41 protein-coding genes (1 of these 41 running past the window's edge) are annotated in these 57671 nt (G+C 67.5%); 12 read left to right on the top strand and 29 right to left on the bottom strand.

The window, feature by feature from the left end; all coding sequences use genetic code 11:
• The 4 genes from G579_RS0108585 to glnE all read right to left on the bottom strand — a co-directional run.
• Positions 1–568: the 5' portion of a patatin-like phospholipase family protein gene (locus G579_RS0108585; protein ID WP_038019079.1), read on the bottom strand. 317 nt of this gene lie to the left of the window's left edge; the window shows 568 of its 885 coding nt (coding positions 1–568); the start codon lies at positions 566–568; its stop codon lies beyond the left edge, outside the window.
• A gap of 183 nt (positions 569–751) precedes the next feature.
• Positions 752–964, bottom strand: a complete 213-nt coding sequence (locus tag G579_RS19510; protein ID WP_038019036.1) for a zinc-finger domain-containing protein — start codon at positions 962–964, stop codon at positions 752–754.
• 18 nt (positions 965–982) lie between these two features.
• Entirely contained in the window at positions 983–1930 is a 948-nt protein-coding gene (locus G579_RS0108575; RefSeq protein ID WP_269137057.1) for a branched-chain amino acid transaminase, read from the bottom strand.
• Between the two features lie 91 nt (positions 1931–2021).
• Positions 2022–4976 carry a bifunctional [glutamate--ammonia ligase]-adenylyl-L-tyrosine phosphorylase/[glutamate--ammonia-ligase] adenylyltransferase gene (gene glnE / locus G579_RS16700; protein WP_051181237.1) on the bottom strand — a complete coding sequence of 985 codons (2955 nt, stop codon included), beginning with the start codon at positions 4974–4976 and terminating at the stop codon, positions 2022–2024.
• Positions 4977–5065: 89 nt separating this feature from the next.
• Between glnE and G579_RS0108565 the strand changes: the two genes are divergently transcribed.
• The 3 genes from G579_RS0108565 to G579_RS16695 are packed head-to-tail and all read left to right on the top strand — an operon-like array spanning position 5066 to position 10002.
• A complete protein-coding gene (locus G579_RS0108565) occupies positions 5066–8875 on the top strand; it encodes a YhdP family protein (protein WP_028989854.1) in 3810 nt (1269 codons plus the stop codon).
• Positions 8872–9678, top strand: a complete 807-nt coding sequence (locus tag G579_RS0108560; RefSeq protein WP_028989853.1) for a carbon-nitrogen hydrolase family protein — start codon at positions 8872–8874, stop codon at positions 9676–9678. Before G579_RS0108565 ends, G579_RS0108560 begins: the two co-directional genes overlap by 4 nt.
• A gap of 6 nt (positions 9679–9684) precedes the next feature.
• Positions 9685–10002, top strand: coding sequence for a hypothetical protein (locus tag G579_RS16695; RefSeq protein ID WP_051181233.1), 318 nt, complete (start codon positions 9685–9687; stop codon positions 10000–10002).
• Here the strand turns inward: G579_RS16695 and G579_RS0108550 are convergent.
• Complete coding sequence (locus tag G579_RS0108550; RefSeq protein WP_211218694.1) at positions 9983–11050, bottom strand: DMT family transporter; 1068 nt, start codon at positions 11048–11050, stop codon at positions 9983–9985. The two genes, G579_RS16695 and G579_RS0108550, sit on opposite strands and share 20 nt — an antisense overlap.
• Positions 11051–11239: 189 nt before the next feature.
• Here G579_RS0108550 and G579_RS16690 point away from each other — a divergent pair, with 189 nt between their 5' ends.
• On the top strand, positions 11240–12043 hold the full coding sequence (locus G579_RS16690) for an energy transducer TonB (RefSeq protein WP_051181230.1): 804 nt from the start codon (positions 11240–11242) through the stop codon (positions 12041–12043).
• A gap of 196 nt (positions 12044–12239) precedes the next feature.
• Here G579_RS16690 and G579_RS0108540 read toward each other — a convergent pair whose 3' ends face one another.
• From G579_RS0108540 to G579_RS18275, 7 genes are all read right to left on the bottom strand, one after another.
• Positions 12240–13529 (bottom strand): phenylacetate--CoA ligase family protein, encoded by a 1290-nt coding sequence (locus tag G579_RS0108540; protein ID WP_028989851.1) that lies wholly within the window; start codon positions 13527–13529, stop codon positions 12240–12242.
• 162 nt (positions 13530–13691) lie between these two features.
• On the bottom strand, positions 13692–15059 hold the full coding sequence (locus G579_RS0108535; protein ID WP_028989850.1) for an HlyD family type I secretion periplasmic adaptor subunit: 1368 nt from the start codon (positions 15057–15059) through the stop codon (positions 13692–13694).
• A 38-nt stretch (positions 15060–15097) separates the two neighbouring features.
• Positions 15098–15292 carry a hypothetical protein gene (locus G579_RS0108530; protein WP_155989785.1) on the bottom strand — a complete coding sequence of 65 codons (195 nt, stop codon included), beginning with the start codon at positions 15290–15292 and terminating at the stop codon, positions 15098–15100.
• A gap of 197 nt (positions 15293–15489) precedes the next feature.
• Entirely contained in the window at positions 15490–26223 is a 10734-nt protein-coding gene (locus G579_RS0108525) for a putative Ig domain-containing protein (protein WP_081662683.1), read from the bottom strand.
• Entirely contained in the window at positions 26204–26776 is a 573-nt protein-coding gene (locus G579_RS19010; protein WP_155989784.1) for a hypothetical protein, read from the bottom strand. Before G579_RS19010 ends, G579_RS0108525 begins: the two co-directional genes overlap by 20 nt.
• Before the next feature lie 256 nt (positions 26777–27032).
• On the bottom strand, positions 27033–29228 hold the full coding sequence (locus tag G579_RS0108520; protein WP_051181227.1) for a peptidase domain-containing ABC transporter: 2196 nt from the start codon (positions 29226–29228) through the stop codon (positions 27033–27035).
• Positions 29229–29527: 299 nt separating this feature from the next.
• The gene (locus tag G579_RS18275) at positions 29528–30328 is read right to left on the bottom strand and encodes a LuxR C-terminal-related transcriptional regulator (protein WP_162142988.1); all 801 of its coding nucleotides are present in this window, start codon (positions 30326–30328) and stop codon (positions 29528–29530) included.
• Between the two features lie 461 nt (positions 30329–30789).
• Here G579_RS18275 and G579_RS16680 point away from each other — a divergent pair, with 461 nt between their 5' ends.
• A complete protein-coding gene (locus tag G579_RS16680; RefSeq protein WP_162142987.1) occupies positions 30790–32040 on the top strand; it encodes a TolC family outer membrane protein in 1251 nt (416 codons plus the stop codon).
• 53 nt (positions 32041–32093) lie between these two features.
• Here G579_RS16680 and G579_RS16675 read toward each other — a convergent pair whose 3' ends face one another.
• The 8 genes from G579_RS16675 to G579_RS0108470 are packed head-to-tail and all read right to left on the bottom strand — an operon-like array spanning position 32094 to position 39870.
• Positions 32094–33506: an alkaline phosphatase family protein gene (locus tag G579_RS16675; protein ID WP_051181221.1), complete on the bottom strand. Its 1413-nt coding sequence runs from the start codon at positions 33504–33506 to the stop codon at positions 32094–32096.
• Between the two features lie 10 nt (positions 33507–33516).
• Positions 33517–34752 (bottom strand): metabolite traffic protein EboE, encoded by a 1236-nt coding sequence (gene eboE, locus G579_RS0108500; protein ID WP_028989845.1) that lies wholly within the window; start codon positions 34750–34752, stop codon positions 33517–33519.
• A gap of 8 nt (positions 34753–34760) precedes the next feature.
• Complete coding sequence (locus G579_RS0108495) at positions 34761–35570, bottom strand: TatD family hydrolase (RefSeq protein ID WP_028989844.1); 810 nt, start codon at positions 35568–35570, stop codon at positions 34761–34763.
• Positions 35570–35884 carry a hypothetical protein gene (locus G579_RS0108490; protein WP_028989843.1) on the bottom strand — a complete coding sequence of 105 codons (315 nt, stop codon included), beginning with the start codon at positions 35882–35884 and terminating at the stop codon, positions 35570–35572. Before G579_RS0108490 ends, G579_RS0108495 begins: the two co-directional genes overlap by 1 nt.
• Positions 35854–37068: a 3-dehydroquinate synthase gene (locus tag G579_RS16670; protein WP_038019032.1), complete on the bottom strand. Its 1215-nt coding sequence runs from the start codon at positions 37066–37068 to the stop codon at positions 35854–35856. The genes G579_RS0108490 and G579_RS16670 overlap by 31 nt, the downstream gene beginning before the upstream one ends.
• A gap of 9 nt (positions 37069–37077) precedes the next feature.
• On the bottom strand, positions 37078–37980 hold the full coding sequence (gene eboC, locus G579_RS0108480; protein WP_038019030.1) for a UbiA-like protein EboC: 903 nt from the start codon (positions 37978–37980) through the stop codon (positions 37078–37080).
• 34 nt (positions 37981–38014) lie between these two features.
• On the bottom strand, positions 38015–38371 hold the full coding sequence (locus G579_RS0108475) for a c-type cytochrome (protein ID WP_028989841.1): 357 nt from the start codon (positions 38369–38371) through the stop codon (positions 38015–38017).
• A 20-nt stretch (positions 38372–38391) separates the two neighbouring features.
• Complete coding sequence (locus tag G579_RS0108470) at positions 38392–39870, bottom strand: PQQ-dependent sugar dehydrogenase (RefSeq protein WP_211218693.1); 1479 nt, start codon at positions 39868–39870, stop codon at positions 38392–38394.
• A gap of 418 nt (positions 39871–40288) precedes the next feature.
• Between G579_RS0108470 and tldD the strand changes: the two genes are divergently transcribed.
• From tldD to G579_RS0108450, 4 genes are all read left to right on the top strand, one after another.
• The gene (tldD, locus tag G579_RS0108465) at positions 40289–41737 is read left to right on the top strand and encodes a metalloprotease TldD (protein WP_028989839.1); all 1449 of its coding nucleotides are present in this window, start codon (positions 40289–40291) and stop codon (positions 41735–41737) included.
• 407 nt (positions 41738–42144) lie between these two features.
• Complete coding sequence (locus G579_RS16665) at positions 42145–44136, top strand: non-ribosomal peptide synthetase (RefSeq protein WP_081662681.1); 1992 nt, start codon at positions 42145–42147, stop codon at positions 44134–44136.
• Position 44137: 1 nt separating this feature from the next.
• Positions 44138–48319, top strand: coding sequence for a non-ribosomal peptide synthetase (locus G579_RS16660; protein WP_051181214.1), 4182 nt, complete (start codon positions 44138–44140; stop codon positions 48317–48319).
• A gap of 41 nt (positions 48320–48360) precedes the next feature.
• Complete coding sequence (locus tag G579_RS0108450; protein ID WP_028989838.1) at positions 48361–49119, top strand: 4'-phosphopantetheinyl transferase family protein; 759 nt, start codon at positions 48361–48363, stop codon at positions 49117–49119.
• A 25-nt stretch (positions 49120–49144) separates the two neighbouring features.
• On the opposite strand, the gene G579_RS0108445 is transcribed toward G579_RS0108450, so the two are convergent.
• The 6 genes from G579_RS0108445 to G579_RS0108420 form a co-directional block, all read right to left on the bottom strand.
• A complete protein-coding gene (locus G579_RS0108445; RefSeq protein WP_211218692.1) occupies positions 49145–49414 on the bottom strand; it encodes a late competence development ComFB family protein in 270 nt (89 codons plus the stop codon).
• Between the two features lie 100 nt (positions 49415–49514).
• Complete coding sequence (locus G579_RS0108440; protein ID WP_028989836.1) at positions 49515–49985, bottom strand: VOC family protein; 471 nt, start codon at positions 49983–49985, stop codon at positions 49515–49517.
• Positions 49982–50419, bottom strand: a complete 438-nt coding sequence (gene arsC / locus G579_RS0108435; RefSeq protein WP_028989835.1) for an arsenate reductase (thioredoxin) — start codon at positions 50417–50419, stop codon at positions 49982–49984. Before arsC ends, G579_RS0108440 begins: the two co-directional genes overlap by 4 nt.
• Before the next feature lie 87 nt (positions 50420–50506).
• On the bottom strand, positions 50507–51805 hold the full coding sequence (locus tag G579_RS0108430; protein ID WP_155989783.1) for an arsenic transporter: 1299 nt from the start codon (positions 51803–51805) through the stop codon (positions 50507–50509).
• 99 nt (positions 51806–51904) lie between these two features.
• Positions 51905–52252 carry a metalloregulator ArsR/SmtB family transcription factor gene (locus G579_RS0108425; RefSeq protein ID WP_028989833.1) on the bottom strand — a complete coding sequence of 116 codons (348 nt, stop codon included), beginning with the start codon at positions 52250–52252 and terminating at the stop codon, positions 51905–51907.
• A 43-nt stretch (positions 52253–52295) separates the two neighbouring features.
• Positions 52296–53258, bottom strand: coding sequence for a TerC family protein (locus tag G579_RS0108420; protein ID WP_211218691.1), 963 nt, complete (start codon positions 53256–53258; stop codon positions 52296–52298).
• Between the two features lie 164 nt (positions 53259–53422).
• On the opposite strand from G579_RS0108420, the gene G579_RS0108415 reads away from it, so the two are divergent.
• From G579_RS0108415 to G579_RS0108405, 3 genes are read left to right on the top strand one after another with little or no spacing between them, the layout of a single operon-like run.
• The gene (locus tag G579_RS0108415) at positions 53423–53926 is read left to right on the top strand and encodes an RNA polymerase sigma factor (RefSeq protein WP_028989831.1); all 504 of its coding nucleotides are present in this window, start codon (positions 53423–53425) and stop codon (positions 53924–53926) included.
• Positions 53916–54476, top strand: a complete 561-nt coding sequence (locus G579_RS18270; protein ID WP_155989782.1) for a hypothetical protein — start codon at positions 53916–53918, stop codon at positions 54474–54476. Before G579_RS0108415 ends, G579_RS18270 begins: the two co-directional genes overlap by 11 nt.
• A 45-nt stretch (positions 54477–54521) precedes the next feature.
• Entirely contained in the window at positions 54522–55592 is a 1071-nt protein-coding gene (locus G579_RS0108405; RefSeq protein ID WP_038019025.1) for a cytochrome-c peroxidase, read from the top strand.
• 174 nt (positions 55593–55766) lie between these two features.
• On the opposite strand, the gene G579_RS18265 is transcribed toward G579_RS0108405, so the two are convergent.
• From G579_RS18265 to G579_RS16645, 3 genes are all read right to left on the bottom strand, one after another.
• Positions 55767–56237, bottom strand: a complete 471-nt coding sequence (locus G579_RS18265; protein WP_051181209.1) for a hypothetical protein — start codon at positions 56235–56237, stop codon at positions 55767–55769.
• Between the two features lie 45 nt (positions 56238–56282).
• Positions 56283–57245, bottom strand: coding sequence for an FAD-binding oxidoreductase (locus G579_RS0108395; RefSeq protein WP_028989863.1), 963 nt, complete (start codon positions 57243–57245; stop codon positions 56283–56285).
• A gap of 11 nt (positions 57246–57256) precedes the next feature.
• Positions 57257–57671, bottom strand: a 415-nt coding sequence (locus G579_RS16645; protein ID WP_038017879.1) for a globin domain-containing protein, incomplete at its 5' end; no start/stop codon positions are given.

Genomic DNA, 57671 nt, shown 5'->3' with positions numbered 1-57671 from the left:
TCACCACGCCGCCGTCCACGTACTCATGGCCATTGATGGCGACCGGCCGGAACACGCCGGGAATGCTGGAGGACGCCCGCACCGCCTGGCCCGCGTTGCCGCGGGCGAAGTCCACGCGCCGCCCGCTGCGGGCCTCGGTGGCCACGGCGATGAAGCGGATGGGCAGCGCCTCGATGGGACGGTTCCTGACCTTGGCATTCACGAAATCCTGCAGCTTCTCTCCCTTGACGAAGCCGCGGTCGGGCAGGGACAGATCGAAGACGTCGAACTGCCCCATGTCGAGGACGATGCGCTGCAGGTCGAAGCCCGAATAGCCGGCCGCGTAGAGCGCGCCCACCAGGCTGCCGGCGCTGGTGCCCACTACCAGGTCCGGCTTGATCTGATTGGCCTCCAGGATCTTGATGACGCCGACGTGGGCGAAGCCGCGCGCCGCCCCGCCGCCGAGCACCAGGGCGATGCGCGCCGGCGGCTTGGACACCGCCACCGGAGGCTTTTCGGGGGTGCTGGAGCAGGCGCTGACGAAGAGGGCGAGCAACAGGACCAGGGGGTAGCGCAGAGGCCGGCTCATGATGCTTTCAGGTGCGGAATCCGTGATGTGAATGGCGCCTCGTGGGCGGAAAGCGGCGCAACGGATGACCGACATCGCTCGCACCCTCCTCCAGGAAGTTCGGCAGGGAGACGGCGCCCTCTCACCCTGCCCTCTCCCCGCGGGAGAGGTTTGACCCCTTGCTGCCCACGACCCGAGGCGCGACTAGTGATGCGCCGCCTCCGCCAAGGGGCCGCCCTTGAGGAGGTAGAGGGTGCCGCAGTAGGGACAGCGCGCCTCTCCGGTCTTCTCGATGGGCAGGAAGACCCGCGGGTGGGCGTTCCAGGCGCTCATGCTGGGCAGCGGACAGCGCAGCGGCAGCTCGTCCGGCAGGATCTCGTAATAGCTCTTGTCGCAGCAGGTCACTTTCTCAGCCACTTCTCGTCCTCAAAAGCATCACAGGGGCGCGGCGCGCTGCGCCGGCACGTCGTTCACATAGGTCAGCCACTCGGGGTGCTCCTTGCGCTTGCCGGTCACCTGATCGAAATACAGGGATTGCAGGCGCTGGGTGACGGGCCCGCGGCTGCCGCTGCCGATCACGCGGCCGTCGATCTCGCGGATGGGCGTCACCTCGGCGGCGGTGCCGGTGAAGAAGGCCTCGTCGGCGATGTAGAACTCGTCGCGGGTCAGCTGCTTCTCCACCACGCGGATGCCTAGCTCGCCGGCCAGGCGCATCACCGTGTCGCGGGTGATGCCTTCCAGGGCGGAGGTCAGGGTCGGCGTGTAGAGCACGCCGTCGCGCACCATGAAGATGTTCTCTCCCGAGCCCTCGGCCACGTAGCCCTCGCGATCCAGCAGCAGGGCCTCGTCGTAGCCGGCCGCCGAAGCCTCGCGCTGGGCCAGCATGGAGTTCAGGTAGTTGCCGGTGGCCTTGGCCTTGACCATGTGGATGTTCACGTGGTGGCGGTTGAAGGAACTGACCTTGACCCGGATGCCGCGCTCCAGCGCCTCCTGCCCCAGATAGGCGCCCCAGGGCCAGGCGGCAATGAGCACGTGCGTCTTCAGGCCCTTGGCGGACAGGCCCATGCCCTCGGCGCCGTAGAAGGCCAGCGGACGGATGTAGGCGGACTCCAGGCCGTTGGCACGGATGACCTCGCAGGTGGCGGCATTGATCTCGGCTTCGCCGAAGGGCATGTCCATCTGCAGGATCTTGGCGCTGTTGAAGAGGCGCCGGGTATGCTCCTGCAGGCGGAAGATGGCCGGTCCCGCCGGCGTGTTGTAGGCCCGTTCGCCCTCGAAGACGCCCATGCCGTAATGCAGGCTGTGGGTCAGGCCGTGCACCGTCACTTCGCGCCAGGGCAGCAGCTTGCCGTCAAACCAGATAAAGCCGTCTCGATCAGCCATGGACATGGCGTTTCTCCTGTCAAATTCTCGTGAATCGTGAACAGTGAAGCGTGAGCCGGGCATACGGCCCGGCCTGCCCACGATTCACTGTTCACGTTTCACCGTTCACATCCTGCTCACTGCCCAAACATGCCGCCCAGATCTGGCGCACCCGCTCGCGGTGGGCGGCGACGCGCGACCACAGGGCACGGAACGCGGACGGCAGCAGGCGCTCGATCTCCGCCGCCTCCGCCTCGCCGAAGGCCCCCGGCCGTTCCAGCAGCTGCAGGCGCAGCTCCAAAAAGCGGTAGAAGTGCAGCGCCAAAGCGAGATCCTGGGCGTCCGCCTCGCTCAGAAAGCCGTGCCCGGCCAGGGCCGCGAGGCCGCCGCGCGTGTCCCGGCCCTCCAGCAGGCCGGGATCCGCCGCGCCCCGCAGCAAGCGCCCGTACTGCACCAGGAATTCGATATCCACCAGCCCGCCCGGACTGTGCTTCACATGGAAGACCTCGGTGCCGGGCGCGTGCTCGGCCACCATGCGCGCGCGCATGTCCCGCACGTCGCGGCGCAGCTGCCCGGCATCGCGGGGCTGGCGCAGCACCTCCAGGCGCAGGGCGTCGAAGGCGGCCCGCAGGGCCGGGCTGCCGGCGATGGGACGCGCCCGGGTCAGGGCCTGATGTTCCCAGGTCCAGGCAGTATGGCGCTGATAATCGTCCAGATGGGCAAGGGAAGTCACCAGAGGGCCGGAACGACCGCTGGGGCGCAGACGCATGTCTATGCTATAGAGGGTCCCGGCGGGCGTCAACGTGCTCAGATAGTAAATGATGCGCTGGCCCAGGCGCGCGAAAAAGACCGCGTTGGCCAGCGGCCGGTCGCCGTCGGACTGGCCCTCCAGTTCGCTGTCGTGCAGGAACAGGAGATCCAGGTCCGAGTGATAGCCCATTTCCGCCGAGCCGAGCTTGCCGAAGCCGACGACGCAGAACTGCGCCGCCGCGCCATCCGGCTGCCGGGGAACGCCGTGGCGCTCGGCCAGATCCGCCCAGGCCAGCTCCAGCACGCCATCCAGCAGCACCTCGGCCAGCCGGCTCAGCCCGGCGGTGACCTCCTCCACCGGAAAGCGGCCGATGAGGTCGGCCCGGGCCAGGCGGAACACCTCGGTCCGCTTGAAATGGCGCAAACGGTCCATGCGCCCTTCGGCATCGGGCTCGGCCGCCAGCTCGGCGGCCAAGTCGCGCCGCAGGCGCTCCCGGTCGCGGCCGAGCAGCAGTTCGCGCTCGTCCAGCACTTCGTCCAGCAAGGTCGGATAGCGGGTCAGCTCGCTGCTCACCCACGGGCTCAGCAGCAAGAGGCGCGCCAGGCGCGACAGGGCCAGCGGATTCTCCACCAGCAGGGCGAGATAGGCGCTGCGCCCGGCCACCGCCTCGATCAGGCGCAGGAAGCGCAGCAGCAGGACGTCCGGCTGCGGCGAGCGCGCGCAGACGCCGAGCACCAAGGGCATCAGCTGGTCCAGCCGCGCGCGGCCCTGGGCGGTCAGGCGCCGGCTCACCAGGTTGCTGCGGCCGAAGCCGCTCAGCAATTGCCAGCTCGCCGCCGCGTCGGTGAAGCCCAGATGAAGCAGCTGGCCGGCGGCGGCCTCGTCGTGGTCGTCGTCCATGCCGGCCCACAGCCACAGATCGCGGGCGGCGGTGTCCTGCTGCTGTACTTCGGCCTGAGGCGCGGCGAAGGCCAGGTCGAAGTGCTGCTCCACCTGCTCCCGGTACCGCTTCAGCGCCCGCTCCAGGGCCTCCCAGTCGGCGCAGCCCATGGCCAAGGCCAGGCGCTCGCGCTCCAGCGCCGCGGCGGGCAGCATCTGGGTCTGGTTGTCGTTCACCATCTGCAGCCGATGCTCCAGGTCGCGCAGGAAGAGATAAGCCCGGCGCAGCACCTCGGCATCGTGGACCGGCAGGAAGCCGCGTGCCGCCAACGCCTCCAGCACCGCCAGGGTGTTGCGCTGGCGCAGGGCGGGCACCTGGCCGCCGCGGATCAGTTGGAAGGCCTGCACGATGAACTCCACCTCGCGGATGCCGCCCGGCCCGAGCTTGATGTTGTCCCGCATGTCCTTGCGCCGCACCTCGGCATCGATGAGGGTCTTGAGCTCGCGCAGGGCGGCGAAGGCGGTGAAGTCCAGATAGCGGCGATAGACGAAGGGCTGCAGGGTCTTGAGCAGCTCCGCGCCGAAGGCGAGGTCGCCCGCCACCGGCCGCGCCTTGATGAGGGCGTAGCGCTCCCAGTCGCGGCCGTGCACCTGGTAGTAGTGCTCCATGCCCTCCGCCGACACGGCCAGCGGCCCCGAGTCGCCGAAGGGGCGCAGGCGCATGTCCACCCGGAAGACGAAACCGTCGGCGGTGCGCTCGTTGAGGGCCTGGATCAGCTGCCGGCCCAGGCGGGTGAAGAATTCGCCGTTGTCGAGGCTGCGCGGGCCGTCGGTCTCGCCGGCCGCGCCGTAAGCGAAGATGAGATCGATGTCCGAGGACAGGTTCAATTCGGCGCCGCCCAGCTTGCCCATGCCCAGCACCACGAAGGGCACCTCCCCGCCCTGGGCGTCGCGCGGCCGGCCGAAGCGGGCGTGCAGCTCGGCCTGCAGGAAATCCAGCGCCGCCTGCAGGCAGGTCTCGGCCAGGCGGCTCAAGGCCGCCACCGTGCGCGGATAGGCGTCCGCCTCGTTCAGATCGCGCCAGATGATCTCCACCATGTGGCGGTGCCGGAACCAGCGCAGGGCGCGCTGCAGGCCGGCCAAATCCGCCACGTCCGCCAGCTCGGGCCGCGCCGGCGCCGGCTCGCCGCGCAGCAGGGCCGGCAGCCAGTCGGGGTGGCGCTGCAGCTGCTCGCGCGCGTAGGGGCTGACGCAAAGCACCCGGGCCCAGGCCTGCCAGGCGGCCGGGGGCAGCGCCTGCAGCCAGGTCCGGGTTGGGGCGTCCTGCGCGTCCAGGCACGCCTGCATGGCCTGCGCCACCGCCCCGCCCTCCACGGGCAGCGGCGCACAGACCGCGGCCACCTGCCGCGCCAATGCTTCCGTCAACGGATCATCCATGTCTTCCCCCGGCTTTCGCTTGGCTCTTCATCCGTCTGGGTTTATAGTTAACGGTACCTATCTTAGCAGTAATTGGCCCTGATTCCGCTTTGCGAGCTCCATCCCTACTCCTCCACCTCCAACGCCATCTCCGTGCCCTGATCCGCTGGAGCCTGGCGCTGGGTGTCCTGGCCATCATCCTCGCCGGCATTCTCATCTACTTCGGCAGCGCCGAGCTGGGGCGCCTGCGGCCGCACATGGAGGTCCGCATGACCGAGATGCTGGGCCAGCCGGTGCGCATCGGCACCATGGAATCCCACTGGCGCGTCGGGCCGTGGATGCGACTGAAAGACGTGCGCGTGGGCGACCCGCAACAGCCGCAGATCCTGCTGCCGCAGCTGGATGTGGAACTGCATCCCCTGCCGCTGCTGTGGGGACGCTTCGCCGTGCGCCACCTGCGCCTGGAGCGGCCCTATCTCGCGGTGGAGCGCCTGGCGGACGGCCGCCTGAAGGTGGGCGGCAAGGTGCTGGGCGGCGCCGGCGATGCCCTGTCCGTCACCCTGGACCACGCCGACATGGATATCCGCAACGGCATCCTGGACTGGCAGGACGCGCGCCATCCCGGTCTCGGCCGCCTGCGCCTGCAGCAGCTCAACGTGCAGGTCCAGAGCCGTTTCCGCCAGCACGTCCAGGGCAGCGTCACCCTGCCCCGGCAATTGGGCAGCGAGATCCGCATCCAGGCGGCGGCCCGGCATCTCTTTTCCGACCCGCTCGACTCGCGCGGCGAAGCCACCGTCACCATCCGCAATCTGCACACGGACCTGCTGGCGGGCTACTTCGCCGAAGCCCTGCCCTTCACCATCGGCGGCACCGTCTCCGGCACCTTGAGCGGCGCCTGGCGCGAGGCGCACCTGACCCGCCTGCACGGGCCTTTGCGGGTGGACCGGCCGGCGCTCGCGTGGCCAACCTACTACCACCAGCCGCTGCATGCTGACTCCCTGGCCCTGCAGCTGGACTGGCGCAGCCAGTCCAACCAGGGCCGCCTGCGGCTGGATGACGTGCGGCTGGCCCGGCCGGGCGAGCGCTGGCGCCCCTTCAACGTGGTGCTGCACAGCAGCCTGGGCGACGCCCCCACCCGCATCGCCCTCAAGGTGGACCGCATGGAGATCGGCCCCACCCTGCACCTGCTGCCGCCCAAGCTGCTGCCGCCGGCCTGGCAGCGCTATCTGGCGGAAGCGCGGCCGCAGGGCCTGGTGGAAGACTTCCAGCTGATCTGGCAGGAGGGCTCGGCAAAGCAGGCCGAGCACTTCGCGGTGAGCAACCGCTTTACCCGCCTGCACACCCATCCCGTGGACAAGTCGCCCGGCTTTCGCAATCTGAGCGGCGAGATCCGGCTGGTGAACCAGGACGGCGCGCTGCGCCTGGACAGCCAAGATGTGCTGCTGGATTGGCCCTACGCCTTCCGCCAGACCATCCCCATCCAGCGCCTGCGCAGCGAGGCGAGCTGGCAGTGGACCGGCGAGCGTCTCACGGTCAGGCTGCCCCATTTCCAGCTGCAGGGCGATCTCAATGCCGAGGGGCATGCCCACATCGTGCAGACGCCGGGACAGCGTCCCTACCTGGCGCTGGATGCCCGGGCGCACAGTGTCTCGGCCGCCCACGCGCCCCGCTATTATCCCTACCGGATCATGCATCCGGCGCTGCTGCACTGGCTCGACAACGCCCTGCTGCAGGGCCGCATCGATCAGGCGCGGGTGCAGCTGCGCGGTCCGCTGAGCAAATTCCCCTTCGCCAATCCCAAGGACGGCGAGTTCCGCGTGACCAGCCACGTCAGCGACGTGACCCTGCGCTATGATCCCAAGTGGCCGGTCGCCACGCGGCTGAGCGGCCGCATGGATTTCGCGCGCCAGGGCTTTGCCCTGCGGGCCGAGCGCGGCGCCATCTTCGATGCGCCCATCCGCCGCCTGAACGCCCGCATCCCCGATCTCCTGAGCCACAACCCCCAGCTCCACATCGACGGCCTGATCGACACCAGCTTCAACACCGGCCTGCGCTTCCTGCGCGCCTCCCCCATCCTGCGCGACACCGCCCTCGGGCACGCCAAGATCAGCGCCGCCGGCATGAGCCCCCTGGCCCTGAAGCTGCGCATCGGCCTCGGGCACCAGGGGGGCACGGCGGTGGACGGCCGCCTGGATCTGCGCCAGGTGGATCTGCTGTGGGACAACTGGCGGGTGGAGCAGATCAGCGGCCCGCTGTACTTCACCCGCCACGAGATTCATACCCCCGGCCTGGAAGGCCAGTGGCTGGGCGGCCCGACCCGGGTGCAGCTGGCGGTCGACACCCTGGAGCACCACCCGCAGGTCCGCATCCTGGCCCACGGTCAGGCCACGCCGGCAGCATTGAAAGCGCAGCTCGGCCAAGCCTGGCTCGACCACATCGAAGGCGGGATTCCCTACCTGCTCGGCGTGCGCCTGCAGGACGAGCACGGCAGCTACGCCCTGCAAAGTCCGCTGCAGGGGGTGGCGATCCGCTTGCCCGAACCGCTCGCCAAGGCCCCGGAAACGACCCTGCCCCTGCAGGCGCAGGGCGACTTCATCCTCAACCGGGAGTTGGGCATCCGCGCCACCCTCGGCCAGCGGCACGCGGCCCAGCTGCTGCTGGCCAACGGCACGGGCGGCTGGATGCCGACGCGCGGCGCTTGGCAGTTGGGCAGCGACAGCGTGCCGGCCTTGCCCGCCGACGGCTTCCGCCTGCAGGGCCGGGGCGACGTGCTGCCCTTGTCCGCCTGGCTGGCCCTGCTCGGCGGGGGCGAAGGCGGCGCCGGCGACTGGCCGCGGATCGACGTGGACATGAGCTGGCGCACGGTCCAGGCCCTGGACCGCGACTGGCGTGAACTCGCGGTCCAGGGCAGCGTGACGCAAGACCGCCAATTGACCCTGCGCCTGGACGGCCCGGCCGTGCAGGGCGAAATCCGCTACGCTCATCCGCGCGGGCAGAGCGAGCGTTTGGCGGCAGACTTCGCGCGCCTGCACGTGCCGGCGCCGCAGCCGCGCCCCGCCGCGCCGGTGGCGGTCGCCCTGACTGCCCCCGCCAAGCCGGAGGACGGCCCGCTGACGCCGGCAGCGGCCGCCACGCCGCTGCGCCTCGAAGCCAACATTCGCGACCTGCGCTGGGATGACTACCAGATCGACCAGCTCGCCTTCACCGCCGAGCGCCGCCCCGGCCTGTGGCAATTGCCGCAGATCCGCATCCGCGAGGAGGACGCCCGCTTCGACGGCGACGGCACCTGGTCCGGCCCGGGGCGCGGACAGACGCAGATCCAGGGCCGCTTCGAGGCGCAGAACGTGGCCAACACCCTGCGCAAGTTGGCCTTCAACAGCGGCCTGAGCCAAGGGCAGGCGCAGCTGGACGGCCAGCTGAGCTGGCCCGGCTGGCCGCTGGACTTCGATCCCGCCCGGCTGGACGGCCGCATCGCCCTGCAGTTGGAGGAGGGGCGCTTCACCGAGGTCAGCCCGGTGGTGAAGATCCTCAGCCTGATGAACGTCACCAGCATGTTCCGGCGCGTCTTCACCATGGATTTCCGCGATCTCACCGGCAAGGGGCTGTTCTTCCAGCACTTGGGCGGCCAACTGGTCCTCGATGACGGCGTGGCCCGCACCGATGATCTGGAACTCAAGAGCAGCGCCGTGCGCGTGCTGGCCGAGGGCGACATCGACCTGCGCAGCCGGCTCTTGGACCTGCAGATGCACGTGCATCCGCTGCAGACGGTGGATCTGCTCCTGGGCCGCTTTCCCATCCTCGGCCCCGCCCTCTTCGGCAAGGACGGCTCGGTGGTGGACCTGCACTACCAAGCCAGCGGTCCTTGGCAGAACCCCACGATTGCGCCTATTTCCCGTTCCAGGAGGACAAGCCAGCCATGACCCGCGTTGCCGCCGTCCAGATGGTGTCCAGCCACGAGCTCGAAGCCAACCTCGCCCGCGCCGGCCAACTCCTGCAGGAAGCCGCCGCCAGCGGCGCGGCCCTGGCCGTGCTGCCCGAAAACTTCGCCTTCATGGGCCAGAAGGAAACGGACAAGCTGGCCGTCGCCGAGCCGGCGGGACAGGGCCCCATCCAGGAATGGCTGGCGCGCCAGGCGCGGGAACTGGGCCTGTGGCTGGTGGGCGGCAGCATCCCCCTGCAGGATCCGGACAGCCCGCTGCCCGTGTCCGCCTGCCTGGTCTTCGATGCCGAGGGCCGGCAACAGGCCCGCTACGACAAGCTCCACCTCTTCGACGTGGACCTGCCCGGCGGCGAGTCCTACCGCGAATCCAACACCCTGACGCCCGGCCGCGCGCCGGTAACGGTGGATACCCCCTTCGGACGCCTGGGCCTGGCCATCTGCTACGACCTGCGCTTTCCCGAGCTCTTCCGCCACTACGCCGAGGCCGGCGCGGAGATTCTCACCATCCCCAGCGCCTTCACCCGCACCACCGGCCAAGCCCACTGGGACGTGCTGGTGCGCGCCCGCGCCATCGAAAACCTGGCCTACGTGATCGCTCCCAACCAAGGCGGCCAGCACAGCAACGGCCGCGCCACCTTCGGCGCCAGCCAGGTGGTCGATCCGTGGGGCCAGGTCATGGGTCGGCTGCAAAACGGCAGCGGCGTGGTGTTGGCCGATCTCGATCCCGCGCTGATGCAGCAGCACCGCAGCGCCCTGCCCGCCCTGCGCCACCGGCGCCTGTAACCCGCCATGCGTCGGCGCCTCGTCCTTGCCCTGTCCGGCTTGCTGCTGCTGACCGGCTGCGCCCATCCCGGCCGCGCGCCCGAGGGGCAGCTCGTCAGCGAGACCGGCACCGTCCGCCACATCGACCTCGCCGGCGGCTTCTACGGCATCCTCGGCGACAGCGGCAAGCACTACGACCCGGTCAATCTCGACCCCGCCTTCCGCCAGGACGGCCTGCGCATCCGCTTCACCGGCAAGCCGCTGCAGGGCGTGCTCACCATGCGCATGTGGGGCCGCCCGATCGAACTCACCGAGATCCAGCGGATCACGCCCGCCGCCAGGTGACCAGCAGCACGCCGGCGATCACCAGCCCGGCGCCCGTCGCCTGCGCTGGCATCAGGTGCTCGCCCAGCGTCAGATAGCCCAGGAAGATGGTGGCCACCGGCCCCACCGCGCCGAGCAGCGCCGCCTGCTCGGCGCCGATGCGGCGGATGCCTTCGGCCATGAGGAAGGACGGCAGCACCGTGCTCACCAGCGCCATCGCCAGACCGAGACCGTAGACCTCCCGCGGCAGGACCAGGGCCGACCATGGGTGCGTCACGGCGAAGTGCAAAAGCACGGCAGCGCAGGCGACGGTCATGGCGTAGGCGGTGAAGCGCAGCGGCCCAACGCGGCGGATGGTCCGCCCGCTGCCGATAAGATACAAGGCGTAGGCGAGCGCGCTGGCAAAGACCAGCGCCGCCCCCAAAGGCGCGCGCGCGCCCGCCCAATCCGCCGCCCCATGCACGGCCAGCAGGATGCCGCCATAACTGAGCGCCAAGGCCGCCAGCTCGCGCCGGCGGATGCGCCGGCCGAGAAAGAGCGCGGACAAGACCAGCACCAGGGTCGGGTAGAGAAAGAGGATCAAGCGCTCCAGCCCGGCCGAAACGTACTGCAGCCCGAGGAAATCCAGCAGACTGGCCAAGTAGTAGCCCAGCAAGCCCAAGGCCAGCACCTCCAGCCAGTCGCGGCGGCCCAGGGCCGGCACCGTCGTATCGCGCCCGGCCCAGGCGGCCGCCGCCAGGAAAAACGGCAGGGACATTGCCATGCGCAAGGACAGCAGCGTGGCGGCGTCCACCGGGTAGCGGTAAGCCAGCTTGATGAGCACCGCCTTGGCCGAAAAGGCCACCGCCGCAAGCAGGACGAGCGCGGCGCCGATAGGGGAGCGCCCGCTTCCCCCGCCGTGGCTGCAGCCTTCCGGCGCGGCGCGGGAGGAGGGTTCACCACGGCCGGTTGCCGCGCCACTTGCAGGAGCGGGCTTGCTCGCGATCGCCGCAGCCGCGCCGCTCCCGCCACGCCGCATGCGGGCCACGAGCGCGCTCAGGAGACGGGTGCTTTTGTTCTGGTCTGCCATGGAATCCTCATGGATGAAGCGGATCCACCGCAGACGCATGCGCAAGCGCGGCGGATCCGCGCTTGCCGAAAGACTTGTTCAGAAAAAGTCAGGACACGAGCGCGCGGGCCAGGAAACGGAGTCCTAGCCAGCGGCGCCAGCAATGAAGGGCATTTTGAGTTTGGGCGGTCATTTTTTTAAGATACTCCAATGTCCTTTATCCTGTCACGCCATGCGGACCCGCCGATCCCGAAGTCCTCGTGGCCGCGGGCGGCGGCGCTCGCCCTGGGCCTGCATGCCGGACTGGCCGTGCTGCTGACCCGGGTGGGCGGTGTCCCCGTCACGCCTCCGCTGCCGGCGCCGGTGCTGCAGGCGCGGCTGTTGACCCTGGCGCCATCCGCGCCCATGCTCCCGGCCGCCCGGCCGTCGCCCCCGACCGAACCCGAAGCCGCGCCAAGCATGTCGCCAGCACGGCCGACAGCGGCTCCGCAACAGGCCGCGAGATCTGCGCGCCCCGCACCCGCGCGACCGGGCCCGCCCCCCGAGTCACCGGTAGCGGAAAGCGCACGCCCCCCCGCTGCCACGTTCCAGGCAAGTGCCGCACCCGAGGCGGCACCGCCGACCGGCGCCGCGGCCGCGGCAGACACCCCCGCCACTGTCCCGGCGACCGCCAGCCTGACGCCCGCCACCCAGCCGCCGGCTGCCGGCGCCGCCGAGGCGCCAAGCCTGCAACTCCCCTCCTTCGATGCCGCCTACCTGGACAATCCGCCGCCGGACTACCCGCTGGCGGCCCGCCGCCTGGGCCTGCAGGGCGCCGTCATCCTGCGCGTGCTGGTCAGCCCCGCCGGCCTGCCCGCCGAAATCAAGCTGGCCCAAAGCTCCCAAAGCCCGCTCCTGGACGACGCCGCCCTGCGCGCCGTACGCCGCTGGCGCTTCGTGCCCGGCCGGCGCGGCGACACGCCGGTGGCTGCCTGGGTGGAGGTGCCGATCCGCTTTCGCTTGAACGACGCCTGAGTGCGCCGGGACAGGTTCCACGGGCGAGCCCTCCGCGCCGACGGGATGCGCCTTGCATCCAAGCCATTCTGAAGCGATGTTGCCGGCCTGTACGAAAAACATGCTTGTTGTACCTTTACCGATCCCGCCCCGCATCACACGCCTCCTCCTCGCTCGGCCGCGAAGTGGATGCCTCCCTCACTTCGATTCAGGAGCATTACTCGGGATGGGAGAGCAAAGACATGAACTCCTCATACTTCCCGCTGGCGGTGAGCGGCAATGCATTTTCCCGAATCTGCCACGCCCATCGATAGGTATGGCCCAGAGCTTCCGTCAGCATCCCTTGCAGCATTCGTAGCTGCCGCGCAGAGGGCGACGACCGGCACACCAGATTCACGGTGATGGCATCGTAGGCGGTTTGCAGCAGTTGATACTGACGCAAATCCGGGATGACCTGCCGAAAGCGATGGGGCTCCAGTGCTGGCCAGAACTGCTTGCCATCAGGGCTGAACGCCATGTTCCGGGTCCTGCCCTTGATGGAGCGCAGGGTTGGCAGCCCCCGCCCGCATGAACACGCCGGGCCGCGCTCGGCCCAGTCGCGCAGCGCGTAGCGAATCAGGGGCATGGCGAAGTTGTGCAGATCGGTCACGACCACCTGGCCGACTTCGCCTTCGCGGCAAGGCTGGCCGCGCTCGTCAAGCACCTCCACCAGCAGATGCTCGGACTGCAGGTGCAACAAGCCGCTGTCCGGGCATTGCAGACCGATGACGCCGACCTCCTGGGCACTGTACAGGTCGGTCAGCGGCACACCCAGCGCAGCCTGGCATTCCTGGCGCAATGCCGAAGTGACCGTCCCGCTGATCATCCGCACTTCCCGCAATCGCGGCAGCATTATGTCCTTCCGGCCCATGCGAGCCATCAATGCGCTCAAATTGGGCGGGTAGGTCAGCAAGATTTCGGGATTGACGGACTGCAGCCAACGCAATTGCGTGTCGACATCGGTCGAAATCGGCAAGTGCCACGCCGGCCCGCTGCGAAACACACCACCGCCCCATCGGCCCGGCCTGGCCGGATCCACCGCGCGGCCAAATTGGCGAATGATGGCCATCGTCCCCGAGAAGTCGCGCCGCTGCCAGAGATGATCGCGCAGCGTCGCCGCCTCCCAGAACAACTGCGTCAGCTGAGTGCGCCGCACCGTGACGGGCTCCCCAGTGGAACCGCCGGTCGTGATATCGAAGGTTTTTCCATGGGCCTGAGGGTACCTGTCGGCCAGCAGGGCATCGAAATGCAGCTGCAGGTCATGACGTGTCAGCAACGGGATTGCATCCCATGCCGTCGCATCGGCTGGCAAGCGATCCCGGTAATAGCGGCAGTGGCGACGCGCATGCGCCAGGAGTTCGCGCAGCTGCATCGATTGCCGTTCGCGCAAGGCAGTCTCGGGCAACCATTGGCTGCTCTCCATCTGGAGCAGCAAGGCCAGGATGGCCGCTTGGCGTGTGCCGGGCATCGGGGGCCAGAGGACGCCTGGAACGCTACCCGGCAGCAAATCGGAGAGCTGCGGATGAGATTTTTGATCAGACATCGCAGAGCAGAGCTGTCGGTTTCTCGCCGGCAAGGCTTCGCGCACATGCCGGGGCCGGCGCTTCGTTGAGCGGCGTGTGCTGCACGCTCATCGCTCCCGCCCCGCATCATGCCAAGCCTTTTGCACTGGCGAGAGCAGATACTCGACAACCGAGCGGTCGCCCAGCAGAATTTCGGCCGTCGTTTGCATGCCGACCGCCAGCGGGTATCGGCGGCCTTCCATCTCCAGTGCGCTGGCACTCATCGCGACGAGCGCCTTGTAGCGCAGCGGCCGCTGCCCCGGCGCCGCCAAGCCGGCGTCGCGCGCCTCCTCCTCATTTTGCGCATCAGCGCTCACATGCTCGACGGTACCCTGTCCCATGCCGTATTTCTGAAAGGGATAGGCCGCAAACTTCAGCTTGACGGTCTGCCCGCGACGCACGAAGCCGATGTCTTCGTTGGATACCCAGACCTCGGCCTTGAGCCGCTCCTGCTGCGGCACCAGGCTCGCCAGGACGGTACCGGGCTGCACCACGGTACCCGCCGTATGGGTGGCCAGATCCTTGATGACGCCATCCTGCGGGGCCTTGAGTTCCATGAGGGCGCGGCGGTGCCGCTGCTTTGCCAGTTCCTGGGTCAGCTTGTCGAACTGTGCCTGCGTTTCGTTGCGCTCGGCGTGAAGCTGGCGCAGATAGTCCGCTTCGATTTGCCGCAGCTTCTTGTGCGACTGTTCGATGCTGGCCTGGGCCGAGGCAATCAGATGCTCCTGGGTGGCCAGCTCCTGCTCCTTCTCGATGCGCTCGCGCCGTTTTTCGCTTACCGCCAACTGCCCGGCGAACTCCTTCTCCGCCAGTTGCTCGAAGGCTTTCTCCTGCTTGCGGTAATAAGGCAGCACGGCTTCCAGGCGCGTCTTTTGCTGACGGGCCGCGGCTGATTCCTGCTGCGCCTTGGCCAGGCGGCTGCGCTCTTCCGCCAAGGCGGCGGCAAGCGCAGCACGGTTGGCTTGGTACTGCGCCGCCACTTCGCGCACGAGCGCCGCGGGATCGCTGGCTTCCGGTATGAAAGGTTGCCCGGCGAGTTCAGCGTCGATACGCCTGAGCGACAGCCGCTTGCGGTTGTGTTCGGCGGCGACAGCCTCCAGGTCGGCCTCCGTGCTCAAGGCATCCATGCGCATCAGAGTTTGCCCCGCGCGCACCCGGTCGCCCTCGCGCACCAGGATTTCCTTGACGATTCCGGCCTCCGACGGCTGCACGATCTTGAGATAGCTGGCGGGCACCAGCTTGCCGTCGGCCACGGCCACGATGTCCAGCCGCCCGAGCACGGCCCACCCCAGGAGAAAGGCGAGCAATATCAGCAGCGCCCACAGCACGCGCCTTCCTACGGGGTTGGGCGCGCTATGCTGCAGGCGGATGAGCGGCGGATGAAAGGCCCGGTAATCGGTCGTGGCGTGCTGCGCAAAAGACTTCAATGAAGGCATGCCGGTGCTTTCTCCTGTCATTCTTGGGCACCTCTGGCTCACGCAGATCCCCACGCTTCGAGAAGCGTTTCGACCGAGGCCAGCGAAAGGCGAAAGTGGTGCGTGGCCAGGCGCCGCGCCATATCGGACGACACGCGGCGCCTCGGGACGCGGGTAAACCAGAGCCTTTGCGTGCCCTGGATCTTGCCAATCCACTTGGCGAGCATGGACAACCGAAACAAGGAGATCGACATGGCGGCCATTCAACCGTTCACCATAGTGACCGAATCCGGCATCCGCCGGTCGGCTGGGCGACGCGGCGGCATCAACGGCTCCTGCAGCACGGCGATGCCTTGCATAGCATCGTGCCCGGCAGACACCAGGCGAGATGCCCGAAGGCCTCGCCCAGCTCCCACGCGATCAGAATGCGCGCCATCGGCGATCTCGGTTTCTAAGATGACAGTTTGCCGAAGCCCTCCTTGAGTCCGGTAAAGGCCTTGAGTTGGGTGCCGCTGCCGCACCCCAGCGAGATGGCATCGACGCCCCGTGCGCCATGCGAGCCGCCCTGCATCAGACCGGCCAAACCGGAAAGGTCGGCGCCTTGCCTTGCATGACTCCAGGCGGGCGTACTTTGGCGTTCGGCATCGAGCCGGTTCAAGGCATGGGCCAGTGCCGACCAGTGACGCTCGAAATCGTGGCTTTCACGGCTCTGGCCGGATTGCTCGGAGGGTTGCCGACGATCTTCCCACTGGGCAAGCCAATTGCGATCCAGCGCCTGCAGCCCCGCATACGCAGGTTTGGCGTCGGCCTTGTATCCATCCAGGAAACGGCCGAGGAGATCGTCATCGCGCTCTGATCCCTGTCGGCGGCCGGGCTGGCCCGGCGATGTGCTGGGACCGTCGTTGTGATTGAAGTCATGGCCGGGCGGCGGTGCATCCTGACCGTTGCCCACCCCCTCGTTGCCTTCGGGGATAACCATTTTATTGCCAAAACTGATCTTGAAGACGTCCGAGGCGGTCGAACGCTCGCCATGACCGTCGCTGGCTGTCACGCGCACCTCGATGTTGCCCTTGACATTGGCCGGTGCCATGCCGCTGAAGGTTTGCGTCGCGGCATCGAACTTCAGCCAGCTCGGCAGCGCCTTGCCGTTGGACAAGGCCGCCGTGTAGGCAAGCGTGTCGTTGCGGTCGATGTCGCGGAAGCTGCCAGCGGGCAGCTTCCACGAGAACGCCTTGCCCTTGGCGAGCTGCACTTCTTGCAGGCAACGGGTCAATTCCGGCGCGTCGTTGATACCCTGCACGGTCACCGCCAATTCGCCGCTGCCGCGCTCCGTGCCGTCGCTGGCGAGGTAACCGAAACGATCGATCGCCGTTTCGCCCGCGCCCAACCCCTGCACCTTGGGCGAGCTATCGTCAAGCCTATAGGCGTAGGTGCCGTTGGACAGCAGGGTCAGCACGCCGTATTCGCCGCGCCGGATGCCAGGGTCGGCGACGCACAGCCGCTCGCCTTCCGGATCGCGGTCATTGGCCAGCACATTGCCCCAGGCCAGCAGTTTGCGATCCTCGATGGCCACTGCGGTGTCCGGCAAAACGGTGAGGCCGGAAGCCACTTCGAGCACGAAGGATTGACTGGCCGACGCGTCGGCCAAATCCGTTGCTGTCACGCGAATGTCATGGCGTCCGATGACTGATGCGGTTCCGCTGAAAGTGCCGGTGGCTGCATCGAAAGACAGCCACGCCGGCAACGCCGAGCCGTCGACCAGGCTGGCCGAGTAGGTGAGCACATCGCCGGCATCGACATCGACAAAGGCGTCCTGCGGTAATTGCCAAGTCACTGGCTGGCCGGTGCGCGCGGTCTGGCTCGCCAGCGGCATTCCGGCCTCGGGCGCGTCGTTGATGTTGACGACGTTCAGGGCAAAGGCTTGGCTCGCCTGCGTGCCGGCCAGGTCGGTGGCCGTGAGCCTCACCGATACGCTGCCGATATCGTCATTGGTCGGCGTGCCGCTGAAGGTACGCGTGGCCGCATCGAAGCTGAGCCACGCCGGCAGCGCCGAGCCATCGGCCTGGGCGGCTGAGAGCATCAGCGCATCCCCAGCATCGACATCCAGGAAGGTTTCTTCCGGCACGGTGAAGGCAAAGAGCGCATCCTCCGTGGCCTGCTGGTCGGCAATGGCGCCGACCGCTTCCGGTGCGTCGTTAGCATTGGCGACCGAGAGGCTGAGCACCTGGCTGGTGCTCGCGCCGACCAGATCGGTGGCCGTCACCCGGATCTCCACCGCACCGACGTTGTCGTTGCCGGGCGTGCCGCTGAAGGTGCCGGTCGCCGCATCCAGTTGCAGCCATGCGGGCAGCGCTGAACCATCGGCCAGCGTGGCTGAGTAGCTCAGGCGGTCACCCAGATCGGCATCGACAAAGGCGTCCGTTGGCACGGCGAATGTGAAGGCGGCGTCTTCGGTTGCGGTCTGCGCGGCCAGCGCGGCGCCGACGGTCGGGGCATCGTTGGTGTTGACCACTTCCAGCGCGAACACCTGGCTGGCCGATGCACCCGCCAGATCGGTCGCGGTCACGGCAAGCCGCAACTCACCTACATCGCCATTGGCCGGGGTGCCGGAGAAAGTCCGGGTCTGGGCATCGAAACTCAGCCACGCTGGCAAAGGATCACCGTTGGCCAAGGCGGCCGAATAGCTCAGCGTATCCCCGACATCGACATCACGGAAGCTGTCGGCGGGCAGCGCAAAGCTGAAGGCGCTGTCTTCCAGAGCCCGCAAATCGGACAGGGGGGTACCGGTGTCAGGCGCGTCGTTGGTGTTCTGCACGATGATGTGGAAACTGTGGAAAGCGGATGCGCCCAGCGCATCGATGCCCTGCACCATGACATCGAACTCGCCCACGTCACCGTTCTCCGGCGTGCCGAACAGGGTGCGCGTAGCTGCGTCGTATTGCAGCCAGTCCGGCGGGGTTGCATAGCCGGACACCGCCACCCGGGTCAGGACGTCGTCGCCATCGGCATCGATGAACAGATCGGCGGGAAGGGCCAAGCTGAAGGCGGCATCCTCCAGAAGCACCTGGCCATCGATGGGATGGGCCACTTCCGGCGCCCGGTTCATGAACTCGCGCAGCGTGACCGCCGTGCCGTCGGCGAATTCGAAGGTGTCGATCACCGTGCCGCCGTCCGTGCCGTTCGGAGCGTAATTGCTCACGCGCACCATGTCGGCGCCGGCACCGTAGCGAATCAACAGATCAGTGCCGTCCACCTCGACACGCACGTCCTCGCGCGCGACGCCTTCGCCGAAAGTGAGCACGTTGCCGATGCCCGCCTCGACATCATCTTCGATGACGTCTTCGCCATCGCCAAGATTGACCACGTAAGCATCGCGCTGGGCGCCGCCGCGCAAGACATCGTTCCCGGCACCACCGGTCAGCACGTCCTCGCCATCGCCGGATTCCACGACGTCATCACCGTCATAGCCGTAGAGACGGTCGCCGATATTGGTGCCGGTGAGCGCGTTGCCGCTATTGTCGCCCTCAGCCACGAAGGTCCAGGAAACGAGAGTGGCGTAATCCACCGCCGTGCCGTCGGCGAACTCGAAGTGCTCGACGGCGTGGCTTCCAAGCACATCGTTCGGGTTGAAGCCGGTCAGACGCACCACATCGTGCTCGCCGCCGTAGGGAATGAGCAGGACATGGCCGCCGTTGCCATCCGCCTCGAAACGCAGATTGTTGCGCAGGGCGTTCGGCTCGATGCCCGGCCCGAAGCGCAGCACATTGCCGGCACCTTCCTCGGCCACGTCATCGATGGTGATCTCGCCATCGTCCAGATTGACGAGGTAGCTGTCGTTGCCGCCTGCGCCCGCCAGCCAGTCGCCGCCGGCCGTCGCTTCGATCAGATCATTGCCGTCCCCGCTCCAGACACGGTCACTCAACAGCGTCCCTTTGAGGGCGTCGCCTTCATCCGTGCCGACAATATCGAAGCCGCGTGCGAGCAGTTCCTCGTAGCCGATCTCCTCGCCGGTCGGGCCAAAACGGAAACGCTCCACCGCGCGGGGCCCCAGCGGGTCCTCCGGATCGAATCCGGACAGCCGTACGCGGTTGCCGGTGTTGTCGAGATTCAGGATCAGGAAACCCTCCCGATCGTAAGCCAAGCGCACGTTGCCCAAAGCCGTGCCTTCGGGCAAGACCAGCACGTTGAGCGCGTCGCCATCCTCGCTGTCGATGAGAGTATCGGTGCCGCCGTCGCCAGCGATGACATAGATGTCCCCGCCTGCACCGCCTGTCATCGTGTCGTCGGCCTCACAGCCTTCGATCCAGTCCGCCAATGCCGTGCCGGTCAGCAGGTCGTCGCTCGGCGTGCCGATGATGCGCAGTCCTCGGGCAAGCAACTCGTCGAAGGAGATGTCCACGCCCTGCCAGGACAAGCTGATTTCGGCCACTGGCGCCTGCATGCCCGGCGCACGCGGGTCGAAGCCGGCGAAGCGGATCAGATCGCCGCCTTGGCTCAGACGCAGCACAAGATCGCGGCCGTCGAACTCCAGTTGCAGATCGTCGGCATTGACCTCGCCCGTCAGTTCGATACGGTTGATGTCCTGCTCGCGCCAGGTTTCGGCAATGATCGTCTGCGTCGGCGGCGTTCCCTGATCCTTGTGGATGCGGTAGGTGTCCGAACCCGTACCGCCCACCAGACGATCCGCGCCGCCGTTGCCATCCAGCCGGTCGTCGCCCTCGCCGCCGATCAGCGTGTCGCCGAAAGGCGTGCCGTCGAGCCAGCCGCCTTCGTCGCCCGTCATTTCGGTAATGCCCGTGGGTGCGATGGACTCGGCCACGATCTCGGTGCCGTCGGCAAAGCGGATGATGTCCACAGAGCGGGTTTGCGTCGCCCGCTCCGGCATGTAGCCGCGCAGGATGACCCGGTCGCCGGGCTGGTGGACGAATTCGATCACCAAGTCCCCGTTCCGCTCCGAATAGCGCAGGTCCTCGGGTCGGATGCCCGGCCCGAAGCTGAGGACGTTGGGCGCATCATCGACAATGGCGTCGCCGTAGCCTCCTTCACCGCCGTACAAGGCGGCAGTGTAGCCACCTTCGCCACCGCTCCAGTTCAGCGCACGGTGCTCATCGTCGATGATTGTCTCGCCCTCACCGGATTGGTAATGGTAGGTGTCACCTCCCCATTCACCGTAGAGTTCATCGCGACCAAGACCGCCTGCGAGCTGGTCGGCACCCCAACCCCCGCGCACGATGTCGTTGCCCGCGCCACCGTCCAGCACATCATCGCCATCACCGCCCAGGATCAGGTCGTCACCCTCGCTACCCGATATCGTGTCGCCGCCGGTCAGGCCCATGGCGATGTCGTTGCCAGCACCCGCATCCAGGGCATCAGCGGTGCGAGTGCCATAGAGCATGTCATCGCCGTCGGTCGGCGTATTGTTGGCAATAGCTGCAGTGGCAAACAAATCGCCCGTTTGGGCATAAGCCACCGTTTCCAGGCCGCCCGCCGGTGCCACCGTGCCGGTCAGTTCGAAGCCCGTCCCGTCGAAGGCGAGCGGCGCCTCCGCCGTCGCGGACAGCAATGCGGCACCGTTGGCGCGCAGCCAGCCGGCCAAGTCGAACATGCGGGTCTTGCCGTCGGCGTCGACGAACTGGATGCGCTCCAGATCGCCCGGCAGATCGTCGATGCGGAAGCTGTCCAACATGATCTTCCCACCCGCGCCACCATCCACCTGCAGAATCACCCGCTCGTTATGGTCCAGCGCCACCGAGAGCATGACGGGCGTCACGCCGGCGCCAAAGGAAAGCGTATCTACCCCATCGCCAGCGATCAGCGTATCGCTGCCATCACCGTAACCAAAGACGATCACATCGTCGCCTTCGCCGGCATCGGTGTAGTCATTGCCTGCCTCGCCGGCAATCAGGTCGTCGCCTTGTCCAGCATACACCCTATCGTTGCCCGTACCCGCCGAGATGAGATCGTTGCCGGCTGCCAAGCGGACATAATCGTTGTTGCCACGCGCCTGTACCATCACCGACTGGCCGGTGTAGTCGTAGATCGAGTCATCGGCCTGACTGCCGACGATGTTTACCTGCTCGCCCCAGTCACGCTCCTGCCAGCCCATCTTGCCGCCATCAGCATGGGCGACCAGGTCGGCCAGCGTCCATGCGGTGCCATCGTCGAAGCGGAAGCGCTGGATCGCGCCGCGCCCGAGATCATCCCAGTTCCGATTGCCTATCACCAGCGCATCATTACCGCCGATGCCGATGACCAAGTCGGTATAACCCACATCACCCGGCTGACCGATCCAACTGGTTTCACCCAACTGCACCGACACGTCCTCCGGCCGGATGCCCGGCGCGAAGACCACGGTATCGCTGGCCACGCTGAGCGCAGAAGCCATCGCATGGTCCAGCCCCATACCCGGTGCCGCCACGTAGGCATTCTGCCCTTCGTCTCCGAAGAGCCAGTCGCGATCTGAGCCACCGTGCAGCAAGTCATCGCCGGCTCCGCCGTAAAGGCGGTCGTCCCCCGCGCCGCCTTCAAGCATATCATTGCCGGATTCGCCATAGAGGTTGTCGGCCCCCGCATCGCCTGCCAAGGCATCATTCCCCTCACGGCCATACAGGGTGCCGTTCTTCTCGGTCCCCGCCAGCGTGTCATCACCCGGAGAACCGTAGAGAATTTCCGATCCTCCGCTCACATTGAGCTTGGCCAGCACGTCGCTTATGCCAAGGCTTGCGCCGTTTGCAAAGTCGAAGCGGCCGATGCGGCGCCAACTGTTGAGCCAATTCTTGAGGCGAATGGCGTCGCCCGAGGTACTGACGGTGGCGATCAGGTCGTTACCATCTCGTGTAAACCTCACATCGTTCTGGCCGATGCCCGACTTGAACAGGACACTGCCATATGTATCCTCGATCACGTCCTGACCATCGCCGATTCCAAAGCGATAGGTATCGTAGCCGCCGAGATTCTGAAAGCGATCATTGCCCGCACCGCCTTCCAAGAGGTCATCCTGGTAGCCGCCAACGATGCTGTCATCGCTGGCCGTTGCAGCCAGCGCCCGCGAAGCCAATTCGTCCCGGCCCCACACCGTACCGTCAGCGAAGCGTAGCTGCTCAATGCCGAGCTCGCCGGACCAGGGATAGGCCTGGTCGCGCACCGTGAGCCGGCTGCCGTCCGGCAAGGTGACGACCATGTCGTCTTGCAAGGTCCAGCGCACGGTGATATCCGCAGGAGCGATACCGGGCGCCAGCGCCACGACGTCCTCGCCAACGGCATAGCCCTCCTCGATCACGTCCTGACCGTCGCCCGGACCGAAGCGATAAGTGTCCGAGCCCGCGCCGCCCTTCAAGGTATCGTCGCCCGCGCCACCAGTGAGAATGTCGTTGCCAGACAACCCCAGCAGCCGGTCACTGCCCGCACCGCCTTCGATCAGGTCATCGCGATCGCTGAACCCGCGGAGTTCGTCATTGCCACCCTCGCCCCGGAGGCTGCGGGTCTTGATTGCCTCTACATCCCACACCGTGCCGTCTGCGAAAGCAACCTCCTCGGCAGCATGACGATTGCTTTCGTTGAAGTGGTTCTCGACTGTCAGCGTCTCGCCGGTATCGTGGATCGTGATCTTCAGATCGTCGTTCACCTGCCAGCCGTTCACAGTACGCACCCGCTCCAGCCGCACGTCGTCCGGGGTGACGCCGGCCTTGAGTTCGACGCGATCGGTCTCGCCCGGTTGCCACGAATTCTCGACAATCGTATCGTGACCGTCGCCCCGGCCGAATCGGTAGGTGTCACCTTCGCTGCTCACGTCGTAGAAGCTGCCATTCCAACCCGCACCCACATTGCCGCGCAAAACGTCATTACCCGCGCCGCCATCCAAGATGTCCCGACCGAGGCCACCCAGCAGCACGTCATCGCCATCGTCGCCTTTGAGCAGATCCCTCCCGCCATCTCCGATCAGAATGTCGTCTCCTCCCTGGCCGGAAATGTGATCATCCTCCCACAAACCGATAACGCTCTCGGCGTTAGGGCTTCCGGCAAACAGCAGCGCCTGCACGTCATGGAACGACCACACCGTACCGTCCATGAAAGCGATACGCTCGATGAGGTAATGTCCATTGGCATCTGGCCAAAATACGTCGAAGTAGCTCCTGAGCGTGACCTGGTCTTCCGTACCCTCAATGGTGAGCACCAGGTCTTTCCCCTCACGTTTGACCCGGATATCTGCCGGAGCGATGTCCGCCTTGAATTGCAGAGTGTCGCTGATGCCTACACTCCAATCCTTGTCAATTACGATGTCTTTGCCATCCCCGCGTCCGAAAAGATAGGTGTCGTTGCCGCTGTCCGGTATCCAATCCCCCTCCTTGAGGCCGAGGAGCACGTCATCCCCTGCCCCACCTTCGATGACATCGTCCCCAGCTTGGCCCACGAGCGTATCATTTCCAGATTGCCCCCGAATGACGTCCCCTGCACTGCTGCCCAGGATCGTATCGTCTCCCTCGGTCGCCAAAGCGACCGTGGCGCGCAACGCATCGTCATGGCTCCAGGATGTGCCATCCGCGAATACATACTGCCCCACACCGTTTTGGACCCACCACAGCGTGGAAACTGAGGGCACCTGCAGCGTCTCGCCACTGTCCCTGATGGTGAAGGTCAGATTTTCCCTGGTATCGGCCGCGACAATGATGTCCTGAGGACTGAGATCGATGAAACGCACAATGTCGGGCCTATGACCGTTCTCATCGCTGGCGATGATAAGATCATGGCCGTAACCCCGCCCGAAGACGTAGATATCTGCACCGCTGCCGCCTACGAGCGTGTCATTTCCGTCCCCACCAGAAAGAAAATCGTTGCCGAGCTCGCCATCGAGGAAATCATCTCCCGCTTGTCCGAAGAGCCGATCATCGCCGACACCACCGAATAGACGATCGTCCCCCGACTGCCCAAAAAGCCGATCATCGCCGTATGAGCCGCGCAGCAGATCATTGCCGCCACCCGCCAACACGATGTCAGGCTGATCGCTGAGATAGCCGCTTTCGTCGGCATCCGCGAGTCTGCGTATACTGAACTCCTCCAGAAGCGCTGTAATGCCCGCCGTCTGCGGCAGGCCGTCGAGCACATGCGCGAGGCTGTCCAATCCCTCCCAATTCGTGCTGGCAAGAAACTGGCCGGCATAGCGGTCGAGCTCCAGGAGGTCAGCCAAGCCATTTTCAGGGTCTATCTGGAGCTTGCTTGCCAGCGTTTGGTTCAGCGCCGTGGCATCGAGCCGCAGGCCGCGGTCGTCGATGACGAGTTCGATCTGGTCCAGATAGGGCTTGAGGCGCGTCTGCATCACCAGCGAGGCATAGACGCTTTCCTTCAGGCTGGCGTAGGCTTGACCGAGCAGGTCGAGCTGGGTTTGCGAGAAGTTCACGCGCAGGACCGGTGGCATAGCTATCGCCCCAGTGCCCGAGCCCCCACCCGAACTTGAGCCCGCACTCAGGCCCCAGTTCGCCCCGTCGGTTTGGCTTTTCTGCTCCGGCAGATTGAAGAAGTACTGGCCGTTGAAGGCTTCGAGCACGTGCAGCTTGCGACTCCAGGCGGCGATCAGCTTGCGGTAAGGATCGGAAAGGTACAGCGCATCTAAATCCGTGATGATTGCCGCACCATCGCTGACGTTGCCCGAAGAGGCTCCGGCAAAACCCAGTGTATCCACGTTGCTACTGCGCCGCTCTGTTCCAAAGCCGTCATATTGAATGATGTATTTACCCAGCGCCCGCTCTTCTAAAGATTTCGCCATGCCCGAGGTGTCGGCCCAGGCGGTGAGGAGCTGATCGAGCAGCGCCTGTTGCTCAGCACGGGTGGTGGCGGCCTGGAATTGGGTAAGCAGGCTGTGGAGCTCGGGGGAGAGGGCGGCGGCTTGCTGCAGTTCGCGCACGTTGCCGGCGCCGCCCAGGGTGGGCAGGGTCTTGAGGTCCGCCGGTACTTCGATCGGCTCAGCAAACCGGGTGCTGAAGGTGTCGGCGGCGAGCCGGAACTCGCCCATGGCGGCAGTCGTGCCGTCGGCACGGGTGAAGCTGCCTGCGCGGGTGAGCTGGTTGCCGTTGGCGAGATTCTGGTTCTTGAGGGTGCTGGCCAGGTTCAACGAAACGATGCCCGCGTCGGCCAGGGTGATGAATTCGCCGCCTTGGGAGACGCCATCTTGCGACGCATCGCGCCAGAGCTTGAGCTCGGCAAAGGCCGGATCATTGGCGTCGAGGAGGCCATCGCCATTGGCATCCAGTGCCGCCAGCGCGGCGAAGCCGTTGGGGGCCAGGGTGCCGTTGGGCAGCGGGGTGAAGTCGCCGAACAGCTCGGCGCCGCTGTCGATGCTGCCGTCGGCATTGCGGTCCCACACCAGCAGGGCATCGTCCCGGCCGGCCCAGCCGGTGCGGGTCAGCACGCCGTCGCCGTCGTGGTCGAAGTAGGCTCCGGCATCCAGCCCCACCGTCTCCAGCCCGTCGCCGTCCAGGTCGAGGAGGAGGGGGTCGCGGGGCCAGACCCAGTTTTTGGCACGGTTGAAAAAGTCCGAAATGGATTGTTCGATGCCGTTGATGGAATCGCCAAAGCTGAAGGCAAATTCGAGAAAAGCCTGTGAAGCGCCGTCCATCAGCGCTTCAAAGAAATCGGCCGATTGCGTGAAGGTATCCGAGAGCGTGGTGACCGTTTCCTGATAGGATTCACCAAATGTATCGGCGAGTTGCTGGAAGCTTTGCTTCATGCTGTCCATGAGCGTAGGTACATCAATGCTGTCCTGAGATGCCATGGATGCAACAGTCAAAGCGGCGCCCGCTGCGGTCGCCAAGGCCGCCAGCCCCACCAGTGCAGGGGCAGAAAGTGCCGTGCCACCAGCTACGGTGCCGGCAAGCGCCAACGCACTGACAACACTGTTCAGATTCGCGGCGGCGGAGTAGATGTCTCTTGCCGAGACAGTGCCATTAGTGGTGTATGAATTTCTTATGGCATATCCATCGTTCGCCAAACTGGCGCCAGCCAATGCCACGCTTGTGCCCAGCGGCAGATTCTTGCCGAACATCTCCACCAATCCGCCCACAGTCTGCAGCGTCGCCACTGCTGATGCCGCCGCGTCCCCTTCCACTACGTTCTGTACGAGGGGCGCCGTGCCCATCGGCGTGCTGTAGTAGGCCATGACATTGCCCACCACCTCAACTGTCTGCTTGTCCACGCTCTATCCTCCTAGCCAGCCGTTCAAAGTAGATTGCAGTTGCGACAAAAAACACAAGTAACCCTGCTGCAAGCCAAGGCGCATCTTCATTCGCTCTCCGCACTCTCTTGATCGTCACTTCCAGGCTCACTTTTTCCCGGCCATCAACAATCAAACGCGCCAAGCGATGCTGTGTAGCAAAAGGATAAACGGGTTGTTCGAACCACCATACAGCGGCAGGTTTGCCAGTCAATCGTTTCAGTTCTTGAACACTTAAGAAACAATCATGCGACTTGCCGAGTAGGCCAGACCTACAAGTGAAATAGTGAATAGTTTCATTTTCAAACCTTAAGCCAATTAAAGCGCCGCGCCTTCCAGTCCATTTATAAATCAATTCGCCTCGCGACAGTTGCAGACCATCTTTGGATGGAATCATCGCCGTTGCCTCATAGTAAAGCGGAACAAAAATGAGGAGCACATAGATCGGAATCAGCAGCCAGTTCCCGAATCTAAGCCATCTCACATAACGCTGTTCCCATGAACTGCCAGATTTTTCTTGCATCACTTGATTCATTCTCTTATTTGCTTCTCCACCAATCCGCCCACAGTCTGCAGCGTCGCCACTGCTGATGCCGCCGCGTCCCCTTCCACTACGCTCTGTACGAGGGGCGCCGTGCCCATCGGCGTGCTGCAGCATGCCTTGGCATACGGATGCCGCGCATAGAAATCGGTCAGCTCACTCTTCGGGTCTCGCCAAATCTCAAATCATGAATACGCCCAAATCGCGCAGAAAATCAGCGTGGCCGTGCCGACCGCAGCAAAAAACCGGCTCACGTGTTTTCCTCCTTCACCAAACTCATGTGCATGGCATGCTGCCCCATGTTCACCACCTCATCCACTTGCAGCCCCTTGGGCACTTGGTGGGTGATGAAGATCATCGTCACCTTGCCTTTCAGGCGATTGATGGTCTGGGCGAAATGCTCGGCGGTTTGTTGGTCGAGGTTGGAAATTGCTTCGTCGAAGACCAGCACCTTGGGGCGTTTGAGCAGTGCGCGGGCGATGGCGAGGCGCTGGCGTTGGCCGCCGGAGAGCCCCGTGCCGCGCTCGCCGAGCTCGGTCTGGTAGCCTTGAGGCAGTGTTTCGATCACGTCGTGGATTTCGGCGGCCTGGCAGGCGGCGATGACGTCTTCGAAGCTGGCGTGCGGGTGGGCCATGATGAGATTATCGTAAACGGTGCCGGAGAAGAGCACCGTTTCCTGCGGCACCACGCCGAAGTAGGCGCGCAGTTCGTTGGCGGCGAGCTGGCGGATGTCGCGCCCGTCGATGCGGATCTGGCCTTCCTGCGGGAAGTAGAAGCCCTGCATGAGCCTGGCCAGCGTGCTCTTGCCGCAGCCGGAGGGACCCATCAGCACGGTGAGCTTGCCGGTGGGCAAGGCGAGGCTGAGATTGCGATAAAGCCATGGGTGCTGCTCGGAGTAGCGGAAGCCGAGGTCCTTGATCTCGATCTGCCCGGCACCACCGGCGCTGCGTTGCGGCGCGAGGGCGACGGGCTCCTGCGGCATGTCGAGGATGTCCCCCAGGCGCTTGAGGGCGATGGAGGCTTGCTGGAATTCCTGCCACAGGCCGACGAGCCGCATCACCGGCTGGCTCATGCGGCTGGCGAACATCTGAAAAGCGACCAGCATGCCCACCGTGAGCCCGTCGTTCTGCATCACCAGCCAGGCACCGACGATGAGGATGGACAGGGTCATCACCTGCTCCAGGGCCGAGGCGATGACCTGATAGGTGTTGCCCACCTGCCGGGTGGCGAAGCCGGCGGCGAGGTACTGGGCAAGGTAAGCGCCGTAGCGCTTGTCCACGTCCGGCTCCAGTTGCAGGGACTTCACGGTGGACATGCCGGCGAGGTATTCGGTGAGAAAGGCCTGATTGCGGGCGCCGAGCAGGAATTGCTGGTCGAGGCGGGCGCGGAAGATGGGCACCATGACGAGGCTGGCAAGCACGATGAGCGCGAGGATGCCCAGCGCGATGAGCGTGAGCTGCCAACTGTAGGCGAACATCACGGCCAGGAAGATCAAGAGGAAAGGCAAGTCGAGCACCAGGCTCACCGCCGCGCCGGTAATGAATTCGCGCAGGGCTTCCACGCCGTGCAGGCGGGCCACCAGGGTGCCGGTGGGGCGCTGTTCGAAGTAGGGCAGCGGCAGGCGCAGCAGGTGGCGCATCACCTTCTCGCCCAGCACGGCATCGATGCGGCTGCCGGTGTGCAGCACCAGGTACTGCCGCAACCAGCTCATCACGCTGGTGAACAGCATGAAGGCCACCAGCGCCACGCCCAACACGAGAAGCGTGCTTTCGCTGTGGTGGGCGATGACCTTGTCGATGATGACCTGGGTGAACAAGGGCGTGGCCAGGCCGACGAGCTGGATGGCGAGGCTGGCGAGCAGGATGTCGCGCCAAAGGGTCTTGTGGCGCAGCAGCTCGGGCACGAACCAGGCAAAGCCGAAGGGCCGCTTTGGCGCAAGGTCCTCGGCCTGGCCGCCGGATTCCGTCACAGGCGGCTCGGCTTCGGCCACCAGCAACGCCCAGGGCGCGCATTGGGCCTGCACGGCATCGGGCGACAGCGGCTCCGGGCGGGTCTGGCCGGGACGAATCCAGGCCAGGGTGTCATCGCCGCGCCTGACCACCAAGGCCGGGGTCAGCGCCTGAGATGGCTCGTCCGAGGCGGCGGCGTCCGACGATGATGGGGCATCGTCCCGCACGGGCGGAGCGAGAAAGACCACCGCCGGCAACGGCAACGATCGCCAGTTGCCCTGAGGCCAGGGCACCAGACCGGCCTTGAGACCGAGCGCTTCCAGCGCCTCGATGAGGGCAGGCAGATCCAAAGGCGGCGCACAGCTCTTGAGCACCAACTCGGCATCGAACGGCCTACGGTAAACGCCAGCCAAGCTGCCCAGCAGCCACAGCGCGGCCTCCGTATCGACGAACTCTTCCTGATGATCGGCAAGAACTGCCTGACGTGCTGCCTGCATGTGTTTTTATTCTGTTGACTGAACCCAAATGTCGGACCACCGGCGGCCACACCGCCGGATTGTCTTGTAAGCAATGGCCGCTGCTCGTTGCACATGCCGCCATCGCCCACCGATTTGGGTTTCAGCATCGGAGGAACAGCTCTGCATCCAGCACTGCACGACGGTAGATCGCGGCCAGGCTTGCGGCCGGCCTTATTTCCCGCTTTTCCACGCGACTATTGCGCACCCCCCTCACGCCCGCAATAGTCCATTGTAGCCATTGCCCGGTATCGAGGATGGCCCTTAACTTCGCGTCGATCTCAAGGATCGAGCAGGCCCATGCTCAGGGCTTTGGCGACGGCATGGCTGCGGTTGCTGGCTTGCAGTTTTTTGAGGATGTGCTGGACGTGGTTTTTGACGGTCCACTCGCTGATCCTGAGGATCATGCCGATCTCCCAATTGGACTTGCCGGCCAGCATCCAGTGCAGGATCTCGCGTTCGCGCGGGGAGATGGGGGTCTGATCAGGCGGGGTGGCCGGAAGGCGGCGGGATTTTGCTTTTGCAGGCTCCGGGGCATTGAGGGATGAGGCGGATGGCTGTGAAATCAGCTTGCCCGCCGCCTGCAGGGAGCGCAGGAAGGCCAGGTGCAGGTGGGGAACGAGCAGTTCCATGAGCTGCTCATGGTGGGCGCACAGCTTTTCCGGCACTTGGGCAAAGCCGAAGAAGCTGGCGCAGCCGCCCTGGATGTCCGGCACGCCGTGGCCCAGCACGTTTTTGATGCCGAAATCCCGGTAGATTCCCCAGGATTCGGGGAGCTGTCCCTTGACGCGGGTCAGGTCGAAGTACTGGGGCCGGCAGCTCTGGCGCCAAGCCTGGCTCAGGGGGCTCCGATAATAGCTGCCTTGCAGCCCGCGCTGGATGAACGCGCCCGGAAAGGTGAAGTTGGCGACGTGGAGAGCCTGCAGGTCGGCAAACACCGCCACGCCGCCGGCGGCCATTTCCTGGCCGAGCACCTGCTGCAGTTTGGGGACCAACTGCTGCTCGAACTGCGCCAGCGAGGCGGTGGCGATGCAGGCTTCCAGGAAGCTCCAGTAGCTCTTCCGGACAGGTGGCGCAACCATGCCGAAAACCAGGAGGGCTTGGCTGCGGGATAGGCTTGGCCAGGCGATCTCGAGGCGGCATGGCGCAAGCTGGCCTGCGGAAAACGCGCTGAAAAATTCCGTGCCGATGGCCCCGGAAAGGAGGAACGCCTCAAAAATTCCGCTGAAGCAAAAGCTGCCGAGTTGCGCAACGATCAGTGGATCGAGATATGACATGCCTTCCCCCACAGGACCCGGCGATCGGACAGGCAGAGTTTCGGCAGCCGTTCAAAGGCGGTATTCCTGGATGAAATCTTGCGTTTGGCTTTGTAGTTATGGCAGGAACAATTTGCAATTTAGTAGCCCATTCCGGCGTGTCAAGGCGGATGGCGGATTCGCCAAAAATGCGCAGGCGCTTTCAGCTCCGCAGGTTGCGTAAGATGAGTTTTTCAAGGCAACGCATGTATCTTTTGCCGTCCCTGTGCTGGAGTGCCGTGCTTGTCTTGGCGTTTTGGCTTGTCACGCCCGCCCGCGCGGAAAACCTGTGGGAGGCCTACAGCTTCGCCAGAGCGCGGGATCCGCTGGTGACGCAGGCACGCGCGCAACTGGAGGCGGAACGGGCGCGCTGGACACAGGCGACGGCGGCCCTGCTGCCCCGGGCCGGCCTGGAGGGTGGGGTGAACCGCACGGCGCAGCATTCGAGCGGCTTCGGGCCGGAAAGCACGACCTACTACACCGGCAGCAGTGCCAGCGTGACATTGCGGCAGCCGCTGCTCAACGGGCAACGCTGGGCGAACCTGGACAGCGCCCGGACCGGCGTGCGCGCGGCGGAGGCGGGACTGCTGGCGGCCGAGCAGGACTTGATCCTGCGCGTCGCCCAAGCTTACTTCGGGATCTTGAAGGCCGCCGCTGACGAGCGGGTCGCCCGCGGCGAGGTCGCGCGCCTGGAAAAGGCGCTGGCGCAGGCGCAGGCCTTTCGGGAGGTCGGGGCCGGGGAGATCATCGCCGTCAAGGAGGCGCAGGCGCGGCTGGACCTGGCCCGCGCCGCGCTGGTCAGCGCCGAGAGCGAGCGCCACATCGCCCAGGAAGCACTGTACCGCTTGACACGGCAGCCCATCGCCAGCATCCACGACCTGGGCCCGTTGACGCCGGAGGGGCCGAGTCCGGCCCGCCTCGAGCCCTGGCTGGACAGCGCGTCGCGGCATCAGCCGCTGCTGCGGCAGGCGCGCGAGCACTGGACCGCCGCCCGGCAGCGGGTGACCGCGTCCCGGCGCGGCTACTGGCCCAGCGTGGATCTGAGCGGCGGTTACTACTACAGCAAGGGCGGCTACATCGCCAGCCTGCAGAACCAGCAGTGGCTGGTCGGCCTGAACGTGAGCATGCCGCTCTACGATCGCGCCATCGTCGGGCAGCTCCGGCAGGCGCAAGCCGAGGCCGACCAAGTGCGGGCGCGGCTGGACGACCTGGACGACCAGATCCACCAGAACACGACCACGGCCTTTCGCCGCCTGCAAGACAGCGTGGCGCGCTGGCAGGCGGTCAGGGTGGGACGGGAGGTGGGCACGCGCAGCACCATCGACCTGCTGAACGCCGGGCAGGATCTCACCCGGGCGCAGCGCGACCACAATCTGGCGCTGTACGAGCACGTGACGGCGCGCCTGCAGCTGAAAGCGGCCGCCGGCGTGCTCGACGAGGCGGACGTGCGCAGCATCAACGGCCTGCTGCGCGCGCCGGGTGCGGCACAGACCCGCTGAATCGCTGATGAATGGCCCGCGGCGCCATGCCGGGTCCGCTGGCGAGGACCGCCTCAGCCGCTCCGCACCCGCCTCCCCTGCCCTATCCCAGCAACCGCGCCCAGATGCGCCAGGAGCAGGTCGTGCACGGCGTGCGTGGGGATGTGGTCGGCTTCCAGCAGCTCCGCTTGGCGGGTCATGAAGAGGGGGCCGTCTTCGGCCTGGTCGGTGGGGCGGCCGTGGGAGCCCTTGACGAGGCTGGCGTCGAGCGGGATCACGTCCATGAGATAGCGCATGCCCAGGGCCTTGCGGGCGAGCTTCAGGCCGATCTTGAGCCGCGGAAAGCGCAGGTCGGGGTCGAGGAAGAGTTCCGCCGGGTCGTAGCCGGGCTTGCGGTGGATGTCCACGGTGCGGGCGAAGTCGGGGGCGTGCCGGTCGTCCAGCCAGTAGTAGTAGGTGAACCAGGCATCGGGCGCGGCGATGGCGACCAGGTCGCCGGCGCGAGGATGATTCAGGCGGGCGTTCTGCTTGCCGGCCTGGTCGAGGATGCGCTCGACGCCGGGGGTGGCCTCCAGCAGGCGCTGCACTTGGTCCAGGCGCTCGGGTTCATTGAGGTAGACGTGGGCGATCTGGTGGTCGGCGACGGCGAAGGCGGCGCTCGCGCCGGCATCCAGGAGCTCCCGCCCCAGTTCCTCGCGCACGGCCACAAGGCCGTGCTCGCGCAGGATGCGGTTGAGGTGGATGGGCCGGGAAACGGGCGTGATGCCGTATTCCGAGAGCACGATGACCTGGGTGCCCTGGGCCTCGAAGTGCTCGATCAGGTCGCCGCAGACGGCGTCGATGGCGCGCAGGTCATCGGCGACGGCCTCGCTGTCGGGACCCCGGCGTTGCAAGGCGTAGTCCAGGTGCGGCAGGTAGACGAGGCTCAGGGTGGGATTGCAGTGGCGGTCCACCCACAGGGCGGCGTCGGCGATCCAGCGGCTGGAGCGGATGGAGCTCTTCGGGCCCCAGAAGTCGAAGAGCGGGAAGCGGCCCAGTTGCTGCTGCAGCATGTCGCGCAGGCCGGCGGGCTGGGTGTAGAGGTCCGGGATCTTGCGGCCGTCCGCCGGGTACATGGGCCGCGGGGTGACGCTGTAGTCCACGGACGAGTGCATGTTGTACCACCAGAAGAGATTGGCGCAGGTGAAGTCGGGATCGAGGACGCGCGCCCGCTCCCAGAGCTTGGGCGCCTGCACGAGGCGGTTGGACTGGCGCCAGAACTTCACCTCGGCCTCGTCGCGGAAATACCAGCCGTTGCCGACGATGCCGTGCGCATCCGGGTAGACGCCGGTGAGATAGGTGGCCTGGGCGGCGCAGGTCACGGCGGGCGTCACGGCCTGTACCGTGGCCACCCGCCCCTGCCGGGCCCAGGCGCTGAGGCGCGGGGTGGCCGGCCCCAGGAGCCGGGGGCTGAGGCCGACGACATTGAGGACGACGGTCTTGCGCATGGTGATGGCCTCAGGAGGCGGCCGGCACCGCCAGCCCGTGCGGCGCCTGCAGGACGCCGAGCACCCAGCGGTATTCGCGCTCGATGGAGTCGCTCAGGTCCAGCTTGAGGGCCGGGGGCAGGACGTCCCAGGTGTAGGTCTCGATTTCCAGGTGCCGGGTGAAGGCGGTGCGCTGCTGGCAGGCCAGCAGCCGCTGCAGCGCTTCGCGGGTGGAGTGGAAGAGCCCGTAGCGCGCCAGGAAGACGGGCACGTGGAAATGGATGCGCCACTGGCGGGCGGCGGGCGCATGGATGGCGGGCAGCGCCGCGCCCAGGTCCGGGTAGTGGCGCAGGGTGCCGTCCGCCCGTTCCTCGATCACTTGGTGCAGGTAGGTGGATTCGGCGAAGGGGGCCAGCTGCCGGGCGATGCGCGCGCGCCGCTGCCGGTCGGCGGGCAGGGGCACGCGCAGGGCGGCGCTGAGCTGCGCCTTGCCGACGCGGATGCCGGCCAGCGCGAAGCGCGCCAGGGCAGCCAGGGGGTCCTCGTACTCGACCGCCAGGTGGCAGGCATCGAGGCAGACCTGGATGTGCTGCAGGAGCAGGTCGCGGGCGGCGTCGCGGGTGACGCCCAGGCGCTCGGCCAGCAGCCGGCCGCCGTGGGGCAGCAGCCAATCCTGATAGAAGCGCAGCACCTCGCGGCTGTGCTCCAGCAGGCCGTCCGGCTCCGGCTCGAGGTCCAGGTGGATGAGCCGGCCGCTGCGCTCGCGCTCCCGCGCCAGCGCCGTCGTGATCTCCACCAGATGGCGGACCATGGCCAGCCAGGCCTCCTCGCCGGCGCCCGCCAGCCACGGCTTGTAGGACAGCGGCACGGTGGAGATGCCGCCTTCCACGCCGTCGGGCAGCAGCGCCGCCAGGATCGCGGCCAGCCGCAGGGTATAGTCGCGCCGCGCCGGGTCGCGCCAGTCGGGAGCGAAGACCGCCGCCTTGACCGCCTGGCCGTGGAAGGCGCCGTAGGGAAAGCCGTTCAGGGTGAAGACGTAGAGACCGTGTTCCTGCAGGAAATCCTGGAACTGCGCCAGGCGGCCGGCGGCGAGCAGCTCCTCGCTCTCGCGGCTGGACAGGCGCAGGCCCAGCCCGAAGGGAGCCTGCGGGGCGAGGCGGGCCTTGAGCCGGGGCACGTGCGCGCGCAGGTTGGCGAAGACCGTGTCCCAGCCGCTGCCGGGGTGGATGTTGCTGCAGTAGGTCAGGTGCGCGGCGCCGATCTGCATACGCTGCCTCACTGTCCGTCGAGCCGGAACTTGGGAGTCTGGCTCAGGAAGGCGGCGGGATTGCCGTGGACCACTTGGCGGATCAGGGCATCGCCATGGCCGCGCCGGCGCATCTCCAGGATGAAGGCGGGCACCGCCAGCGGGTCGCTGCTGCCCCAGTCGCAGGCCGAGTTGACGCAGACGCGCTCGGGGCCGTGCAGCTCGATCATGTCGGCGGCGCGCTCGGGCGAGGCCTTGGTCTGCGGATAGAGGGTGATGCCGCACCAGAAGCCGTTGTCGAGGATCATGCCGATGGTGTGCTCCTCGGCGTGATCGATCAGCACCCGGCCGGGCTGGATGCGCGGGTCGGCCAGCAGGGTCTCGATGATGACCGCCGTGCCCTTGTACTTGTCCTCCAGGTGCGGGGTGTGGATGAGGATGAGCTGGTCGTGGGCCACGGCGAGGTCGAGGTGGTCCTTGAAGGTGGCCAGCTCGTTGCGGGTGACGCGGTTGAGGCCGATCTCGCCGATGCCGAGCACGCTGGGGCGCTCCAGATAGGCGGGAATGCGGCGCAGCACCTCGCGCGCCAGGGCACGGTCCTCGCCCTCCTTGGGGTTGAGGCAGAGCCAGGTGTAGTGGCGGATGCCGTGGCGCGCGGCGCGCCTGGGCTCGAAGTCGGTGAGCTGCTCGAAGTAGTCCTCGAAGCCGTCCGCCGAGCGGCGGTCGAAGCCGGGCCAGAAGGCCGGCTCGGTCACGGCCACGCAGCCGGCCATGGCCATGCGCTGGTAGTCGTCGGTGGTGCGCGACACCATGTGGGCGTGCATGTCGATGTAGTCCATCACGCCACCCCCGAGCGGCGCGGCGCGGGGGCCCCGTCGGCGCTCTTCTGGTCGAGCATGTCCAGCAGCGACAGGTCCGGATCGCTGAATAGCATCTGGATGGCCTGCACGCGGCCGGGCGTCGGGCTGCTCAGCGCCCGCAGGGCCTCGCGCAGGGCCTGGATGCGGAAGTCTTCGTCGCCGCTGCCGTCGGCGGCGCGATCCAGGCGGTCCAGGAAAGCGGCGATCTCCAGGATGCGGGTGCGGTTCTCGATGAAATAGGTGTCCGCCAGTTGCCGGCGGGTCAGCGGGCATGTGCCAGCTTGGAAATCCATGCGTTGCCTCCTTGCAGGTCGGTGTGGCTGGCGTGCAGCAGGGCGGTGGCGTCGGCGAGCAGCTTGAAGTCCATCTCGTGCACCTCGAAGGGCCGACCGATGTCCTGCAGCAGCGTGATGGTGAGCCGGCCGCCCAGGTGCTCGCGGAATTCGGCCAAGCCGGCGAAGATGCTCTGCGGATGCATGGGTGCGTCCAGATGGCGGCCCAGCTCGGGGGTCCAGAGGGCGAAGCCCAGGGCGGCGAGCAGGTGCAGGATGCGCCGCCAGGCACGCAGGCTCAGGGCGCCGGAAAGGTGGGCGTAGGTGGCGTCGAGGGCGATGCCGATGGCCACCGCCTCGCCGTGGCGCAGGGCGTAGCCGCTCAACTGCTCCAGCTTGTGGGCGGACCAGTGGCCGTGGTCCAACGGCCGCGAGGAGCCGAGCTCGAAGGGGTCGCCGTTGCCGGCGATGTGCTCCAGATGCAGCTCGGCGCAGCGGCGGATCAGTTTTTCCATGGCGCGCATGTCGCGCGCCGCCAGATCCGTCGCGTGCTGCTCCAGATAGGCGAAGAAGACCGGATCCTTGAGCAGGGCCACCTTCACCGCCTCGGCCATGCCCGCCCGCCAGTCGCGCGCGGACAGGGTGTGCAGAAAGCCGGCGTCGTTGATCACCGCGCAGGGCGGCGCGAAGGTGCCGAGGAAATTCTTCTTGCCGAAGGCGTTGATGCCGTTTTTCACGCCTACCGCCGCATCGCACTGGGCCAGCACCGTGGTGGGCACGCGGATCAGCCGCACCCCGCGGTGCGCGGTGGCGGCCGCGTAGCCGACGGCATCGAGCACCGCCCCGCCGCCCACGGCCACCACGTAGGCGTGCCGGCACAGGCCGGCGGCGTGGATGGCCTCGAGCACGGCCGTCACCTGGCGCGCATCGTTCTTGGCCGCCTCGCCGCCCTCCGCCAGCAGCGGCGCACGGGCCAAGGCAAGGGCATCGGCGTGGGCGCGGCAGTAGTCCGCGATGGCGCGCAGGAGCTGCGGATGGTGGCGCTGCACGCCGCGATCCACGACGAAGAGCAGCTTTTTGGGCAGCTCCGCCGCGTCGGCGGCCACCACGTCGCGCAGCAGCGGATTGCCCGGCGCGAACAGATCGGCGGTGCCGTAGACGGCGTAGCTGAAGGTGACTTGGATCTCTTGCCGAATGACGTGCATAAAAGCTCCTCAGGTCACCGCAAAGGTGCGGGCCGCCAGCAGGGACAAGGGCAGCAGGGCCAGCAGCGCCAAGCCGTAGAGCAACCCGCCATGGCCGGCGGCAATGGCCGCATCCAGCACGATCAGCGACAGCACCCCGGCCTGCACGGCCCGCCGGATGGGGCCCGGCTGCGGCTGCAGATAGGCGCGCCAGAAGGGCGGCAGCACCCGGAACATCAAGAGCAGCAGGAAGGGCAGCAGGGCCCAGCCGCTGACGGCGGGGCTCCAGGCTATGGCCAGCAGACCCAGGAGCACCGCGTACAAAAGTCCGAGCGCCAGCGCACCGGTGGCGCGTCTGCCGCCGTGCACCTCGCCGCGGCTGACGGCGGTGATGGCGGCCACGTAGGCCAGCGGCAGCAGGGCCAGGTGCCAGCGCTCGCCCAGCAGCGCGGGTGCCGCGCTCACCCCGAGCAGCAGGTTGAGGCCCCGGCAGGCGCCCATGTTGAGCGCGCCCCACAGCGGCCGGTGCTTGCTCCAGGCGTCGTAGAGCAGCACCGCCGCGGCGAGGAGCATGGCGATCCGGCCGCTGACGCTTCCCGCGGCAAAGGCGGCCGCCACGCCGATCCCCAGCAGCGCGTAGCCGAGGGCGAAGGCGCGGCCGCGGCCGATCTGGCCGCTGGGGATGGGCCGCTCGGGACGCTCCACGGCATCGAGCGCGGCATCATGGGCATCGTTGAGCACCACGCCCCCGGCGTAGAGCGCCAAACCGGCGGGCAGCAGCCAGAGCAGCGCTCCGGTGCCCGGCAGGCCCGCCACCGCATAGCCGGCCAGCACGTCGGCGGCCGCCGTCGGCAGATTCGGCAGGCGCAGCAGTTGCAGGTAAGGCCGCCAAGCCAGGCGCGCCGGCCCGCGCACTCCCACGGACTGCTTCATCCAGCCCCGTTCCCGCGCCGTCCGGTCCGGCCCGTCATGCGTCGCGCCCGGCCCGCCGCAGCGCCTTCAAATAGGCGATCAGGTCGTCCAGCTCGGCAGGCGCGATCTGCCGCTCCGAAAAGGCCGGCATGGCGCCCAGGCCGTTGCGCACCTGCAGGCGGATCATGAAGCCCGGCAGCGGCTTGTCGTTGAGCGCCGGGCCCAGGCCGCCGGCGCCGCCCGGGTGACATTGCTGGCAGTGCTGCATGAAGACCTGCTGGCCACGCGCCTCGGCGGGGGTGCCGAGGGCCACCGGCATGCCGAGCGCCTCGCCCCGGCGCGCGGTGGAACAGCCGATCTGCAACAGCGCCAGCCCCAGCAGGACTGCCGTTGCAAGAAGATTCCGTCGCATCTGCGCCTCCTGTCCGCCGCTCACTGGCCGGCATCGCGCACTACCCGCCACAGCACGCCGGTGCCCGGGCGCGGCTCGGGACCGTGCCGGCCCATGGTCATGACGCCGAAATCCACCACGTAGAGCGCCGTGCCGGCCTGGTCGAAGCGCACGTCCACCGGCCGCTCGATGCCCGCGCCGCCGATGCGCGAGGCGGGACCGTTCTGCTTGCCCCGGTTGACCAGGAAATCCTCGATCACCCCCTTGTTCACGTCCACCCGGACCACCTTGAAGCCGACCGGGTGCAGCACCTTGTCCACATTCGGGGCCATGTCGCCGAATTGGGCGATGAAGGCCTGGCCCACGTAGCCGAAGGCGGGATTGCGGGAGAAATCGAGGCCGTTGGAGGAGGAGTGCACGCCGAGAAGGGCGGCCGGCCGCGGCGGGCGGTTGGGGTGCCGGGCCAGCAGGAACCGTGGCTGCGCCTTGCCGCGCGGCTTGAAGCGCGGATCGATCACGGGCATGCCGCCGGCGAAGTCGGGCCAGCCGTACCAGGTACCCGGCACCACCGCCCACAGCACGTCGGGAGCGGCGAAGACCGGGCGGCTGCCGCGGTTGTCGAAGGCGTTTTCGGTGGTGAAGAGCCGACCGTCCGGGGCGAAGGCCAGGCCGAAGGGGTTGCGCAGCCCCCAGGCCACCAGCTCCGGCTGGCCGCCGGCGAGGGACACGCGCATGATCGCCCCGCTGCACGGCACCCGGCCGCGGATCACCTGCCCCGGAGCCGTCCGGGTGCCGAAGGACGAGAAGGCGCCGGTGCTCACGCGATCTTCGGGGTCGGCGGTGAGCGGGTTGTCGCTTTCGAAATTGCGGCCCGCGAGCGTCACGTCGCGGCACGGGATGTCGTGAAAATCGGGATAGCGCTTGAGCCAGCCGAACTCGGCGTTGTCCGGGCCGACCACGGCGGCGTTGGTGACGGTGCCCTGAGAGAAGTACAGCCAGCCGTCAGGCCCGACCACCGGACGGTTGGTGTGGTGATCGCCCAGGCTGGGCAGCCCCTCCGCCAGCGGCGTGATCCGGCCGTCCAGGGTCACGCGCAGGATGCGGCCGAGATGGCCCCCCTCGGCGATGTAAAAGGCCCCCTGATGAAAGCTGACGCCGGTCCAGGGCGGATTCTTGCCGATCGCAACCACGCTTTGCCGGCCGTCCGGCTCCAATCGCAGCAGCCGCGGGGTGGCCCAGGCCTCGCCGTAGGAATAGCCGGCCTCCACCACGTAGAGCCGGTTGGCGTCGTCGAAGACCACGGCGCTGGGAAAGGTGAGCCCGGTGGCCACCGGCTCGACCCGGTAGCCGGGCGGCACGGCCACGTCGGCGGCGCGGATGACGCGAGGCGGCGTAAAGTCCGTCTGCCCGCCGCCGGCGGACTTGCGCACTTCGTAGCAGCCGGCCAGGGCCAGCAAGCCGGCTGCACCCAGCAAGAGCAAACATATCGCACGCCAGCGGCGCAGGGACTGCAAGCTCACGGCGCCTCCTTGGCACCCGCGGGGTGGCCGGTCGGCAAAGTGCTCGTGGGATGAGCGTGCTCGGCAGGCGCTACAGGCGGCCGGCGTGCGGCCGCAGCCATGACTGTAGCGCGAAAAAAGATAAAATCAGATACCGAGGGGAAATGCCTATCCGCACAAGGACGGATCGGGCCGCCGGCAAAATTTTATCGCTTCGACATTGTCCAAACTTTGGTCCCGCGAAAACGGCAATGATTCCCGATCCACCATACCGGTGCTAAGCTAGACCCTCTTTCCTCGATGCGTGCGCGGCTCGCATGCGACGCCGCCGGACGGGCAGCACGGTAATTGCCGCAGTCAATGCCGCGCCTGGCCTGCATACCACCGTCGCGATCGAGGAACCGGCTTCCAGCCATACACCACCTGCACAGGAGTTTCCATGACCGCATCCGCTCTCGAACTGGCCCGCGCCACCCTCCTGGAACCGGCGCAGATCAGCGATTCCGCCCTGGAACAGGTCTTCACCGCCCTCTCCCACCGCGCTCTGGACGATGCCGATCTGTACTTCCAGTACAGCCGCACCGAGGGCTTCAGCCTGGAGGAAGGGCAGGTGAAGTCGGGCAGCCATTCCATCGAGCAGGGGGTGGGCGTACGCGCCATCAGCGGCGAGCGCCAGGGCTTCGCCTACTCGGACGAGATCGTGCTGCCGGCCCTGACCCAGGCCGCCGAGGCGGCGCGCGCCATCAGCCGCCAGGGCGCCGAGAGCCGGGTGCCGATGTGGCAGCGCCGCCAGGGCTTGGCGCTCTACCAGCCCATGGACCCGCTCGCCTCCCTGCCCGACGAGGACAAGATCCGCCTGCTGGAACGGGTGGAGGCCGAGGCCAAGCGCTACGATCCGCGCATCACCCAGGTGATGGCGAGCCTGGCCGCCAAGTTCGAGACGGTGCTGGTGGCGCGCCTGGATGGCAGCATGGCCGCCGACGTGCGTCCGCTGGTGCGCCTGAGCGTGGTGGCCATCGCCGAGGAAAACGGCCGCCGCGAGCAGGGCTCGTCGGGCGGCGGCGCGCGGGCGGGCTACGAGTTCTTCCTGGAAGCCGACCGCGCGCTCGAATACGCCCGCGAGGCGGCGCGCCAGGCAATCGTCAACCTGGGCGCCGGCGAGGCGCCGGCCGGGTCCATGGACGTGGTGCTCGGCCCCGGCTGGCCCGGCATCCTGCTGCACGAGGCCATCGGCCACGGCCTGGAGGGGGACTTCAACCGCAAGGGCACCAGCGCCTTTTCCGGGCGCGTCGGCGAGCGGGTGGCCGCCCCGGGCGTGACGGTGGTGGACGACGGCACCCTGCCCGGCCGGCGCGGCAGCCTGAACGTCGATGACGAGGGCACGCCCAGCCAGTGCACCGTGCTGATCGAGGACGGCATCCTCAAGGGCTACATGCAGGATACCCTGAACGCCCGCCTGATGGGCGTGGCCCCCACCGGCAACGGCCGGCGCGAATCCTACGCCCACCTGCCCATGCCGCGCATGACCAACACCTACATGCGCAACGGCAGCCATGATCCCGCCGAGATCATCAAGAGCGTCAAGCGCGGGCTCTACGCGGTGAATTTCGGCGGCGGCCAGGTGGACATCACCAGCGGCAAGTTCGTGTTTTCGGCGAGCGAGGCCTATCTCATCGAGGACGGCAAGGTCACGCGGCCGGTCAAGGGCGCCACGCTGATCGGCAACGGGCCGGACGTGCTCACCCGGGTGGAGATGGTGGGCAACGACCTGTCCCTGGACAGCGGCGTGGGCACCTGCGGCAAGGAAGGCCAGGGGGTGCCGGTGGGCGTGGGCCAGCCGACGCTGAAGATCCGTGACCTGACTGTGGGCGGCACCCAGGGCGGCTAGCGCCGCGCCGGGCGCTTGCCGCCAGGCCAGTCCAACATCGCTGATTTATCATGCACCGGGCCGTTTCCACCGGCCCGCTCACCGTTCTCCCCCTCCGCCCAGCACCCCGTCTCCGGCTTACAACCTGCTACTTACGGTCGATTTCACGGCCGCTGATAGCCGCCTATCATTGCAAGCACGAACTGGCCACAGATCACAAGCGCCAAAAACCTGCCACCGATAAAACGTGCAGCGGCTCCTGTCCACCAGGCCGGTCGCCAGCCGTGCTGGCAGCAGGTTGAATCAGGGGGGATGCCGTATTCCGGGGAATCCACGGCTCGTGCGCGAGCCGGCCGCGCCAGCGTGCCGCTCCCCACGCACATCTCCCGCCCGACAAAAACGACACCCTTGCCGCGGAGAGATCAGGAATGGAATCGAGTTTGCGCCCTCAGGAGTCCGACCCAAACACCATTGCGACACCGCACGCAAGCTCTGTCCCTAACCATCACGAAGTTCCCGCCCGCACCAAGCAACACCGCTCTGCAACGCCGCTGGACCGTGGCCTGCATGAGCTTTTCGAGGCCCAGGTCCGGCGCACGCCGGCGGCCACCGCCGTGGTCTGCGCCGACCAGCGCCTGGACTATGCCGAGCTCAACCGCCGCGCCAACCGGCTGGCCCACCGCCTCCAGGCCCAGGGCCTCGGCCCCGAGGACCGGGTCGGCGTCTGCCTGCCGCGCTCGGTGGACCTGCTCGTCGCCGTGCTCGGCGTGCTCAAGGCCGGCGCCGCCTACGTGCCGCTCGACCCCAGCTACCCGCCCGAGCGCCTGGCCTTCATGTGCCGCGATGCCGGCATCGGCCTGCTGCTCACCCACGGCCATCTGCGCGCCCGCCTGCCCCAGGGCCCGACCACCCAGTGCCTGGACGATCCCGCGCTCCTGGCCGGCCAGCCCGAGCACGATCCCGCGCGGCCCTGCGCCCCCGACCAGCTCGCCTACGTCATCTACACCTCAGGCTCCACCGGCCAGCCCAAGGGCGTCGCCATCGAACACCGGGGCGCGGTGAACACCGTGCTGGACATCAACCAGCTCTTCGGCGTCGGGCCCGACGACCGCATCCTGGCGGTGTCGTCGCTCAGCTTCGACCTGTCCGTCTACGACATCTTCGGCGGCCTGGCCGCTGGCGCCCGGGTGGTCGTGCCGCCGCCCTCGGACACGCCGGACCCGGCCGCCTGGCTGGACTGCCTGGAACGCGAGCGGATCACCTTCTGGAACTCGGCGCCGCCCCTGCTGGAGATGCTGGTGCAGCACTGCAGCGGCCGCGACGTGCAGTTGCCGCAACTGCGCCTGGCGCTCTTGAGCGGCGACTGGATCGCCCCATCCCTGCCGGCGCGCGCCCGTGCCCTGGCGCCGAACGTGCGGGTGATCAGCCTGGGCGGCGCCACCGAAGCCTCCATCTGGTCGATCGCCTACCCCATCGATGCGGTGGACCCGGCCTGGACCAGCATCCCTTACGGCAAGCCCCTGGCCAACCAGCGCTTCCACGTGCTGGATCCCCAGGGCCTGCCGCTGCCGGTGGGCGTGCCGGGCGAGCTCCATATCGGCGGCATCGGCGTGGCGCGCGAGTACCTCAACCGCCCCGAGCTCAATGCCGAGAAATATCTCCCCGATCCCTTCCAGCCGGGCGGCCGCCTGTACCGCACCGGCGACCGCGGACGCTATCTGCCGGACGGCAACATCGAGTTCCTCGGCCGCATCGACCATCAGGTGAAGATCCGCGGCTTCCGCATCGAGACCGGCGAGATCGAAAGCACCCTGGTCCGCCACCCCGCCGTCCGCGACTGCGTGGTGCTGGCCGTGGACGATCCGGCGGGCGGCAAGCGCCTGGCGGCCTACTTCACCTGCGACGGCGCAGCGCCGTCCGCCGCGGCGCTGCGCGCCTTCCTGCAGGAGCGGCTGCCGGAGTACATGGTGCCGGCTGCGCTCGTGCACCTGGATGCTCTGCCCCTCTCGCCCAACGGCAAGGTGGACCGCAAGGCGCTGCCCGCCCCGGACGCCACCTTGGAGGCACGCACGGATTTCGTGGCGCCGCGCGATGCGGTGGAGCAGCAGTTGGCCCAGATCTGGGCCGAACTGCTGGGGACCGGACAGGTGGGCGTGCGCGACAACTTCTTCGCGCTCGGCGGCCACTCCCTCATGGCCACACAGCTCACCGCCCGGGTACGCGCGGCCTTCCAGGTCGAGCTGCCGTTGCACAAGCTCTTCGAGGCGCCCACGGTGGCCGGGTTGGCGGAGACGATTACCGGCTTGCGCGGTCAAAAGCCGGACAAGAGCGGACGCATGGCCGAACTGATGAAGAAGCTGGAGCACCTCTCGGACGACGAAATCAACGCCCTGCTGCAGGAAAAGAAGAGGAGCGTCTAAGATGATCGACCTTGCCGATATGGATGGAGAGCTGTCTCCCGAAAAGCGGGCGCTGCTGGCACTGCTGCTGGCGGAAGAGGAGGCCCGCGCGGCGGCCGAAGCGCCCGCGGACGAAGCGCCGCGGCGCCGCGATCGCGGCACCGGGCCCTGTCCGCTGTCCTTCGCGCAAAAGCGCCTGTGGTTCATCGACCAGCTCGAACCCGGCAACCCCTTCTACAACATTCCCATCGCCATCCGCCTGCGCGGCCCGCTGCATCTGCCGGCGTTGGAAAGTGCCCTGCGCCATCTGGTGCAACGCCATGAATCCCTGCGCACCACCTTCGCCGCGCCGGTGGGCCAGCCGGTGCAGGTGATCGCGCCCGCCCTCGACCTGCCCCTGCCCGTCACCGATCTCGGCCAGCTCCCGGCGGACGCCCGCGAAGCCGAAGCCCGGCGCCTGGCCCGGGCCGAAGCCGAAACGCCCTTCGACCTGGAGCGCGGCCCGCTGCTGCGCTGTGCCCTGCTGCGCCTGGGCACCGACGAGCACATCCTGATGCTCACCATGCACCACATCATTTCGGACGGCTGGTCCACCGGCGTGTTCTACCGGGAGCTGGCGGCCTGCTACGATGCCTTCGCCCAGAGCCGGGAGCCCACGCTGCCCGAGCTGCCGCTGCAATATGCCGACTTCACCCTCTGGCAGCAGGACTGGCTGCGCGGTCCCGAGCTCGAGCGGCAGCTCGCCTACTGGCGGGAGCAGCTCGGCGGCAAGCTGCCCGTGCTGCAGTTGCCCAGCGACCGGCCGCGGCCGGCGGTGCAGAGCCATCGCGGGGCGGAGTACCGCTTCCGCCTGTCCGCCCAGCTCACCCAGTCCCTCAAATCGCTCGGCCAGCAGGAGGGGGCCACCCTCTTCATGGTGTTGCTGGCCGCCTTCAACGTCCTGCTGTTTCGCTACACGGGCGCCGAGGACCTCATCGTCGGCTCGCCCATCGCCAACCGCAGCCGGGTAGAACTGGAGGGGCTCATCGGCTTCTTCGTGAACACCCTGGCCCTGCGCACCCGCCTGGACGGCGGGCTGTCCTTCCGCCAGCTGCTGGCGCGGGTCAAGGAGAGCACGCTGGGCGCCTACGCCCACCAGGACCTGCCCTTCGAAAAGCTGGTGGAAGTGCTGCAGCCGGAACGCAGCCTGAGCCATAATCCGCTCTTCCAAGTCATGTTCGTGCTGCAGAGCGCGCCCATGCAGCCCCTGGCCCTGCACGGCCTGAGCACCGAATCCCTGGAAGTGGACAGCGGCACCGCCAAGTTCGACCTGCTCTTGTCCATGACCGACCGGCCCGAGGGCTTGAGCGGGTCGCTCGGCTACAGCAGCGATCTCTTCGACGAGGCCACGATCGTGCGCCTGGTCAGCCACTTCGAGACCCTGCTGGAAGGCATCGTGGCCGCGCCCCAGAACCGGGTGGACGAACTGCCGCTGCTGCCCGCCGCCGAGCGCCGGCGGCTGCTCGGCGATTGGAATGCCACCCGGACCGACTACCCGGCCGAGCGCTGCCTGCACCAGCTCTTCGAGGCCCAGGCACAGAGCACGCCGGATGCGCCCGCCGCCCTCTTCCAGGGCGAGAGCCTGAGCTACGCCGAGCTCAACCGCCGCGCCAACCAGCTGGCCCATACCCTTCAGGGCCTCGGCATCGGGCCCGACGACCGCGTCGGCATCTGCGTGACCCGCTCCCTGGACCTGCTCGTCGCCGTGCTCGGCGTGCTCAAGGCCGGCGCCGCCTACGTGCCGCTCGATCCCAGCTACCCGCCCGAGCGCCTGGCCTACATGCTGGAGGACGCCGGCGCGCCGGTGCTGCTGACGCAGGCGCGGCTGCTGCCCGATCTGCCGGCGCACGGGGCCCGGACCCTGTGCCTGGACCGCGACTGGGATCGCATCGCCCAGGCCCCGACCCACAACCCCGAGCCGGCCGTCACGCCCGAGCACCTGGCCTACGTCATCTACACCTCCGGCTCCACCGGCCAGCCCAAGGGCGTCGCCATGGGCCAGCGGCCGCTGCTGAATCTGCTCGCCTGGCAGGTGCGCAACTCCACCCTGCCCCGCGGCGCCAAGACCCTGCAGTTCGCCTCGCTGAGCTTCGACGTCTCCTTCCAGGAGATCTTTTCCACCTGGTGCGCGGGCGGCACCCTGGTGCTGATTCCGGAGGACACCCGCCGCGACATGTGGGCGCTGGCGCAGACCCTGAAGGAGCACCGCGTCGCCCGCCTGTTCCTGCCCTTCGTCGCCCTGGAGCATCTGGCCGAAGTCATCGAGGAAAGCGGCATCCTGCCCACCAGCCTGCGCGAGGTGGTCACCGCCGGCGAACAGCTCCAGGTTACCGGCGCCGTCCAGCGCCTGTTCGAGCGGCTGGACGGCTGCATCCTGCAGAACCAGTACGGCCCGTCCGAAAGCCACGTGGTCACCGCACACACCCTGGCGGGGCCGCCCGCCGACTGGCCGCGGCTGCCGCCCATCGGCCGGCCCATCGCCAACTGCCGCATCTACCTGCTGGACGGCCGGCGGCAGCCGGTGCCCATCGGCATCCCGGGCGAGCTCTACATCGGCGGGCCGGTGCTGGCGCGCGGCTATCTCAACCGCCCCGAGCTGAGCGCCGAGCGCTTCCTGCCCGATCCCTTCCAGCCGGGCGGCCGTCTGTACAAAACCGGCGATCTGGCGCGCTACCTGCCGGACGGCAACATCGAATTCCTCGGCCGCATCGACCATCAGGTGAAGATCCGCGGCTTCCGCATCGAGCTCGGCGAGATCGAGGCGGTGCTGAGCCAGCATCCGGCCGTACGTACCGCCCTGGTGACGGTGCGCGAGGACCAGCCCGGCCGCCGGCGGCTGGCGGCCTACGTCTTGGCCGAAGATCCCGGCAATGCCCCCGCCGCCGGCGAGCTGCGCGCCTTCCTGCAGGAGCGGCTGCCGGAGTACATGGTGCCGGCCGCCTTCGTGGTGCTGGCCACCTTCCCGCTCACCCCCAGCGGCAAGGTGGACCGCAAGGCCTTGCCCGCGCCCGGCGACGCACTCGATGCCCGCGAGGAAGGCTTCCTCGCCCCGTGCGATGCGGTGGAGCGGCAATTGGCCGAGATCTGGGAAGAGCTGCTGGGCGTCAAGCCGGTGGGCGTGCGCGACAATTTCTTCGAACTGGGCGGCCACTCGCTGCTGGCGGTGCGCCTCTTCGCCCGCATCGACAAGCAGTTCGGCAAGCGCCTGCCGCTGGCCACCCTGTTCAAGGGCGCCACCATCGAGCACCTGGCTGGCCTCGTGCGGCAGATGGAAACTGCGGCGCGCCACGGGCATCTGGTGGAGATCCGGCCGCACGGCGGCAAGCGGCCGCTCTTCTGCATCCATCCCATCGACGGCAGCGTGCTGTGGTACGTGGATCTGGCGCGGCATCTGGACCCCGATCAGCCCATCTACGGCTTCGAGGCCACCGATCCGGCGCACGTGCAGCTGGCCACGCAGCCCATCGAGACCATGGCGGCCCGCTACATCGAGGAGATGCGCGCCGTCCAGCCCCAGGGTCCTTACCTGCTCCTGGGCTTTTCCTCGGGCGGCGCGGTGGCCTTCGAGATGGCCCGTCAGCTGCACGCCCAGGGCGAGCGCATCGCCATGCTCGGCGTCATCGACACCAATCCGGTGCGCATCACCGGCTACCGCCATGCGGCGCGCGACCTGAACCTGCTCTACGGTATCTTCAACGCCATGCAGTGGAAGTGGGTGAAAGGCCTGATGCCGCGCCTGGCCAAGAAAACGCGCCAATGGTGTGGACTCGAGGCGCCCGGCGAGTACGACATGCAGCACCAGTTCGAAAAATCCGCCGGCGAGTGGATCTTCGAACTGCCGGAGCACCGCCGCCGCTTCGTGAAGACCCACTCGGACACGCTGATGGACTATGTGCCCAAAGCCTTCCCCGGCCACGTGACCCTGTTCCGCACGCGCAAAGACGCGCTGGCCTACCGCTGCGACCCGCAGCTGGGCTGGAGCCGGCTGGCACAAAGCGGCGTGACGGTGCGCACCATTCCCGGCAAACACTCCACCCTACTGAAGGAGCCCAACGTGGGCATCCTGGCGCAGGCGCTGACGGACTGCCTGGCCCAGGCCGAGGACGCGACCGCCCCGGAAGAGTCTTGCCCGTCCCTGTACTCCCTCCACGAGGCGGAGTCGTGAATGGAGAAGGAACGTGGCGCCCCGGGCCGGAGCCGGCGAGCGTGCCAGCGCAGGCCTGGGCTGCGCCGCCGGCGATCTTGAAGCTGGATGCGGACATGGTGCACGTCTGGCGTCTGCCCCTGGGGCTAGACGACACCACGGTGCAGGACTTGTACCAGACCCTCAGCGACGACGAGCGGCAGCGGGCCGCGCGCTTCCACTCGCCGCGGCCGCGGCAGGAGTTCATCACCGCCCGCGGCCTGTTGCGGGTGGTCCTCGGCCGCTATCTGGAGCAGGCGCCGCGACAGCTGCGCTTTTGCTACGGCGCCCAGGGCAAGCCCGCGCTGACGACGTCCCGCCGCCCGCACCCGCTGCGCTTCAACCTGTCCCACTCCCATGGTCTCGCGCTGCTGGCCGTGACACAGGCCCGGGAGGTGGGCGTGGACGTGGAGTACATGCGTCCCAACTTCGACTGCCTGCAAATCGCCGCGGAGTTCTTCTCGCCTTGGGAAGTGGCTGCCCTGCGCCGTCTGCCGGCGGCCGCGCAAAAAACCGGCTTCTTCAAGGGCTGGACCTGCAAGGAAGCCTACCTGAAGGCGCGCGGCGGCGGACTGCACCTCGGCCTGGATCACTTCGACGTCGCCCTCGCCCCCGGCGAAGCGGCCCGCCTGCTCCGGACCCGCCCCGATCCGGCGGATGCCGGCCGCTGGACCCTGCAGGAACTGACGCCCGGCCCCGGCTACGCCGCCGCATTGGCGGTGGAAGGCAGCGGCTGGGGACTGTGCTGCTGGCAGTCGCCGCTGGCGGATGCGTCCGCCTGACCCGATCGCCCCGATTGAGTCCCGGCTAACCCTTCCCTTGCCGCTTCCGGTGGGCCTGCACGAAGGCAATGGCGTTCTCGACCGCCTCGTCGACCCGGCGCAGCATCTCCGCGTACTCGTCCGAGCTCATGTAGAAGAGCAGGTCGATGGACTGGCGCACGTAGCGCGGCGGCAGGTGGTTGAGAGCGACGCAGGCCACGTCCTCCAGGAAATTCGCATCCTCCACGGCGGCCGCTTCCGCGATCTTCCGGAAGACCAGGTGTTCGTAGTAGTTGTGAATCGCTTCGAAAGTCACGACTTCCCTCCCCGGCATCCACGCCGCCGACGTGGGCGGCTGCCTGTGAAGATAGCCGCGCGCCGGCAGGCCCGCCAGGGGCGAACGGCGGTCCTGGGCCTCATCCACCGGCGGGCGCCGTGCCCGGGACCAGAAAGACGGGTTCCTGATCCGCCGGCATGGCGGCCAGTTCCTCCGGCGTCAGCCGGGCGTAAATCTCGATCAGGTAGCCGGACGGGTCCTTCAGCCACAGCTCGTGCAGGGGCGTGCCGCGCCAGGTGGTGCGCGGCGGCTTGACGATCTCCACGCCCAGTGCCTGCGCCTGCCGGTAGCTCTCGATCACCGCCGCCCGGTCCGCCACCCCCAGGCCCAGGTGATAGAGGCTGTAGGTGTCCAGCGCTTCGCCCCGGTCATTCACCAGCAGCACCAGGTTGAGCCGCAGGGCCGGCGCGATGAAGGTGCTGTAGCGCGCGGTGCGGTCCTTGGGCTCGACACCCAGGAAGGCCGTATAGAAGGCGGTGCTGGAGGCCAGATCGGCCACCCGCAGGCTGAGGTGGAATTCGGCCGCGGTGGGCACCAGCGCCCCGCTCATCCCTGCAGGCCCTGGATCTGCCGCAGGAGTTCGCCGACCCGCGTCCGCACCTCGTCACGGGTGGCGCGGAACTTGGCCATGATCTCCTCCTCGCTGCCGGTGGCCTTGGCCGGGTCCTCCAGGGGCCAGTGGATCTTCTCCACATCGGGCGGCAGCACCGGACAGTGCTCGTCGGCGTGGCCGCACACGGTCACCACCACGTTGGCGCGCCGGATCATGGCGTCGGTGACGCGGGTTGATTCCTGGCCGGAGATGTCCACCCCCGCCTCCGCCATCACCGCGATGGCGCGCGGGTTCTTGCCGTGAGCCTCGATGCCGGCGGATTCCGCCACCACCGCCCCGCCGCCCAGATGCCTGGCCCAGCCTTCGGCCATCTGGGAACGGCAGGAGTTGCCGGTGCAGAGGAAGAGGATGCAGGGTTTATCGTGGGTCATATCGTGCTCCTGGGTCGAAGTCGTAAGGAACGGGCTGCGCCCGCTCCTATTCTCTGAAATCCCAAACTGGCGCCTCCGCTCAACGCCCTACAAAACCCCCGCCAATCCCAGCAAAGTGACCAAAAGCACCGGCGGCGTCAGCACCAGGCCGACGCGCATGTAGGTGCCCCAACCAATTTGCAGTCCCTTGCGCGCCAGCACGTGCAGCCACAAAAGCGTCGCCAGGCTGCCGATGGGGGTGATCTTGGGGCCGAGGTCGCTGCCGATGACGTTGGCGTAGATCATCGCTTGGCGCACCCCCTCGCTCAGCCCCTGGGCATCGGCGATGGCGATGGCGCCGACCAGCACCGTCGGCATGTTGTTCATGACCGAGGACAGAAAGGCGAAGAGGAAGCCGGTGCCCACCGTCGCCGCCACCTGGCCGTGCTGGCCGAGCCAGGCCAGGATTTCGCTCAACTGCGCCGTCAGGCCCTGGTTGCGCAGGCCGTAGACCACCAGGTACATGCCGAGGCTGAAGAGCACCACCTGCCAGGGCGCCTCGCGCAGCACCTTGCGCACCGGGATCACCCCGCTTGCGCCGCCGTTCCACCAGCGCCCCGCCACCGCCAGCAGCACCAGCGCTCCCGAGCCGGCCATGAGCGACACCGGCACGCCCAGGGGACCGGTGACGAAGTAGCCGAGCAGCAGCAGGCCCAGGATCGGCCAGCTCAGGCGGAAGACCAGCGGATCGCGGATGGCGCTGGCCGGCGCCGGCAGGTCGGTCAGGCTGTAGCGGCCGGGGATTTCCCGCCGGAAGTAGAGCCAGAGCACCACCAGGGTGGCGGCGAGCGCCACCAGATTCACCGGGACCATGACCCGGGCGTAGCGATCGAAGGGAATGCCGAAGAAGTCAGCCGACACGATGTTCACCAGATTGGACACCACGAAGGGCAGGCTGGTGCTGTCGGCCACGAAGCCGGTGGCCATGACGAAGGCCAGGGTCGCGCCGGGTCCGAAGCCGAGGGCCAGCAGCATCTCCATGACGATCGGCGTGAGGATCAGCGCGGCGCCGTCGTTGGCGAAGAAGGCCGCCACCGCCGCGCCCAGCAGGATGATGAGCGGAAAGAGCAGATGGCCCCGCCCCCCGCCCCAGCGGGCCACGTGCAGGGCGGCCCAGTGGAAGAAGCCGGCCTCGTCCAGGATCAGCGAAATGACGATCAGGGCCACGAAGGTGAAGGTGGCGTTCCAGACGATGTCCCAGACCACGGGGATGTCGCTCCAGCCGATGACCCCGGCCAGCCCGGCCGCAGCCGCGCCCAGCAACGCGCTCCAGCCGATGCCCAATCCGCGCGGCTGCCAGATCACCAGCACCAGGGTGGCGACGAAGATCAGGAAGGCGAACAGCATGGCCTAAACCACGCTGGCAACGGCGGCGGGCTGGGTGCAGGGCGACATCTTGTTCTCCTTATATGCGTTCAAGCAGATATATTGCGTCGAAAAAACGACTCAGAGGCCGCACGCCTGCGGGCGCTCCGGGTGGCGGCGCAAGCGCGCCAAGTCGGCCTCCCAGTCGGGCTGGACCGCGTGCCCGGCCAGGGTATCCTGCAGCACCTGCCGCGCCCAGGCGGGCAGGTCCGGATGCAGGCGGTAAAAGGCCCAGGTGCCGCGTCGGCTGTCCAGCACCAGGCCGTGCTCGCGCAGGCTGGCCAGGTGGCGCGAGATCTTCGGCTGCGCCAGGCCCAGGGCATCGGTCAGCTCGCAGACGCAGAGCTCGCCCTCCGCCTGCAAGAGGTGCAGGATGCGCAAGCGGGTCTCGTCGGCGAGCTGCTTGAAGAAGTCCACGGCCGTCAGCATGGGCGCGACTATATTCGCTTCAGCATATATCTGTCAAATCGCATCAATGGGCCGCCGGGCGCCGCGCCGACACGGCGAAGCTCGCCAGCACCGTCACGCCGAGAATGATCCCCGTCACCGCCAGCGCCCAGCCCACCGGCACCTTGAACCACGGCGCCGCCAGCATCTTCGCCCCGATGAAGGCGAGCACCAGGCCCAGGCCGTACTTGAGCAAGCGGAAGCGCTCGGCCATGTCGGCCAGCAGGAAGTACATGGCCCGCAGGCCGAGGATGGCGAAAATGTTGGAAGTGAAGACGATGAAGGGATCGGTCGTGACCGCGAAGATGGCGGGAATGCTGTCCACGGCGAAAACCAGATCGGTGACCTCGATGAGCACCAGCACCAGCAGGAGCGGCGTCACGCAGCGGACGCCGTCGCGGCGCACGATGAAGCGCTCCCCCTGATAATCGGCGGTGACGCGCAGGTGGCGCCGCATCCATTTGAGCAGGGGATTCCTGCTCAGATCCGGCGCGCGGCGGGCGAAGAAGAGCATGCGCAGGCCGGTCAGCAGCAGGAAGGCGCCGAACAGGTACAAAATCCAGTGGTAGCGGGCGATCAGCAGAGCACCGCCCACGATCATCACGGCGCGCATGACGATGGCGCCCAGCACGCCATAGAGCAGCACGCGCTGCTGATACTCGGGCGGCACGGCGAAATAGCTGAAGATCATCAGGAACACGAAGAGGTTGTCGACGCCCAGCGCCTTCTCGATCAGGTAGCCGGTCAGGTATTCCAGCGTCTTCTGGTCGGCCACCGACCGCCCGGCGCTACCGAGCAGATACCACCAGAGCAGCGCGGCAAAGGCGAGCGCCAACAGGATCCAGAACACGGACCAGCCCGCGGCCTCGCGTACCGACACCCGATGCGCGCCGCGGGCGCGCAGGGCGAGGATGTCCACGGCGATCATGGCGACGATGAAGACCATGAAGCCGAGCCACATCCACCAGCTGCCGACCGTCTGCGCCATCATCGCTCCCCCTGCCTGCTTCCGTCCCTCTGAGCATAGATCCTCGCCAAGCCGCACGTGCTGCCCGCCGCGCGCCGGCGCCTGCTATCTTTAGAAAATCGGCGGACAGGGAATATTTCGGCCCCGAATCGCCTCTTTCACAGTAGCAATCACGGACAGGGCCCATGGCGAACGGCGACGAGACATCCTTTGAACACTGGGTCCGCCAGTACCAGGCCTTCCTCTACCGGGCGGCCTGGGCGCTGACGGGCGAACGGACACTGGCGCAGGACCTGGTGCAGGAGACCTTCGCCCAAGCCTGGCGCGCCCGCGCCCAGTTGCGCCAGCCCGCGGCCGCGCAGGGTTGGCTCTACCGCATCCTGTGCCGCGCCGCCCTGCGCCAGCGCCGCGAGCCTTGGGCGCCCTGGGACGAGGCGGACTGCGCCGGCGCGGTGGCGGAACTGCCGGCGCTGGATGCGCGCATTGATCTGGTGCGCGCCCTGCAGCGCATCGCTCCCGCCCACCGCGAGATCCTGGTGCTCTATTACCTGACCGACATGGACTACGCCCAACTGGCCGCGGCTCTGGACATTCCCGCCGGCACGGTGATGAGCCGGCTCCACCGGGCGCGCCAAGCCCTGCGCCGGGCCCTTGGAGAGGACGACACGGATGACGCGAATGCCAGATGACCCGTTCGACGCACGCATGCGCAACCTCTTGCGCGAGCTGCCGCTGCCGGAGCAGCCGCTGGCGTTGTCGGCGCCGCCGCTGCCGCGCCGCGCCTTCCTGCGCCAAGGCCTGGGCTGGACAGCGGGCCTGGCGATCCTGAGCCTGGGCGGCTGGCTCGGCCGGGACTATCTGCATACCCCGCCGCTGGTGCTCGCCGCCATCCGCCATGTGGACGAGGAAGCGGGCCTGCGCGGCATGCTGGTGCCCGATCCGGCGCCTGTGCGCGCCGCCCTGGGCCTGCCCGCCGCCGCTCCCTGGCCGGGCATCCTGCAGCTCTGCAAAAGCTGCCGCGTGGACGGCCACCGCGCCTGGCACCTGAGCCTCTTCCAGGAGCGGCTGGGCTATGTGCAAGTGTTGATCTTCCAGCACGTCCTGCCCCAGGCCGCCGGCCAGGGCCGCTGGCTCCGCCATCATTGGCGCTTCGCGGCGGCGCCGTCCGGCCGCAGCATGCTGCTGCTGTCCCGCCACCCTCTGGCCCTGGCCCGGGTGCAAGCAGCACTCAAGCTTTGAGAGCGCCGACAATCACTTCCAATCACTTCGACAAAGGAGCACATCATGCCGAAACGCATCCCGACACGCCCCCTGCCGGCCTTGGCCGCCACGCTCCTGCTCGCCGCCGGCGCCAGCCAAGCGACCGCCGCCGACAACGACGACCGTGCCCTGCTGCAACAAGCCCAAAAGCTCTTCAAGCCCTTGCCCAAGGACATGGGCACCCGGGAAAACCCGGTCACGCCGGCGCGCGTGGCCCTGGGCCGGGCGCTCTTCTTCGACCCACGCATCTCGGTGGACGGCACCGTGAGCTGCGCCAAGTGCCACAAGCCCCAGCTCTACGGCACCGACGGGCTGGCCAAGGCCATCGGCAACCACGCCAAGGTCAACCCGCGCAACTCGCCCACCATCCTCAACGCCGCCCTGCAGGGCGTGGTCTCGGCCCACTGGCGCGGCGACCGCAAGTCGGTGGAGGACCAGGCCACCAAGTCCCTCATCGGTCCGCCCAGCTTCGGCCTGCCCAACAACGAGGCGGCCGTCGCCAGGCTCAAGGCCATCCCCGGCTATCAGCCCATGTTCAAGGCCGCCTTCCCGAATGACGCCGATCCCTACAGCGTGGACAACTGGGGCACCGCCATCGGCGCCTACGAGCGCACCCTGGTCACGCCCGGGCCCTTCGACGCCTTCCTGAGGGGCGACACCCGCGCCCTCTCGCCCACGGCCAAGGCCGGCCTGCGCGACTTCATCAGCGTCGGCTGCGCCAGCTGCCACAACGGCCCGGGCCTCGGCGGCACCAGCTATCAGAAATTCGGCGTCCACCAGAACTACTGGAGCGCCACCGGCAGCAAGGAGGTGGACAAGGGCCGCTTCGACGTGACCAAGGACGAGAAGGATCTCTACGTTTTCAAGGTGCCGATCCTGCGCAACGTCGCCATGACCCCGCCCTACTTCCACGACGGCTCGGTGGCCACCCTGCCCGCGGCGGTGCGCATCATGGCCAAGGTGCAGCTCAACAAGACATTGTCGGACGCGCAGGCGCACAACATCGTCGCCTTCCTCGACAGCCTGACCGGACCGTTGCCGAAGAATTTCGCCACCGTGCCGGTGTTGCCGAGCGCGGCGTTCCGCGAGCGCTAGCACGCAGCGAACCAGCCGGGTGGGGCATGCCCTCACCCGATCTGCCCACGCGTGGCGCGCCCTGCCTGCTCCGGTGGCTGGAAGCCAGGAGCCGCTGCCGGATCACTATGGGAATGGCAACCGGCCCCGCTCCGGACGCCGTCGGCGTTCGATACCGATCCTATCCGGGGTCAGTCACTCCGGGTGGACGACCGGCAGCTCCTGCCACTTCGTCTTACGGATGGCATAGAGATCCCGCAGGGTGAGGGGCAACATCACCAGAATGAAAAGCATCCAGATGTCCAGCATCTGGTTGGCCAGCGGTCCCGCCACTTGCCGCAGGTGCTGGCCAAACTCGGCCAAGCCCAGCAGTTTGAAAGCGTTGGCGACGTCCAGCGCGCCCGTAAACCCGCCGAAGCCGGAGGCGAGGAACAGCAGGGCGATGGCCATCAACGGATAAAAGTTGCGGGCGCCGCGGCGATTGAAATCCAGCACCCGCGGATCCGGGTGATGGCTGTTCACGGCAAAGGTCAGCATGGACAGGCCGAACCAAAGCACCCCGAAGCCTGGGATCAGGGCCGCCGCCAGATTTCCGTAGTGAAAGGCACTCGCAGCGCGTCTGGCGGATGCTGCTGCGGTGGTGGCGTGCATCGTCGTGGTGCTCATCGCGCTATACTCCTCCCTGTCAGGTGGAACACCATGTCGGACGCATCAACTCGGCGCAAAGGCGTCGAAATGGATCTGGGCCGACGGCGTGTCATAGGTCTTCAGCAACGCCAGCGTGGCATTGATCAGACCCGGCGAACCGCACAAATAGACCTCGTGCTGCCCCCAGGGCCCGCATTCGTCCACGGTGGGCAGCAGCATCTGCGTGCCGCCGGTATCGACGGCAGTGGTAAACCGGAAGTTAGGGTAGCGCCTGGCCCAATCGGCCAGCAGGTCGAGATGATAGAGATCCTGCTCCTGGCGCGCACCGAAAAAGAAGTGGATGCGCCGATCGAAACCCCGGAAAAAAGCCTCTTCCAGGATGCCCTTGATGGGCGCGAAACCAGTGCTGGCGGCGACACACAGTACGTCGCGTGGGCTATCCTCGCGCAAGAAGAACTCGCCGATGGGACCCCTGATGCGCAGGCGGTCTCCGGGCTGCAGCGCCTCGAAAAGCTGCGTGCTGAAAAGCCCGTTCGGCGCCCGGCGGATGTGGAACTCCAGGGTACCGTCGTCCGCCGGCCGGTTGGCGATGGAATAGGAGCGCATGACGCCGGGATGGCCGGGCACCTCCACCTGCACATACTGCCCGGCCTTGTAGGCGAAGGGGGTTTCCGGCCGCAGCCACAGCCCCATCACGTCCGGCCCCAGGCGGAGCAGGCGCCGGATCTCGGCGTGTTGGAAGGATTCAGTGTGCACCGACGCTGCAATGCACAGGTCGCTGGTCGGCTTGAACTTGCAGAGGATGGCCGCGCCGGCCGCCTTTTCCTCCGGAGTGAGCAGCAGGGGCATGTAGATGCCCTGCTCGCCCTGGCCTTCCAGCACGGTGCCCTTGCAGTCGCCGCAGGAACCGTTGCCGCAGCCGTGCTGCAGGGCGACGCCGTGGGCCAGCGCCGCCTCCAGCACCGTCTGTCCGGCCTCGGCCGTGAAGGACACCCCGCTCGGCTCGACGGTGATGCGATAGGACATGAACCGGCTCCTCAGGCGGCCGCCTGCTCTGCCGCCTCGATCATGACCTGGGCTGCCACGTTGTAGGCTGCGCTCCAGGCTTCGGCCACTGCCGGGGTCCAGGCGGGGCCGGCGAAATGCGCCAGGGTCGCCAGCAGGCTGGCGCCGACGATGGGATAGTGTTCGGGCTGGGTGTGGTACTTGTTGTGGCCCGCCCCCAGCTCCTGCAGATACGGCACCAGGGCGTCGAGCTGGTCGATGTGGGTCACGATCTGCACGATGGAGTTGAGCAGGCGCTCCTTCTGCGCGTCCATCTGCGCCGGGAACATGGCGCGCACCTCGGGGTAGTGGCTGAACATGTAGTTGTAGAAGTAATCGGTGACGGCAACGCCATGCGGCGCCACCACGGCAAAACTTTCCCTGATCAGGGCGGGATTGAGGCTCATG

This window comes from Thermithiobacillus tepidarius DSM 3134, assembly GCF_000423825.1.
GTDB lineage: Bacteria > Pseudomonadota > Gammaproteobacteria > Acidithiobacillales > Thermithiobacillaceae > Thermithiobacillus > Thermithiobacillus tepidarius.
This window is presented reverse-complemented; position numbering and strand designations above follow the sequence as displayed.

Bases quoted from the DNA above. Each gene is read 5' to 3' on its own strand.
- G579_RS0108575 (WP_269137057.1), bottom strand. From the start codon at position 1,930: ATGGCTGATCGAGACGGCTTTATCTGGTTTGACGGCAAGCTGCTGCCC.
- glnE (WP_051181237.1), bottom strand. From the start codon at position 4,976: ATGGATGATCCGTTGACGGAAGCATTGGCGCGGCAGGTGGCCGCGGTC.
- G579_RS0108560 (WP_028989853.1), top strand. From the start codon at position 8,872: ATGACCCGCGTTGCCGCCGTCCAGATGGTGTCCAGCCACGAGCTCGAA.
- G579_RS16695 (WP_051181233.1), top strand. From the start codon at position 9,685: ATGCGTCGGCGCCTCGTCCTTGCCCTGTCCGGCTTGCTGCTGCTGACC.
- G579_RS0108550 (WP_211218694.1), bottom strand. From the start codon at position 11,050: ATGGCAGACCAGAACAAAAGCACCCGTCTCCTGAGCGCGCTCGTGGCC.
- G579_RS16690 (WP_051181230.1), top strand. From the start codon at position 11,240: ATGTCCTTTATCCTGTCACGCCATGCGGACCCGCCGATCCCGAAGTCC.
- G579_RS0108540 (WP_028989851.1), bottom strand. From the start codon at position 13,529: ATGCCCGGCACACGCCAAGCGGCCATCCTGGCCTTGCTGCTCCAGATG.
- G579_RS0108535 (WP_028989850.1), bottom strand. From the start codon at position 15,059: ATGCCTTCATTGAAGTCTTTTGCGCAGCACGCCACGACCGATTACCGG.
- G579_RS0108530 (WP_155989785.1), bottom strand. From the start codon at position 15,292: ATGTCGATCTCCTTGTTTCGGTTGTCCATGCTCGCCAAGTGGATTGGC.
- G579_RS19010 (WP_155989784.1), bottom strand. From the start codon at position 26,776: ATGAATCAAGTGATGCAAGAAAAATCTGGCAGTTCATGGGAACAGCGT.
- G579_RS0108520 (WP_051181227.1), bottom strand. From the start codon at position 29,228: ATGCAGGCAGCACGTCAGGCAGTTCTTGCCGATCATCAGGAAGAGTTC.
- G579_RS18275 (WP_162142988.1), bottom strand. From the start codon at position 30,328: ATGGTTGCGCCACCTGTCCGGAAGAGCTACTGGAGCTTCCTGGAAGCC.
- G579_RS16675 (WP_051181221.1), bottom strand. From the start codon at position 33,506: ATGCGCAAGACCGTCGTCCTCAATGTCGTCGGCCTCAGCCCCCGGCTC.
- eboE (WP_028989845.1), bottom strand. From the start codon at position 34,752: ATGCAGATCGGCGCCGCGCACCTGACCTACTGCAGCAACATCCACCCC.
- G579_RS0108495 (WP_028989844.1), bottom strand. From the start codon at position 35,570: ATGGACTACATCGACATGCACGCCCACATGGTGTCGCGCACCACCGAC.
- G579_RS0108490 (WP_028989843.1), bottom strand. From the start codon at position 35,884: ATGGATTTCCAAGCTGGCACATGCCCGCTGACCCGCCGGCAACTGGCG.
- G579_RS16670 (WP_038019032.1), bottom strand. From the start codon at position 37,068: ATGCACGTCATTCGGCAAGAGATCCAAGTCACCTTCAGCTACGCCGTC.
- eboC (WP_038019030.1), bottom strand. From the start codon at position 37,980: ATGAAGCAGTCCGTGGGAGTGCGCGGGCCGGCGCGCCTGGCTTGGCGG.
- G579_RS0108475 (WP_028989841.1), bottom strand. From the start codon at position 38,371: ATGCGACGGAATCTTCTTGCAACGGCAGTCCTGCTGGGGCTGGCGCTG.
- tldD (WP_028989839.1), top strand. From the start codon at position 40,289: ATGACCGCATCCGCTCTCGAACTGGCCCGCGCCACCCTCCTGGAACCG.
- G579_RS16665 (WP_081662681.1), top strand. From the start codon at position 42,145: ATGGAATCGAGTTTGCGCCCTCAGGAGTCCGACCCAAACACCATTGCG.
- G579_RS16660 (WP_051181214.1), top strand. From the start codon at position 44,138: ATGATCGACCTTGCCGATATGGATGGAGAGCTGTCTCCCGAAAAGCGG.
- G579_RS0108440 (WP_028989836.1), bottom strand. From the start codon at position 49,985: ATGAGCGGGGCGCTGGTGCCCACCGCGGCCGAATTCCACCTCAGCCTG.
- arsC (WP_028989835.1), bottom strand. From the start codon at position 50,419: ATGACCCACGATAAACCCTGCATCCTCTTCCTCTGCACCGGCAACTCC.
- G579_RS0108430 (WP_155989783.1), bottom strand. From the start codon at position 51,805: ATGCTGTTCGCCTTCCTGATCTTCGTCGCCACCCTGGTGCTGGTGATC.
- G579_RS0108425 (WP_028989833.1), bottom strand. From the start codon at position 52,252: ATGCTGACGGCCGTGGACTTCTTCAAGCAGCTCGCCGACGAGACCCGC.
- G579_RS0108420 (WP_211218691.1), bottom strand. From the start codon at position 53,258: ATGGCGCAGACGGTCGGCAGCTGGTGGATGTGGCTCGGCTTCATGGTC.
- G579_RS0108415 (WP_028989831.1), top strand. From the start codon at position 53,423: ATGGCGAACGGCGACGAGACATCCTTTGAACACTGGGTCCGCCAGTAC.
- G579_RS18270 (WP_155989782.1), top strand. From the start codon at position 53,916: ATGCCAGATGACCCGTTCGACGCACGCATGCGCAACCTCTTGCGCGAG.
- G579_RS0108405 (WP_038019025.1), top strand. From the start codon at position 54,522: ATGCCGAAACGCATCCCGACACGCCCCCTGCCGGCCTTGGCCGCCACG.
- G579_RS18265 (WP_051181209.1), bottom strand. From the start codon at position 56,237: ATGAGCACCACGACGATGCACGCCACCACCGCAGCAGCATCCGCCAGA.
- G579_RS0108395 (WP_028989863.1), bottom strand. From the start codon at position 57,245: ATGTCCTATCGCATCACCGTCGAGCCGAGCGGGGTGTCCTTCACGGCC.